Annotated in this window: 49 protein-coding genes and 1 riboswitch (1 of these 50 running past the window's edge); of the genes, 28 read left to right on the top strand and 21 right to left on the bottom strand. The window is 54.5% G+C overall.

Annotation, left to right across the window (positions count from 1 at the left end; genetic code table 11):
* Positions 1–1,525: the 3' end of a methionine synthase gene (metH, locus tag FE839_RS11155; protein ID WP_138360887.1), read on the top strand. Its footprint begins 2,159 nt before the window's first position; the window shows 1,525 of its 3,684 coding nt (coding positions 2,160–3,684); its start codon lies beyond the left edge, outside the window; its stop codon occupies positions 1,523–1,525.
* Between the two features lie 223 nt (positions 1,526–1,748).
* Positions 1,749–3,380, top strand: coding sequence for a Na/Pi cotransporter family protein (locus FE839_RS11150; protein ID WP_138360886.1), 1,632 nt, complete (start codon positions 1,749–1,751; stop codon positions 3,378–3,380).
* 119 nt (positions 3,381–3,499) lie between these two features.
* Here FE839_RS11150 and FE839_RS11145 read toward each other — a convergent pair whose 3' ends face one another.
* From FE839_RS11145 to FE839_RS11110, 8 genes are all read right to left on the bottom strand, one after another.
* Positions 3,500–4,309 (bottom strand): shikimate 5-dehydrogenase, encoded by an 810-nt coding sequence (locus tag FE839_RS11145; RefSeq protein WP_138360885.1) that lies wholly within the window; start codon positions 4,307–4,309, stop codon positions 3,500–3,502.
* Entirely contained in the window at positions 4,302–5,534 is a 1,233-nt protein-coding gene (gene sorE / locus FE839_RS11140; RefSeq protein WP_138360884.1) for an L-sorbose 1-phosphate reductase, read from the bottom strand. The genes FE839_RS11145 and sorE overlap by 8 nt, the downstream gene beginning before the upstream one ends.
* A 176-nt stretch (positions 5,535–5,710) precedes the next feature.
* Positions 5,711–6,535: a PTS system mannose/fructose/sorbose family transporter subunit IID gene (locus FE839_RS11135; RefSeq protein WP_138360883.1), complete on the bottom strand. Its 825-nt coding sequence runs from the start codon at positions 6,533–6,535 to the stop codon at positions 5,711–5,713.
* Positions 6,536–6,546: 11 nt separating this feature from the next.
* The gene (locus FE839_RS11130; RefSeq protein WP_138360882.1) at positions 6,547–7,344 is read right to left on the bottom strand and encodes a PTS mannose/fructose/sorbose transporter subunit IIC; all 798 of its coding nucleotides are present in this window, start codon (positions 7,342–7,344) and stop codon (positions 6,547–6,549) included.
* Positions 7,345–7,451: 107 nt separating this feature from the next.
* Complete coding sequence (locus tag FE839_RS11125) at positions 7,452–7,946, bottom strand: PTS sugar transporter subunit IIB (protein WP_138360881.1); 495 nt, start codon at positions 7,944–7,946, stop codon at positions 7,452–7,454.
* The gene (locus FE839_RS11120) at positions 7,946–8,353 is read right to left on the bottom strand and encodes a mannose/fructose/sorbose PTS transporter subunit IIA (protein WP_138360880.1); all 408 of its coding nucleotides are present in this window, start codon (positions 8,351–8,353) and stop codon (positions 7,946–7,948) included. The genes FE839_RS11125 and FE839_RS11120 overlap by 1 nt, the downstream gene beginning before the upstream one ends.
* A 9-nt stretch (positions 8,354–8,362) precedes the next feature.
* Positions 8,363–9,166: an SDR family oxidoreductase gene (locus FE839_RS11115; RefSeq protein ID WP_138360879.1), complete on the bottom strand. Its 804-nt coding sequence runs from the start codon at positions 9,164–9,166 to the stop codon at positions 8,363–8,365.
* Positions 9,167–9,237: 71 nt separating this feature from the next.
* Positions 9,238–10,191, bottom strand: coding sequence for a sugar-binding transcriptional regulator (locus FE839_RS11110; protein ID WP_138360878.1), 954 nt, complete (start codon positions 10,189–10,191; stop codon positions 9,238–9,240).
* Between the two features lie 467 nt (positions 10,192–10,658).
* Between FE839_RS11110 and rluF the strand changes: the two genes are divergently transcribed.
* A complete protein-coding gene (gene rluF, locus FE839_RS11105; protein ID WP_138360877.1) occupies positions 10,659–11,531 on the top strand; it encodes a 23S rRNA pseudouridine(2604) synthase RluF in 873 nt (290 codons plus the stop codon).
* Here rluF and FE839_RS11100 read toward each other — a convergent pair.
* The 3 genes from FE839_RS11100 to lysC all read right to left on the bottom strand — a co-directional run bounded on the left by FE839_RS11100 (position 11,528) and on the right by lysC (position 14,352).
* Entirely contained in the window at positions 11,528–11,800 is a 273-nt protein-coding gene (locus FE839_RS11100; RefSeq protein ID WP_138360876.1) for a YjbD family protein, read from the bottom strand. The two genes, rluF and FE839_RS11100, sit on opposite strands and share 4 nt — an antisense overlap.
* Positions 11,801–11,927: 127 nt before the next feature.
* Entirely contained in the window at positions 11,928–12,872 is a 945-nt protein-coding gene (panS, locus tag FE839_RS11095) for a ketopantoate/pantoate/pantothenate transporter PanS (RefSeq protein WP_138360875.1), read from the bottom strand.
* 130 nt (positions 12,873–13,002) lie between these two features.
* Positions 13,003–14,352, bottom strand: a complete 1,350-nt coding sequence (lysC, locus tag FE839_RS11090) for a lysine-sensitive aspartokinase 3 (protein WP_138360874.1) — start codon at positions 14,350–14,352, stop codon at positions 13,003–13,005.
* 178 nt (positions 14,353–14,530) lie between these two features.
* Positions 14,531–14,752, bottom strand: a riboswitch (Lysine riboswitch).
* Positions 14,753–15,091: 339 nt separating this feature from the next.
* Here lysC and pgi point away from each other — a divergent pair.
* The gene (gene pgi, locus FE839_RS11085; RefSeq protein ID WP_138360873.1) at positions 15,092–16,741 is read left to right on the top strand and encodes a glucose-6-phosphate isomerase; all 1,650 of its coding nucleotides are present in this window, start codon (positions 15,092–15,094) and stop codon (positions 16,739–16,741) included.
* A gap of 45 nt (positions 16,742–16,786) precedes the next feature.
* On the opposite strand, the gene FE839_RS11080 is transcribed toward pgi, so the two are convergent.
* Both FE839_RS11080 and FE839_RS11075 read right to left on the bottom strand, forming a co-directional pair.
* The gene (locus FE839_RS11080; protein ID WP_138360872.1) at positions 16,787–17,242 is read right to left on the bottom strand and encodes an acyltransferase; all 456 of its coding nucleotides are present in this window, start codon (positions 17,240–17,242) and stop codon (positions 16,787–16,789) included.
* An 8-nt stretch (positions 17,243–17,250) separates the two neighbouring features.
* Entirely contained in the window at positions 17,251–17,760 is a 510-nt protein-coding gene (locus FE839_RS11075) for a GNAT family N-acetyltransferase (RefSeq protein ID WP_138360871.1), read from the bottom strand.
* A 144-nt stretch (positions 17,761–17,904) separates the two neighbouring features.
* Here FE839_RS11075 and psiE point away from each other — a divergent pair, with 144 nt between their 5' ends.
* Entirely contained in the window at positions 17,905–18,315 is a 411-nt protein-coding gene (gene psiE, locus FE839_RS11070) for a phosphate-starvation-inducible protein PsiE (RefSeq protein ID WP_138360870.1), read from the top strand.
* A 316-nt stretch (positions 18,316–18,631) separates the two neighbouring features.
* Here psiE and malG read toward each other — a convergent pair whose 3' ends face one another.
* The 3 genes from malG to malE all read right to left on the bottom strand — a co-directional run bounded on the left by malG (position 18,632) and on the right by malE (position 22,660).
* On the bottom strand, positions 18,632–19,522 hold the full coding sequence (malG, locus tag FE839_RS11065) for a maltose ABC transporter permease MalG (protein WP_138360896.1): 891 nt from the start codon (positions 19,520–19,522) through the stop codon (positions 18,632–18,634).
* Positions 19,523–19,738: 216 nt separating this feature from the next.
* On the bottom strand, positions 19,739–21,283 hold the full coding sequence (gene malF / locus FE839_RS11060) for a maltose ABC transporter permease MalF (RefSeq protein WP_138360869.1): 1,545 nt from the start codon (positions 21,281–21,283) through the stop codon (positions 19,739–19,741).
* A 186-nt stretch (positions 21,284–21,469) separates the two neighbouring features.
* On the bottom strand, positions 21,470–22,660 hold the full coding sequence (gene malE, locus FE839_RS11055) for a maltose/maltodextrin ABC transporter substrate-binding protein MalE (protein WP_138360868.1): 1,191 nt from the start codon (positions 22,658–22,660) through the stop codon (positions 21,470–21,472).
* Between the two features lie 369 nt (positions 22,661–23,029).
* Here malE and malK point away from each other — a divergent pair, with 369 nt between their 5' ends.
* The 5 genes from malK to ubiA all read left to right on the top strand — a co-directional run bounded on the left by malK (position 23,030) and on the right by ubiA (position 28,134).
* Positions 23,030–24,139, top strand: coding sequence for a maltose/maltodextrin ABC transporter ATP-binding protein MalK (malK, locus tag FE839_RS11050; protein ID WP_138360867.1), 1,110 nt, complete (start codon positions 23,030–23,032; stop codon positions 24,137–24,139).
* 98 nt (positions 24,140–24,237) lie between these two features.
* Positions 24,238–25,527 carry a maltoporin gene (locus FE839_RS11045; RefSeq protein ID WP_138360866.1) on the top strand — a complete coding sequence of 430 codons (1,290 nt, stop codon included), beginning with the start codon at positions 24,238–24,240 and terminating at the stop codon, positions 25,525–25,527.
* A gap of 112 nt (positions 25,528–25,639) precedes the next feature.
* Positions 25,640–26,566: a maltose operon protein MalM gene (gene malM, locus FE839_RS11040; protein ID WP_138360865.1), complete on the top strand. Its 927-nt coding sequence runs from the start codon at positions 25,640–25,642 to the stop codon at positions 26,564–26,566.
* A 187-nt stretch (positions 26,567–26,753) separates the two neighbouring features.
* The gene (ubiC, locus tag FE839_RS11035) at positions 26,754–27,251 is read left to right on the top strand and encodes a chorismate lyase (RefSeq protein ID WP_138360864.1); all 498 of its coding nucleotides are present in this window, start codon (positions 26,754–26,756) and stop codon (positions 27,249–27,251) included.
* Positions 27,252–27,264: 13 nt separating this feature from the next.
* Positions 27,265–28,134: a 4-hydroxybenzoate octaprenyltransferase gene (gene ubiA / locus FE839_RS11030; protein ID WP_138360863.1), complete on the top strand. Its 870-nt coding sequence runs from the start codon at positions 27,265–27,267 to the stop codon at positions 28,132–28,134.
* A gap of 59 nt (positions 28,135–28,193) precedes the next feature.
* On the opposite strand, the gene plsB is transcribed toward ubiA, so the two are convergent.
* A complete protein-coding gene (gene plsB, locus FE839_RS11025; protein WP_138360862.1) occupies positions 28,194–30,617 on the bottom strand; it encodes a glycerol-3-phosphate 1-O-acyltransferase PlsB in 2,424 nt (807 codons plus the stop codon).
* Between the two features lie 129 nt (positions 30,618–30,746).
* On the opposite strand from plsB, the gene FE839_RS11020 reads away from it, so the two are divergent.
* From FE839_RS11020 to FE839_RS11005, 4 genes are all read left to right on the top strand, one after another.
* A complete protein-coding gene (locus tag FE839_RS11020) occupies positions 30,747–31,115 on the top strand; it encodes a diacylglycerol kinase (protein ID WP_138360861.1) in 369 nt (122 codons plus the stop codon).
* Positions 31,116–31,237: 122 nt separating this feature from the next.
* Positions 31,238–31,846: a transcriptional repressor LexA gene (gene lexA, locus FE839_RS11015; protein ID WP_138360860.1), complete on the top strand. Its 609-nt coding sequence runs from the start codon at positions 31,238–31,240 to the stop codon at positions 31,844–31,846.
* A 72-nt stretch (positions 31,847–31,918) separates the two neighbouring features.
* On the top strand, positions 31,919–33,235 hold the full coding sequence (dinF, locus tag FE839_RS11010; protein ID WP_138360859.1) for an MATE family efflux transporter DinF: 1,317 nt from the start codon (positions 31,919–31,921) through the stop codon (positions 33,233–33,235).
* A gap of 125 nt (positions 33,236–33,360) precedes the next feature.
* Entirely contained in the window at positions 33,361–33,570 is a 210-nt protein-coding gene (locus FE839_RS11005; RefSeq protein ID WP_138360895.1) for a CsbD family protein, read from the top strand.
* Positions 33,571–33,659: 89 nt separating this feature from the next.
* Here FE839_RS11005 and zur read toward each other — a convergent pair whose 3' ends face one another.
* Positions 33,660–34,175, bottom strand: coding sequence for a zinc uptake transcriptional repressor Zur (zur, locus tag FE839_RS11000; RefSeq protein WP_138360858.1), 516 nt, complete (start codon positions 34,173–34,175; stop codon positions 33,660–33,662).
* A 233-nt stretch (positions 34,176–34,408) separates the two neighbouring features.
* Between zur and FE839_RS10995 the strand changes: the two genes are divergently transcribed.
* The 3 genes from FE839_RS10995 (at position 34,409) to pspG (ending at position 36,383) form a co-directional block, all read left to right on the top strand.
* Positions 34,409–34,897, top strand: a complete 489-nt coding sequence (locus tag FE839_RS10995) for a cupin domain-containing protein (protein WP_138360857.1) — start codon at positions 34,409–34,411, stop codon at positions 34,895–34,897.
* A gap of 104 nt (positions 34,898–35,001) precedes the next feature.
* Positions 35,002–36,000, top strand: a complete 999-nt coding sequence (gene dusA, locus FE839_RS10990; protein WP_138360894.1) for a tRNA dihydrouridine(20/20a) synthase DusA — start codon at positions 35,002–35,004, stop codon at positions 35,998–36,000.
* A 140-nt stretch (positions 36,001–36,140) separates the two neighbouring features.
* Positions 36,141–36,383, top strand: coding sequence for an envelope stress response protein PspG (gene pspG / locus FE839_RS10985; RefSeq protein ID WP_138360893.1), 243 nt, complete (start codon positions 36,141–36,143; stop codon positions 36,381–36,383).
* 433 nt (positions 36,384–36,816) lie between these two features.
* Here pspG and FE839_RS10980 read toward each other — a convergent pair whose 3' ends face one another.
* Positions 36,817–37,800 (bottom strand): quinone oxidoreductase, encoded by a 984-nt coding sequence (locus FE839_RS10980; RefSeq protein WP_138360856.1) that lies wholly within the window; start codon positions 37,798–37,800, stop codon positions 36,817–36,819.
* Between the two features lie 65 nt (positions 37,801–37,865).
* Between FE839_RS10980 and dnaB the strand changes: the two genes are divergently transcribed.
* The 10 genes from dnaB (at position 37,866) to FE839_RS10930 (ending at position 52,844) form a co-directional block, all read left to right on the top strand.
* Positions 37,866–39,281: a replicative DNA helicase gene (dnaB, locus tag FE839_RS10975; RefSeq protein ID WP_138360855.1), complete on the top strand. Its 1,416-nt coding sequence runs from the start codon at positions 37,866–37,868 to the stop codon at positions 39,279–39,281.
* A gap of 151 nt (positions 39,282–39,432) precedes the next feature.
* Positions 39,433–40,512, top strand: coding sequence for an alanine racemase (gene alr / locus FE839_RS10970; RefSeq protein ID WP_138360854.1), 1,080 nt, complete (start codon positions 39,433–39,435; stop codon positions 40,510–40,512).
* Positions 40,513–40,799: 287 nt separating this feature from the next.
* Positions 40,800–41,993: an aromatic amino acid transaminase gene (tyrB, locus tag FE839_RS10965; protein ID WP_138360853.1), complete on the top strand. Its 1,194-nt coding sequence runs from the start codon at positions 40,800–40,802 to the stop codon at positions 41,991–41,993.
* Positions 41,994–42,259: 266 nt separating this feature from the next.
* Entirely contained in the window at positions 42,260–45,013 is a 2,754-nt protein-coding gene (locus FE839_RS10960; RefSeq protein WP_138360852.1) for a 2-oxoglutarate dehydrogenase E1 component, read from the top strand.
* Positions 45,014–45,016: 3 nt separating this feature from the next.
* Positions 45,017–46,174 carry a 2-oxoglutarate dehydrogenase complex dihydrolipoyllysine-residue succinyltransferase gene (odhB, locus tag FE839_RS10955; protein ID WP_138360851.1) on the top strand — a complete coding sequence of 386 codons (1,158 nt, stop codon included), beginning with the start codon at positions 45,017–45,019 and terminating at the stop codon, positions 46,172–46,174.
* An 11-nt stretch (positions 46,175–46,185) separates the two neighbouring features.
* Complete coding sequence (gene lpdA / locus FE839_RS10950) at positions 46,186–47,604, top strand: dihydrolipoyl dehydrogenase (RefSeq protein ID WP_138360850.1); 1,419 nt, start codon at positions 46,186–46,188, stop codon at positions 47,602–47,604.
* A gap of 14 nt (positions 47,605–47,618) precedes the next feature.
* Entirely contained in the window at positions 47,619–48,788 is a 1,170-nt protein-coding gene (sucC, locus tag FE839_RS10945) for an ADP-forming succinate--CoA ligase subunit beta (protein WP_138360849.1), read from the top strand.
* 10 nt (positions 48,789–48,798) lie between these two features.
* Complete coding sequence (gene sucD / locus FE839_RS10940) at positions 48,799–49,671, top strand: succinate--CoA ligase subunit alpha (protein ID WP_138360848.1); 873 nt, start codon at positions 48,799–48,801, stop codon at positions 49,669–49,671.
* A gap of 588 nt (positions 49,672–50,259) precedes the next feature.
* Positions 50,260–51,759, top strand: coding sequence for a DASS family sodium-coupled anion symporter (locus FE839_RS10935; protein WP_138360847.1), 1,500 nt, complete (start codon positions 50,260–50,262; stop codon positions 51,757–51,759).
* Between the two features lie 11 nt (positions 51,760–51,770).
* Positions 51,771–52,844, top strand: a complete 1,074-nt coding sequence (locus tag FE839_RS10930; protein ID WP_138360892.1) for an Ldh family oxidoreductase — start codon at positions 51,771–51,773, stop codon at positions 52,842–52,844.
* On the opposite strand, the gene FE839_RS10925 is transcribed toward FE839_RS10930, so the two are convergent.
* Both FE839_RS10925 and FE839_RS10920 read right to left on the bottom strand, forming a co-directional pair.
* Positions 52,833–54,191 carry a sigma-54-dependent transcriptional regulator gene (locus FE839_RS10925; RefSeq protein ID WP_374043486.1) on the bottom strand — a complete coding sequence of 453 codons (1,359 nt, stop codon included), beginning with the start codon at positions 54,189–54,191 and terminating at the stop codon, positions 52,833–52,835. The genes FE839_RS10930 and FE839_RS10925 overlap by 12 nt on opposite strands.
* Positions 54,178–56,007, bottom strand: a complete 1,830-nt coding sequence (locus FE839_RS10920; protein WP_138360846.1) for an ATP-binding protein — start codon at positions 56,005–56,007, stop codon at positions 54,178–54,180. The genes FE839_RS10925 and FE839_RS10920 overlap by 14 nt, the downstream gene beginning before the upstream one ends.
* 332 nt (positions 56,008–56,339) lie before the next feature.
* Here FE839_RS10920 and aphA point away from each other — a divergent pair, with 332 nt between their 5' ends.
* Positions 56,340–57,029 carry an acid phosphatase AphA gene (gene aphA, locus FE839_RS10915; protein WP_138360845.1) on the top strand — a complete coding sequence of 230 codons (690 nt, stop codon included), beginning with the start codon at positions 56,340–56,342 and terminating at the stop codon, positions 57,027–57,029.
* Positions 57,030–57,671 lie beyond the last annotated feature (642 nt).

Raw genomic sequence — 57,671 nt, 5'->3', positions numbered from 1 at the left:
ATCGGCCCGCGTCATGAAGCAGGCGGTGGCGTATCTGGAACCGTTTATTGAAGCCAGCAAAGAGCAGGGCTCCAGCAACGGTAAAATGGTTATCGCCACCGTGAAGGGCGACGTGCATGACATTGGCAAAAACATTGTTGGCGTCGTTTTACAGTGCAACAACTATGAAATCATCGATCTTGGCGTGATGGTGCCGGCAGAAAAAATCCTCAAAACTGCGAAAGAAGTGAATGCGGATTTGATAGGCCTTTCCGGCCTGATTACTCCGTCGCTGGATGAAATGGTCAATGTGGCGAAAGAGATGGAGCGGCAGGGTTTCACCATCCCGCTGCTGATCGGCGGCGCGACCACCTCGAAAGCGCACACGGCGGTGAAGATCGAGCAGAACTACAGCGGCCCGACGGTCTATGTCCAGAACGCCTCGCGCACCGTTGGAGTAGTGGCGGCTCTGCTCTCCGATACCCAGCGCGATGAGTTTGTCGCCCGTACCCGTAAAGAGTACGAAACGGTGCGCATCCAGCATGGGCGTAAAAAGCCACGCACGCCGCCGGTGACGCTGGCCGCCGCGCGCGAAAACGATCTGGCTTTTGACTGGCAAAGCTACACGCCGCCGGTTGCTCATCGTCTGGGCGTGCAGGAGGTTGAAGCCAGTATCGAAACGCTGCGCAACTACATCGACTGGACGCCATTCTTTATGACCTGGTCGCTGGCGGGCAAATATCCGCGCATTCTCGAAGACGAAGTGGTGGGCGAAGAGGCGAAACGCCTGTTTAAAGACGCCAACGACATGCTGGATAAGCTGAGCGCGGAGAAGACGCTCAACCCGCGCGGCGTGGTGGGTCTGTTCCCGGCAAACCGCGTTGGCGATGATATCGAAATTTATCGCGATGAGACGCGTACCCATGTGCTGGCGGTCAGCCATCATCTGCGTCAGCAAACGGAGAAGGTGGGGTTCGCCAACTATTGCCTGTCTGACTTTGTTGCGCCGAAACAGAGCGGCAAAGAGGATTACATTGGCGCCTTCGCCGTCACGGGCGGTCTGGAAGAGGATGCGCTGGCAGAGGCATTCGAGGCGCAGCATGATGATTACAACAAGATTATGGTCAAAGCGATTGCTGACCGTCTGGCGGAAGCCTTTGCGGAATACCTGCATGAGCGGGTGCGTAAAGTCTACTGGGGCTATGCAGCGAATGAGAACCTCAGCAACGAGGAGCTGATTCGCGAAAACTATCAGGGGATTCGTCCGGCACCGGGCTATCCGGCCTGCCCGGAGCACACTGAGAAGGGCACCATCTGGCAACTGTTGGAGGTGGAAAAACACACCGGCATGACGCTGACCGAATCCTACGCCATGTGGCCGGGCGCGTCGGTCTCCGGCTGGTATTTCAGCCATCCGGACAGCAAGTATTTCGCGGTAGCGCAAATTCAGCGCGATCAGGTGGAGGATTATGCGCAGCGTAAAGGGATGACGGTCGCGGAGGTGGAACGCTGGTTGGCTGCCAACCTGGGCTATGATGCTGACTAATTCATAAAACTGTCATTTTTTCTTACAACAAACAGGGCGCTCATCGGGCGCCCTGTCTCTTTATTGTGCCGGAACCCTTATACTGAAGGTTCATGGGGCTGCTTGCCGGATGTGACGTAAACGCCTTATCCGGCCGACAAATATCTCCGTAGGTCGGATAAGCGCAGCGCCATCCGGCAAAAAAGGCTGAACATCATAATAATGATAAGGAGTACCTGATTCTGTGCTAACTCTGCTACACCTGCTGTCTGCTGTTGCTCTTCTGGTATGGGGTACCCACATTGTGCGTACCGGCGTGATGCGTGTTTACGGTGCTCGTCTGCGAAGCGTGCTGAGCAGTAGCGTGGAGAAAAAGCCGCTCGCCTTCTGCGCGGGGATTGGCGTTACCGCGCTGGTCCAGAGCAGCAATGCCACCACCATGCTGGTTACTTCTTTTGTCTCCCAGGATCTGGTGGCGCTGGCCCCGGCGCTGGTGATGGTGCTGGGGGCGGATGTCGGCACCGCACTGATGGCGAGGGTGCTGACCTTCGACCTGTCATGGCTTTCGCCGCTGCTGATTTTTATCGGCGTGATTTTCTTTCTTGGGCGTAAGCAGACGCGTGCGGGCCAGCTTGGACGCGTGGGGATTGGCCTTGGGCTGATACTTCTGGCGCTGGAACTGATCGTCCAGGCGGTGCATCCCATCACTCAGGCCAGCGGCGTACAGGTTATTTTCGCTTCACTGACCGGCGATATTTTATTGGATGCGCTGATCGGCGCGGTGTTTGCGATCATCAGTTATTCAAGCCTGGCGGCGGTGTTGCTGACCGCAACCTTAACCGCAACCGGCGTGATTTCATTTCCGGTCGCGCTGTGCCTGGTGATTGGCGCGAACCTCGGCTCCGGGCTGCTGGCGATGCTTAACAATAGCGGCGCTAATGCCGCGGCGCGGCGCGTCGCGCTGGGTAGCCTGCTGTTTAAGGTGGTGGGTAGCCTGATTATTCTGCCATTTGTCCATGTGCTGGCGGCGGTCATGCAGAAACTGCCCCTGGCGGAATCTGAACTGGTCATCTACTTCCATGTTTTTTACAACCTGATTCGTTGTCTTGCCATGGTGCCGTTCGTCGGGCCGATGGCGCGATTCTGTAAGCGTTTAATTCGCGACGAGCCGGAGCTGGATGCTCGTCTGAAGCCGAAGCACCTTGACACCTCGGCACTCGATACCCCTGCGCTGGCGCTGGCTAATGCCGCCCGCGAAACGCTGCGTATTGGCGATGCCATGGAGCAGATGCTGGCCGGTTTGCACAAGGTGATGCACGGTGAGCCGCGCGAGGAGAAGGCGCTGCGGCGAATGGCGGACGATATCAACGTACTGTATACCGCCATTAAGCTCTATCTGGCGAGGATGCCGAAAGAGGAACTGGCGGATGAAGAATCCCGCCGTTGGGCGGAGATTATCGAAATGGCGCTTAATCTTGAGCAGGCGTCGGATATCGTTGAAAGAATGGCCAGTGAAATCGCCGACAAATCTCTGGCGGCGCGTCGGGCGTTCTCTATGGAGGGGTTAAAAGAGCTGGATGCGCTCTACGACCAACTGCTCAGCAACCTGCAACTGGCGATGTCGGTATTTTTCTCCGGCGATGTGCCCAGCGCCCGCCGTCTGCGCCGCAGCAAGCACCGTTTTCGCATTATGAACCGTCGTTACTCTCATGCCCACGTTGACCGCCTGCACCAGCAAAACGTGCAGAGTATTGAAACCAGCACGCTGCATCTGGCGTTGCTGGGAGATATGAAGCGTCTGAATTCGCTGTTCTGTTCGGTGGCCTATAGCGTGATGGAACAACCGGATGAAGATGATGAGCGGGATGAGTATTAGGCTGTGCTCCGCACCAGGTCGTGACACAGCCAGGGGTGATAGCCTGAACCGGGAGGAGGAGGTGCCGCTGCCGGGAAAAATCCCCGGGCGATGGCTGGCGCCTTACCCGGGGGTTATGCTTACGCTCTGGCAAATGCGGCCGCTTCAGCGACCAGCGCATCATCCGGGCGCACGCCGGTGTAGAGTACGAACTGCTCCACCGCCTGCAGGGCAATCACTTCCGCGCCGCTGATAACCTGCTTATCCAGCTGCTGCGCCAGTTTGATCAGCGGCGTTTCCGGCGGCAGAGCGACCACGTCAAATACCACGCTGGCCTGTTCCACCATCGTCTGGCTGAAAGCCAGCGTTTCGCTTTCCGCACTGCCCGCCATGCCGAGCGGGGTGACGTTGACCAGAATATCCACCGCATTTCCTTCCGGCTGCGGCTGCCACTGGAAGCCGTACTGGTTCGCCAGCGTCAGGCCATTATCGCGGTTGCGGGCAGCGATAATGACGTCGCGGAAACCGGCATCGCGAAAGGCGGCGATCACCGCTTTGCCCATCCCGCCGCTGCCCTGGATCATCACTTTCGCGGAGGAATCGAGCTGGTTGCTGTCAATCAGGCTTTTCACTGCGATGTAGTCGGTATTCAGCCCGGTCAACCTGCCGTCGTCATTAACGATGGTGTTGACCGAGTCAATCACTTTTGCCGAAGGATCGATAGCGTCGAGAAACGGCATGCAGCTCTCTTTAAACGGCATTGATACCGCGCAGCCGCGAATACCTAACGCGCGCACGCCTTTTACCGCCGCTTCAATATCCTTTGTTGTAAACGCCTTATAGATGTAGTTCAGTCCCAGCTTCTCATATAAATAGTTATGAAAGCGGGTGCCGAAGTTGCCGGGACGACCGGCCAGGGACATGCACAGTAGCGTATCGCGATTAATCATGGGTAATATCCTCTGTATGGGCCAGAAGATACTCTTCCGCCTCTTTTGACCAGATACCGTGATGGCGTTCCATTATCGCCGCCAGTTCCGGGTCGGTAATTTCCCCTAGCGGTGTTAACGGTATGTTTTTCCCGGTATACACTAATTTTTTACCGCCGCCAACCTTCGGTAAATCCAGCGTCGTCTCGCCCGCCGCGTTCAGCCCCAAAATATGGGTCACCACTTTCGCGGTCTGAACTTTTTTCGCCTGCATTAATTCTACGGCGGCGCGCATGTCGTCGGTATTGCCGCCGGAGGTACCCACATAGTGAGTGAAGGCGTAATGTACATCGTAAAAATTGATCGATGCGCTGAACTGTTTATCCTGCGGACCGGCAAAGAAGTTCAGACAGCCGTCCGCGGCCAGCAGCGATGAAGCCATAGTGATCAGCTGTTCGTTAGGGACGAAGACGAAAATATCATCAAATCCGTGGCCGCCGCTGAGCGCCATCAGCGTTTCGCGGCTGGCGTCATTGCCATCAAGATAGTGAATCAGCGTTTGCGGTTCGGATGGATAGTGCCGACGCGCATAGCTCAGTTTCGGCTTATTGGTATCGGTGACCACCAGCAGCGCCGGGTTGACAGGGCCATGCAGGGCGTAATCGATAGCCAACAGTCCCATCGGGCCGGTGCCGCCAAGGATCAGCGTGCGCCCTCGCGGACGAATCCCCATTACGTGGTTATAGCTGCCTTCCTGCAGATGATAGTTGGCGTTGAAGGCACCGATCACGCAGGAGAGGGGCTCTACCAGCGATCCTTCAAACCAGGTATCGCCTTCCCAGCAGAGCAGACAATCCTGTTCCATGACCTCATTGGGGATCACCACGTGAGTCGCTTCCCCGCCGATCCAGGGGAAGGAATAGCCGGGGCAGTCCGGACGATCCGGCAGTTGCAGGTTGGCCTGAATCACATAGCGCTGACCGGTATGAAACTTGTGCTGCCACTTTTTGCCCACGGCGATAATTTCACCGCAGAATTCATGGCCGATAATGATCGGGTTGGTCGCCACATCGTCCGGTACTTTTTTATGCGTCTCGCCCTGATTAGCCTCTTTCCAGGATGAAAGGCACAGACTGTCGGTGACCACGCGGGCCAGAATTTCATCATCCTGCATCGCCGGGAGTTCGAAGGTTTCCAGGCGCAGATCGCGTTTGCCGTAAAGACGCAGGGCCGTTGTTGTTTGCATGTTTTCCACCTCATCCCCTTCATCTTTCGAACGACAGCGATGCTGGCTTCCTTCACGCCGCCCGGTCACGCAGTGAATCTACGCTCCGGGGAGAGGTCCAGTCGCCGCCTTTACGTACGCCGAAATTTTCTGGGGTTACTTGTTGAAATAGCCCCGGCATCGCCGGGGAGGAATAATCAGGACAGGAAGCCCAGCGCGTTACCGACAATCCCTAAACCGAACAGGGCGAAAATCAGCCATACGGGATTCACTTTTTTATTGAGCAGGCGCACCATCATCAGCGTCAGCCCGAGGGCCAGCAGACCAGGACAGAGTTGATCAAGGATGTTCTGCACGGTCATGGTGACAGTGGAACCGTCGGCGCCAGGCGTCTGCGAGATCACCAACGGCACGTTGATGGTGGTCCATTTGGTCACCAGCACGCCCATCACAAACAGGCCGAGAATGGACGCGCCTTCGGTAAGTTTTTGTAGCAGGTTGCCGCCCATATCGCTGACGATGCTGACTCCCTTACGAAAGCCCAACTGTAGCCCGTACCATTTCATGGCCAGACGTACGGCATTAAAAAGAAAGAAGAACAGCAGGGGGCCAACAATATTGCCAGAGAGCGCCAGCGATGCGCCGAGTGCGGCGGTAATCGGCCGCAATGTGCCCCATACCAGCGGATCGCCAACGCCTGCCAGCGGCCCCATCAGACCAACTTTGATGCCGTTGATTGCACCATCGTCAATGGCGGCGCCGTTAGCTCGCGCTTCCTCCATCGCCGCCGTCACGCCAATCACCGGGCCGCAGACCGCCGGGGTGGTGTTAAAGAACACCAGATGGCGTTTTAGCGCAGCGACCTGATCCGCTTTCAGCGGATAGAGGCGCTTAATAGCCGGGATCATGTCGTAGCAAAAGCCAAGACCGTGAATACGTTCAAAGTTGAATGACGCCTGCTGCAGATTGGAGCGCAGAAACATGCTCACCAGGTCGCCTTGGGTAATTCTTTTCTGTTCCATGTCGGGCTCCATCAGTCGTCAAGCTGGTCAAGGGCGGTGGACGTGGTGGCTGCGGCCTGCGGTTCAGATTTGCGCCACTGCGGATTCAGTTGGATATAAATCAGCGCCATGATCACCCCCACTCCGCCGAAGGCCAGCAGGCTGAAGTCGAGATAACCGCCAGCGAGGAAGCCGAGGAAGAAGAAGGGCATCAGATACTTCACGCCCATCATGCGCAGTACCATCGCGTAGCCGACCACCACGATAAAACCGCCGGCGATTTGCAGACCGCGGGTGACGAATTCCGGGATAGCGTTGAGCATATTGCTGACCATATCGGCGCTGACGAACAGGGACACCACCAGCGCAGGGATAGCAACGCGCAGCGCCTGGACGCCCAGCGCCGAGATGTGCAGCAGATCGATTGTCCCAAAGCGTGCCTCTTCCGCCGCTTTATCCGCCGCGTGCTGGAATACCACGGTAATAGTGCGGGCAAACACGGTAAGCACCTGGCCCGCGGCGGCGACCGGCAGGGCGATGGCTATTCCGGTGGCGATGCTTTGATGGCCGACAATCACCAGGATTGCCGAGATAATGCTGGCCAGCGCCGAGTCCGGAGACTGCGCCGCGCCGACGTTCATCCAGCCCAGCGCGATCAGCTCCAGAGTGCCGCCGAGCATAATGCCGGTTTTTAAATCACCGAGAATCAAACCAACCACGGTACAGGCGATGAGTGGGCGATGTGTCTGAAATTCATCCAGCACGCTGCCCATTCCGGCAATACAGGAAAAAATAAATATGGCTATTATTTGTAGGGTACTCATTTCCATAATTTGTTACCTCAAGGGTATAAGATTCCCTGCCTGTTACGGCATTGACACGATGTCCTTCAGGCTGCCTCCGGAATGACTGTGTGTAATAAATACAGGCGTTTTATTTATTCTGCGAATGACTGCTCTTTAATTTTTTCCATAATATTAATGGATGGGTCAGATGCGACGACGCGTAAATCCAATTTTACGCCAAGACTATCCAGTTCGCGGAAAGCGAAAATATCGTTGTTATCTAAAGATACGGCTTTAGTTAATTGTTTCTTACCCGGTCGCCAGGCCATGCCGCCAATATTTAATGTGGCAATTTTTACTCCGTGTTTCACCATCGCTAAAGCATCTTGTGGATTGGTAAATAAGTAAAAAACAGTTTCATCTTTATATTGAGGGTTATGGTATACCGCCACCGTCTTTTCAATATTGACCACATTAACCTTCATACCCGGAGGCGCGGCCTGGCGGAGTAACGTGCGGCGAACGTCATCGTTATAAACATCATCATTGCAGATAATAATCCGCTGTGCATTGGCTACTTTTGACCATACGGTAGTAACCTGACCATGAATTAAACGGTCATCAATACGCGCAAGCGTAATGTTCATCAAAAATCCTCCTCAATAGTTTCCGGCTGTCGCCAGGTGACGCAGCACTGGCTGGCGATGGTCTCCAGGTGTTGGCATAGTTCATCCGCATACAACGTTTGCTGGTTATCCACCAGCTCCAGAGCCAGCGGTAACGACAGGCCGCTGATTACCCGTAGCTGTGGATTGCTCATCGCCAGCCCGGCGGCGGCATTCCACGGGCTGCCGCACTGTAAATCGACGGCGATAAGCCACTCTTCATTGTTGTGTGCGCTTACTAACTTTTCGAGCTTACAGGCGATATCACCCGCGTTTTCTCCGGGGACAAAATTGACGGCGCTGACGTTGACATCGCCGTAGACCATGCGTACTGAATCGAGCATGGCGCTGGCCAGTTGGCCGTGGGCGCAGAAGATAACGTTAACCATTTTTCCCCCTTAGCCGCGCGTTTTGCCGCCAGCGATGTTAGTGGTTACTCCGGTGATATAGCTGGCGCGCTCTGAGAGTAAATAGCAAACAAAATCAGCGACTTCAGAAAGATGACCAGCGCGGCCAATCGGAATCGCGTTTCGGGTATAGCCGTCCCGCAGTTGCTCAACGGTGATGTTGCGGGTCCAGGCCAGCGCCTCTTCATACTCCGGCGTACGCAGCCCGGTTTTTTCCAGAATCCCCGGCGCAACGCCGACCACGCGGATACCGTGTTTGCCCAGCTCTTTCGACCAGGAGCGGGTAAAGCTATTCAGCGCTGCTTTGGTTGCCGCATAGCAGCTCTGGCCTTCAGACCCTTCCAGTCCGCTTTCAGAAGAGACGTTAACAATCACCCCGTCGCGTTGTTTGACCATCTGGCGAGCCACCGCCTGGGAGAGTAAAAAAACGCCTTTCTGGTTGATATTGACCATTTTTTCAAAAGCGGCTTCATTTAATTCATAGCGACCGGCTGGAGATTTTTCATCGACTAATAAACGTGGAAAGTTCACCCCGGCGTTATTAACCAGACCATCAATACGACCAACTCGTTGAATAATACTTGTGACGGTTTTATTAACCTCACTGGCGCGGGAAATATCCGTTGGCCAGAAAGTATAACGTTCGCTATTGTGATGTTTATCACCGCCATGAATATCTATCATTTGCACGTTAGCACCCTGGGCTAATAACTCATCGACGATGGCCAAACCAATTCCTGAGGCGCCGCCGGTAACAATAATCACTTTACATCCTAAATTTAACCACGTTTCCATTATCGACTCCTGTTTTCTTCAGATAAAGGGATCCCCCGCAGGCGTACTGCGTGAAATGATATTGTTGATCTTTAGTTCAGTAACGACTCTGCGGTTTCTTTATTCGTCACCAGACAGTTAATATAACTGCCGTTTAATGCACCAAGAATACCAGAGTATTTTTCTTCGCCCATCGCGATACCCACGGAATAGCGAGCATTTTTCAGTTTCGCCATCTCAATAGCGATCGTTTTCTCGCTCATGGCGGTTTCTACCGTCGCACCATCAATATTGTAGAAACGTGAACAGATATCGCCAGCAACGCGACGGGCATTGAGGTCGTCGCTCTCTTCGCTGCCATAAAATGCGTGCCAGTTAGCGCCATCGCGAATCTCCGGAGAGCCAATGCCCACCAGCGCGACGTCCAGATTTTCCCAGTAAGCGGCGATGGTTTTAAAGTGATGAGACTGCATAATCCCGTTACGAATTAATGTGTTATCCAGAAGCGCCGGAAAATCGGCGAGATGCGATTCGGCTTTCAGCTTCGCTGCTGCGCTGTAGGTCAGCGTATTAACGTGGTAGCGGCTCTCCAGTTTGCCGGATGGGCCACCGATAATCGGCACGCAGATAACCTGGCGGGAGTGGCTGGCCTGTGGCAAATTTTCCACCAATGCCCGCACCGCGCGCCCCCAGGAGAAACCGACGATATCACCCGGCTCCAGCAATCTGTCAACCAGCTGTGCGCCGTGTTGGCCGATAACGTTGAGCTGATCCTCTTCCTGAAGAGAATCACAGGCCGCCACAACGGCCTCTTTGAGACCAAATTTTTGTTTTAGCTGCTGCTCAAGCCACAGGTTTTCGTTGTAGTCATAGTTGATGGCGATGGTGACGATGCCCTGCTCGCGGCCACGCTTCAGCAGGCGGCTGATGGTGGTGCGATAGATCCCCAGCTCGCGGGCGATCTGCGCCTGGGTCATATCCTGCTCATAATAGAGTTGGGCGATTTTCACAATCAGGCGGATATCGTCGCTATTTTCTATCGTCATCTTTCGACTCCTGCACATTTGTGCAAATCACATATTTTCTGCTCTGATCTGATATAACCCGATCAAGAGCGGACTTTAAAGCAATTTTCATCTATTTCATGCTGATATGCTGACGGTTTCTGTTGCACATTTGTATTCTGGCGAGGTGGTTTATGGCACTTTTGTGCTGATGACGCTAACGGCCTGATTCTCCTTTATTTCACTGGGTAAAGTTGCCTCCGGTTTAATGGCACACTTTTGTGTTGAAAGGCGTGATAGATCACATTTAGCGTGAAGCGGCGAGAACGCGATTATTTTTTATTGTCCGCAAGGTAGGATATATTTCGCGTTTTAAACATAAACGCATTCAAGTTTTATCAGGGCGGCATGCGCGTAAATTCCTGGAGGTATAGATTTCTATGCCTCCGGGATGAGTGAACGTAGCCAACACAGAGACAACTTGAAGGATAATCTGTTTCAGGAGAGTTATGCTGCCCGATCCATCAACCCGACTTAACAAATACATCAGTGAAAGCGGAATCTGCTCGCGCCGCGAAGCGGACCGCTTTATCGAACAAGGTAACGTTTTTATCAATGGCAAGCGCGCCACTATTGGCGATCAGGTTAAGCCGGGCGATGTGGTTAAGGTCAATGGCCGATTGATTGAGCCGCGTGAAGCGGACGATTTAGTACTGATTGCGCTGAATAAACCCGTCGGTATTGTCAGCACCACCGAAGATGGCGAACGCGACAACATCGTTGATTTCGTTAATCACAGCAAACGCGTTTTTCCGATCGGTCGTCTGGATAAAGATTCCCAGGGGCTGATCTTTCTGACCAACCATGGCGATCTGGTTAACAAGATCCTGCGTGCCGGCAACGATCACGAAAAAGAGTATCTGGTGACCGTGGATAAGCCGGTAACCGATGAATTTGTGCGGAGTATGGGGGCGGGTGTGCCGATCCTCGGAACGGTGACCAAAAAGTGCAAAGTCAAAAAAGAAGCGCCGTTCGTGTTTCGCATTACGCTGGTGCAGGGGCTAAACCGCCAGATCCGCCGGATGTGCGAACACTTTGGCTATGAAGTGACGAAGCTTGAACGTACGCGGATTATGAACGTTAGCCTGACCGGCATCCCTTTGGGCGAATGGCGCGATTTGACCGATGATGAGCTGGTTGATCTGTTTAAGCTGATTGAGAATTCATCATCGGAAGCGAAACCGAAGGCAAAAGCCAGGCCGAAAGCGACCGGTATTAAACGCCCGGTGGTGACGCTCGAAAAAACCAACGGGAAACCCGCTCGCCCGGCAACGAATGGCAAGCGCTTTACCGCGCCGGGGCGTAAAAAGAAAGGGCGTTAACGCCTGCCGCGCGTTGATGTATTTGCCGACCAGGAAAACGACGCTTCAGTATCCGGTTTATAAGCCTGCTTTTTCTTTAGCTGGCGGGCCTTTTTGGCTTCGGCTTCGCGTAGCGCCATCAGTTTATCGATGTACTCTTTTTTCACGCTGTTGGTTTCCGCATTGGTCAGCGGACGCCCATGAGCGATGCGCGCGCGGTCGAGCAACGTTTTCAGTTCGCGCTGCTCGCGCTCGGTCATCTCTTTTTGGGTGATGCGGGGGAGTGCCATAATGGTGCCCTCAGGTAGCTGATGGCTTCAGTGTACGGTAAAGAGGCAGACGTCTCACTGTAAATCGTCGTGCGTCGAGGAAAATTCCGGCGGCGCTGCGCCGCCGGGGGTTGTCGATTCTCTACCGTTATTCGCGTTCTTGTGCCCTGTTGCGCGCTTTATCAGAAATCGGTTTCCCTGACCAGTAACCGGCCAGCAACGACCCGGAAAGGTTGTGCCAGACAGAGAACAGCGCGCCTGGTAGTGCTGCCAGCGGGCCAAAGTAGATTTTCCCCAGCGCGGCGGCAAGCCCGGAATTCTGCATCCCAACCTCAATCGCCAGCGTGCGGCAGGTGGATTCGTCAAAGCCAAACAGACGCTCGCCCCAGTAGCCGCCGAGCAGGCCAATGGTGTTGTGCAGGATCACCGCGATAATCACCACCAGGCCGACGGAGGCGATATGCGAAGCGGAACCCGCCACCACGGCGCAGATAATCGCCAGAATACAAACCATTGAAAACGCCGGGAGGAATGGTTCCACCGCCCTCACCACTTTTGGCAGTAGGTGATGCACCACCAGCCCCAGCGCAATCGGGATCACCACGATTTGCAGAATACTGAGCAGCATCCCCATCACATCCACCTGAATATGCGCATCCACGTACAGACGCGTCAGCAGCGGCGTCGCCACCACGCCGACCAGCGTGGAGACCGATGAGATAGTCACCGAGAGCGCGACATCGCCTTTAGCCAGAAAGATCATGACGTTGGATGCCGTACCGCTGGCGACGCTACCGACCAGCACCATCCCGGCAGAAAGCTCCGGCGGCATCTGAAAAATCAGCGCCAGCAGCCAGGCGGCAAATGGCATCACCAGATAGTGCAAAAAAATACCCGCCGCGACCGGCGCGGGACGGGAGAGAACGCGTTTAAAGTCATCCACTTTCAGGTGCACGCCCATGCCGAACATAATCAGCATCAGCAGCGTGGGAACCCACGGACCAACGGGAGTGAAAGTGGCGGGTGTGTAATACGCGATAACGGAGAGCAGTAGCGCCCATAATGGGAACAACCGCGTAAGCGTGGCGAGCATAGTGTTTTCCTTGCGATTGACTTGCCATACTCAGGAAAACCCAAGTGATGGTGAGTCCGTTGTGTTGATCTTGTTATAAATAGGCCGGGTCACGCCCGGCCAGAGGTATTGTTTATCGTGAGAAGGGAGATTATTCAAATAAATTATGGTGAAGTTTTTGCACCACTTTCTCGGCATCCGCCCCCGGCACCAGGAAGCACAGGTTATGGCTGGAGGCGCCGTAGCAAATCATACGAATGTTGAACGGCTCCAGCACAGAGAAGACCTCTTTACCAACGCCGCAGGCTTTTGACAGTTCGTTACCAATCAAGGCAATCAGCGCCAGGTCCTGCTCGACCTCTACGCGGCACAGGGACGACAGTTCGGTCAACAGCGCCTGGGTCAGCAGCGTATCGCCAACCGAGGTTGAGCCGGTGGTATCCAGGGTTAGCGCCACGCTGACTTCTGAGGTGGTGATCAGATCCACGGAGATATTATGCCGCGCCAGAATACTGAAGACTTCGGCGAGAAATCCGCGTGAGTGCAACATATTCAGGCTGTGCAGCGTCAGTAGCGTCTGTCTGCGACGTAGCGCCAGAGCGCGGAATAGCGGAGGGTGTTCGGTGGTTTTGCACACCAGCGTGCCGCCGGCCTCAGGCGCTTTGCTGGAACCGACAAATACCGGAATATCGCTGCGCACGGCGGGAAGCAGGGTCGCCGGATGCAGCACTTTCGCGCCGAAGGTCGCCATTTCCGCCGCTTCTTCAAAGGCGATAACGTCAATGCGCTTGGCTGCCGGAGCGACGCGCGGATCGGTGGTGTAGATGCCCGGAACATCGGTCCAGATATCAACGCGGGTCGCCTTTAACGCTTCGCCCAGCAGAGCGGCGGTATAGTCGCTGCCGCCACGGCCCAGGGTGGTGGTACGGCCTTTGGCTTCGCTGCCGATAAAGCCCTGGGTGATCACCAGTCCTTCCGCAAGACGCGGAGCCAGCAGTTGCTGAGTTAATTCAGCAAGCGCGGCGATATCCGGTTCCGCACGACCAAAGCGATCGTTGGTGCGCATTATTTTACGCACGTCGAACCACTGGGCGGCGATACCGCGCTCACGCAGGATTTCGACAAACAGCAACGTGGACATCAATTCACCGTGGCTGACCAGTTCATCCGTCAGCGCGGTCGAACTGGCCAACGATGCGGCTTCCGCCAGCGCGGTGATATTTTCCAGCAGGCGCTCAATTTCCTCGCGAATTACGTTCGGATAGCGCAGGCGTTCCAGAATATTGAACTGGATCTGGCGTATGGCATCGAGCTTTTCGAAGCGTTCGGTCGGCTCCAGCCCTTCCGCCAGCGCGACCAGAAGGTTGGTCACGCCCGCAGAGGCGGAAAGCACCACCACGCGGGTACTGGCATCGAGCAGCGCGACCTCTATGCTGCGGTTCATGGCATCGAAATCGGCAACGCTGGTGCCGCCGAATTTGGCTACAACTAAATCTGTCATAACAACCTCGTGTCAGGGGCCTGACTTATTAAAACGCTTCCTGACAATTCATACTGATGGGGCAGGAGGCCGCCGGATTGCAAAAAATGTCTTAATAAGTCAGGCCAAATTATTCAGCCATGGCACAAGGGAAGAGCGAAAAACAGGGTGGGCGCAGAGCGATAAACAAACTACGATGTCACCCAGAAGTGCTCCACCTTGTAGACTCGCATCGCTGATGCGGCGAGTATGAAACGCCCGACTGCGAACGTTTCTGGTGACAACCCAGGGGATTCAGCCCCTGCGGCCGGTGATGGGCGTAACCAGACGCTTTTCACCTCGGCGTTGCTCCCCCTCACGTATTTTCTCCGGACTGGTTCCTCCAATACGGTTACCTGGGCAACGCACCTCTTCTGGCAATTACCGACGTCTTTCACTTTGCCTGGGGTCATCCCCCCTGCAATACTCTTTCGCTGTAGCGTGAAATTCGCGATCGATACATACCGACGTCTTGTCGGTACTGCCGTTATATAAAGGCTTCAGACGAAGTATGTCAATGTCAGGGTTATGCGGATTTTTCATGCTCAAGTTACTGACAGAAAAAAGCCTTATGATGGCTATATTGGCAGAGACATTTTGCGCCAAATAGCCTCTGTTCCTGACGCGTATCATAGGCATAACACAAAAATCATCACAATTTTTCGCCACCGGCGCTACAATCGACCGCAGTCACAATTCTCAAATCAGAAGAGTATTGCTAATGAAAAACATCAACCCAACGCAGACTTCTGCCTGGCAGGCATTACAGAAACATTTTGATGAAATGAAAGACGTTACTATCAGCGATCTTTTCGCCAAAGATAGCGACCGTTTCTCTAAATTCTCTGCGACCTTCGACGATCTGATGCTGGTGGATTTCTCTAAAAACCGCATCACCGAAGAGACGCTGGCAAAATTGCAGGATCTGGCGAAAGAGACCTTCCTGGCCGACGCCATTAAATCAATGTTCTCTGGCGAGAAGATTAACCGCACAGAGGACCGCGCGGTGCTGCACGTTGCGCTGCGTAACCGTAGCAATACGCCGATTCTGGTTGATGGCAAAGATGTGATGCCGGAAGTGAACGCGGTGCTTGAGAAAATGAAAACCTTCTCAGAGGCCATTATCTCCGGCAGCTGGAAAGGCTATACCGGCAAAGCCATTACCGATGTGGTGAACATCGGTATCGGCGGATCTGACCTTGGTCCGTTTATGGTGACCGAAGCGTTGCGTCCGTACAAAAACCACCTCAACATGCACTTTGTCTCTAACGTCGATGGTACCCATATCGCCGAAGTGCTGAAGAAAGTGGACCCGGCAACCACGCTATTCCTGGTGGCTTCCAAAACCTTTACCACGCAGGAAACCATGACCAACGCCCACAGCGCGCGCGACTGGTTCCTGGCGACCGCGGGTGATGAGAAACACGTGGCGAAACACTTCGCTGCGCTTTCCACCAACGGTAAAGCGGTTGGCGAGTTCGGTATTGATACCGCCAATATGTTTGAGTTCTGGGACTGGGTCGGCGGTCGCTACTCTCTGTGGTCGGCGATTGGTCTGTCTATCATCCTGTCTGTCGGCTTTGACAACTTCGTTGAACTGCTTTCCGGCGCGCATGCGATGGACAAACATTTCTCCACCACCCCGTCTGAGAAAAACCTGCCGGTGCTGCTGGCGCTGATTGGTATCTGGTACAACAATTTCTTCGGTGCCGAAACCGAAGCGATTCTGCCGTACGATCAGTATATGCACCGTTTCGCCGCCTACTTCCAGCAGGGCAATATGGAATCCAACGGCAAGTATGTTGACCGTAACGGCAATGCCGTGGATTACCAGACGGGCCCAATCATCTGGGGCGAGCCGGGCACCAACGGTCAGCACGCGTTCTACCAGTTGATCCATCAGGGGACCAAAATGGTGCCGTGCGATTTTATCGCCCCGGCGATGACCCACAACCCGCTGTCTGACCACCATCAGAAACTGCTGTCTAACTTCTTTGCGCAGACCGAAGCGCTGGCGTTCGGTAAATCCCGTGAAGTGGTTGAGCAGGAATATCGCGATCAGGGGAAAGATCCGGCGACGCTGGAGCACGTGGTGCCGTTCAAAGTGTTTGAAGGCAACCGCCCGACCAACTCCATCCTGCTGCGTGAAATCACGCCGTTCAGCCTGGGGGCGCTGATTGCGCTGTATGAGCACAAGATCTTCACCCAGGGTGTGATTATGAACATCTTCACTTTTGACCAGTGGGGCGTTGAGCTGGGTAAACAGCTGGCTAACCGCATTCTGCCGGAGCTGAAAGATGGCAGCGAAGTGAGCAGCCACGACAGCTCGACCAATGGCCTGATTAATCGCTACAAATCCTGGCGCGTATAATCAGACGGATGCCTGAATGCCGGCCCATGTGGCCGGCATTTTTGTTTAGAGTCGTCGCAACAGTTTCGCCGGGTTTCCTGCCCACACGCCTTTCTCGGTAATTGACCGGGTAACCACGCTGCCCGCGCCTATCACTACGCCATCGCAAATGCTGATCGCCAGAATGGTCGCGCCGCTGCCGATCGACACATCGTTGCCAAGGACAATTCTTCCCCAGCTTTCGCGGTCGGCATTCGGTTTGCCATCGCGGAACATATCGTTGGCGAACATCACTCCGTGACCGATAAAGCAGCGTTCGCCTATGGTGACATACTCGCAAATAAAAGTATGGGACTGAATTTTGCTGTCTCTGCCAATATGGGTATGGCCCTGAATTTCAACGAAGGGGCCAACAAAAACATTATCGCCGAGCGTGCAGTCGTAGAGGTTAGCGGGTTGGTAAATCACCACATTCTCTCCGCTGGTGACGTTGCGAATAGCGGTTTCACGAAAGGTATGCATGTTGCCTCTCAGAGTGGTTTGGCCAGAATATGTAGCGTGCTGTGTTGGGTAGCGGAATGAAAAACGGTGTCTTTGATGTGCCGCATTCCCTGACGTTCATAAAAACGTCGGGCACCGGGATTTGCCGCGAGCACCTCCAGCCATAGCCAGCTTTCGCCGGCCTCTTTTGCTTGTTTTTCGATGGCGCTAAAAAACTGCTCGCCATAGCGTAGCCCCGTCGCGCCAGGCATCAGGTAGAGCTTATGCAGCAGCGTGCCGGATGGACCCCCTGGGTTAATATCCTGGCGGCAGGTATATTTAGCGAAGCCGATGGGCTGCTCTGCCTGCGCAATCAACCAGCGGGACTTCTTATCGGAGAGGCTGCGCGCCAGCGAGGCGACGGAATACTCCTGCTCCAGGAAAAGCGCCAGTTCGTCGGCGTTATGCCAAAGGTGAGCGAAGTGGTGGCGGTAGCTGGCGTTGCCCATTTGATTGAGCAGGGCTGCGTCTTTTGGTCGCGCAGTGCGAATTTTCAGCATGATTATTTCCTTTTTAACCCGCAAACCTGACGAACGATTGTTACATTTACGCCAACGGTGGCAAAAATCTAACGAATAATGTCGATCTTGATCACATTTTTACGTTATACAGGTTACATGGAATCATGATGATGAGGTGTGTATATGGCGCCGGTTTATCGTCCGTTGGTCAATTTTATCGCCACGGCAATGCAAACGATTTTGAATCTTGGCCTGGTATGTCTCGGGATCATTCTGATCGTTTTCCTGGGCAAAGAGACGCTGCATCTGGCGCACGTATTGTTCACCCCCGATCCGGTCAGTAAGTACAAGCTGGTGGAAGGGCTGGTGGTCTATTTTCTCTATTTCGAGTTTATTGCGCTGATTGTGAAGTATTTCGAATCGGGGTTTCACTTCCCGCTACGCTATTTCGTCTATATCGGGATCACCGCTATCGTGAGGCTGATTATTATCGATCATGAGTCGCCGATGGCGGTGCTGATTTACTCCGCGGCGATCCTGATTCTGGTGATTACGCTCTGGCTGTGTAACTCCAACCGTCTGAAACGCGAGTAAAAAAAAGCGGCCACAAGGGCCGCTGACCAACAGTCACAAATATCATTTATGTCGGGTCCAGTTGAGGGTCGCAGTGGCATTTGCCTTACTTTTTCAGATGAGGGCGGTGGCTGCCGTACCCGGTTGGGGGCGCGTACGGCGACTGAACCACCGACCCTCTTCTGAAATTTGGGGCGGTATACTCGTCATACTTCAGGTTGTTGATGCATTGACCGCTCCCGTTTGCCCCGGTCACATAGCGCTCTATGCTCCGGGGATAAGCGGGGGGTATCGCCTTCCCGCAACCTGAATTATTTAGAGTATCTAACAATAAAACTTAACCTTTCACTCCGCCTGCCGTCAGACCGTTAACTAACCAGCGCTGGGCCAGCAGGAACACCACGGTAATCGGGATGGCGGAGAGTACCGCGGCGGCGGCGAAGTCGCCCCACAGATAGTTTTGCGGGTTGAGATACTGCTGCATGCCGACGGCCAGGGTGTAGCTGTTCACATCGCGTAGCAGTAGCGAGGCGACCGGCACTTCAGTAATCGCGGCGATGAACGACAGAATAAACACCACCGCCAGAATCGGCACCGACAGCGGGAGCAGCACCAGGCGGAACGCCTGCCACGGGGTGGCGCCATCCAGCGCCGCCGCTTCTTCCAGAGAGCCATCGATGGTTTCGAAGTAACCTTTAATCGTCCAGACGTGCAGCGCAATACCGCCCATATAGGCGAAGATTACGCCGCCGTGGGTATTCAGACCGACGAACGGAATATACTGGCCGAGACGGTCAAACAGGGCATACAGCGCGACCAGCGACAGAACCGCCGGGAACATCTGGAAAATCAGCATCCCTTTCAGCAACGTGGCTTTACCCGGAAAGCGCATGCGGGCAAAAGCGTATGCGCAGGTGGTAGAGAGCGCGACGATGCCAATGGCGGTAATACCGGCCACCTTGATGGAGTTCCACAGCCACAGCAGGACCGGGAAGGGGGGCGGCGTAACCCGGCCATCAGCATGTTCAACGCTAAAACCTAACGCCAGCCGCCAGTGCTCCCAGGAGATACGTTCCGGGATCAGGCTACCGGTGGCGAAGTTACCTTCGCGCAGAGAGATAGTGATAACCATCAGCAGCGGGAACATAATCGCCGCGATAAAAATCAGTAGCAGGAGATGCGTGATGAACAGGCGCAGCTTCTGAGATTTGGGTTGAACCATAGCCATAATATTTTTACTCCCCTTGATACCGCTCCAGGTTATTTTGCTTGCCATTTTGAACTCAGGCAGTGCTCAGGCAAAAGTCACCGCGTTTTGAACGTCCTTCAGGACGACCCGAAGGGTGAGCGTAGCGAATAATCCTCACGTACTACCTGTACGCGCCGGTTCTTCCACGCTGGCCGAGCTCTGGCTGGCCGCGCCAATGACGCCTGGTTATTCCAGTTAATCAAACTTCATACGTGTGGCTTTCAGGTTAACAATCGCCAGCGCGCCCACCAGCAGGAAGATCAGCGTGGCGATAGCCGCAGCCAGGCCGAAATCCTGACCGCCGCCGCCTTCAAAGGCGATACGGTAGGTGTAGCTCACCAGCAGGTCGGTATAGCCCGCAGGCGTGGTCGTGCCGAGGCGATCCGGTCCGCCGTTGGTTAACAGTTGAATCAGCACGAAGTTGTTAAAGTTGAAGGCGAAGCTGGCGATCATCAGCGGCGTTAGCGGTTTAATCAGCAGCGGGAACGTGATCTTAAAGAAATTCTGCAACGGGGTTGCGCCGTCCATTGCCGAGGCTTCATATAAGTCGTCAGGAATCGCTTTCAGCAGGCCCATGCACAGGATCATCATGTATGGATAGCCCAGCCAGGTATTGACGATGATGATCATGGCGCGCGCGGTGGTCGGGTCGCTAAACCAGGCCGGCTTGATGCCGAACAACGCGCTGAGCATCATGTTGATCTCACCGAAGCTCTGGTTGAATAACCCTTTGAAAATCAGAATCGAGATAAATGACGGTACGGCGTAAGGCAGAATCAGCAGGACGCGATAAATCGCTTTGCCTTTTAAGGCTTCCCACTGGACGAGGCAGGCGAGCACCATGCCTACCGCCACGGTCAGGATAACGGTCAGGAGGGAGAAGACCACTGTCCAGACGAAAATGGCGAAGAAGGGTTTCTGGATACCTTCATCCTGGAACACGCGGGTGAAGTTGTCCCAGCCAATGGCGACGGTATAGCCAGGACTCAGCTTCTCACTCCCCCAGCTACCGTCGGCGTTAATCGCCTGGTAGAAACCGATTCCGGCGTTAGGGCGATATTTCACGCCATTCTGGTTATTCGTCAGCGTACCGTCCCCGGAGAGCGTATACAGCGGCTGCGTGCCGGAGAACTGACGCAGGGAGCTCATAATGACTTTGCTTGCGTCCGGCAGTACGGCGGTCAGTTGGTTCAGGGCGATACGGTTTTGCGTAATGATGCGCAGGTTAGCGCGTTCGCCTTCTGGCAAGGTATCGGCTTCTTTAAGGGCAAGCTTCTGCTCGCCACCGAATTTAAAGACGTCGGAAAGATAATGTTTACCGCTTTCGCTATCGGTCAGCGCCAGCTTCCACTCCTCTCCCGCCGGGTAAAGCGCGAAGTTGTAGGTTTTACCCGCCTGGAAGGTGCGATCCATCAGTACCTGCTGCGCGCGTTCGAAGGTCAACTGGTTGGTGCTGCTGTAGTTGGTGAAGGCGATGGCGATGGTGCAGACCAACGGGAACAGAACGAACAGCCCCATCCCGGCGAGACCCGGATAAACGTAGCGCCAGGCATAGGTCTTGCGGTTTGAAAAAATGTACAGGCCAACCGAGCTTAAAATCAGCGTCATGATGGCAAACAGGTACTCCCCCTGGGCATACATCAAAACAACAAGGTAACCTATCAACAGGCCAAGCAAACCAATCACAGACCATGTCAACTGCGGGCTTTGCCACCAGTGTTTCTTTTTTACGACATCCATGGGGATCTTCCTCTTTACACTTTTTCTTTCGTGCTACCTCTTTGTTGGCTGCGAATGCGCACCCCAGTCACATACTTATGTAAGCTCCTGGGGATTTGCATCCTTGCCGCCTCGATGTAGCGCGAATGATTTCGTGTAACAACGTATTCAATAAACCTTATTTCTTAAGAAATAAGAGAAACTGTATTACTTGGTGATACGAGCTTGTGCATCTTTCAGCGCGGCGTCGACGGTCTGACGACCGCTGGCGGCGTTGATCACTGCGGTACGAACGGCATACCAGAACGCGGACATCTGTGGGATGTTCGGCATGATTTCGCCTTTCTGGGCGTTCGCCATGGTGGCGGCGATACGCGGATCTTTTTCCAGTTTCTCCTGGAAAGATTTCAGAGCGACGGCGCCCAGCGGTTTATCCTTGTTCACTGCGTCCAGGCCCTGGTCGGTCAGCAGGTAGTTTTCGAGGAACTCTTTCGCCAGTTCTTTGTTCGGGCTGGCGGCGTTAATACCGGCGCTCAGTACGCCAACGAACGGTTTGGACGGCTTGCCTTTGAATGTCGGCAGCAGCGTCACGCCGTAATTGATTTTGCTCTTGTCGATGTTTGACCACGCCCACGGACCGTTGATGGTCATCGCGGTTTCGCCTTTATTGAATGCCGCTTCCGCGATGGAATAATCGGTGTCGGCGTTCATGTGTTTGTTTTTGATCAGGTCGACCAGGAAGGTCAGGCCCGCTTTCGCGCCAGCGCTGTCCACGCCAACGTCCTTCACGTCATATTTGCCGTTTTCAAATTTGAATGCGTAGCCGCCGTCGGCAGCAATCAGCGGCCAGGTGAAGTACGGTTCCTGCAGGTTGAACATCAGCGCGCTCTTACCTTTCGCCTTCAACGTTTTATCCAGCGCTGGAATTTCTTCCCAGGTTTTCGGCGGATTCGGCACCAGATCTTTGTTATAAATCAGCGACAGCGCTTCTACGGCGACCGGATACGCGATCAGTTTGCCGTTATAGCGAACCGCATCCCAGGTGAACGGATAGAGTTTGTCCTGGAAGGCTTTATCCGGGGTGATTTCCGCCAGCAGTCCGGACTGCGCATAGCCGCCGAAACGGTCGTGGGCCCAGAAGATGATGTCCGGACCGTCGCCAGTCGCGGCAACCTGCGGGAATTTCTCTTCCAGCTTGTCCGGATGTTCTACGGAAACGTGAATACCGGTATCTTTTTCAAACTTTTTACCCACTTCAGCGAGGCCGTTGTAGCCTTTGTCGCCGTTAATCCAGATAACCAGCTTACCTTCTTCAATTTTTGCGAGGGCAGAGGCGGAAAACATCATCGTGGTCAATGCAGACAGCGCGAGGATGCGAGCGCCAGTTTTGATTTTCATATACCCGTCCTATTTGGTGATGTGCTCGTGGATACACTTAAGTGGCTTGACGATAATGAGTGTCCTTTTTTAACAACCTCTTTCCATCCTCCCCATCTCTACGCCCCTTCCTTCGTTTATGTGATCTCCATTACAGAAATGCCATTTATGCGCTCTGGAGCACATAAAAATGCTGCTCATTTTGTCGTCCATATCACGAAATGAACCGCATCCCGTTCTCCCAACCAGCGAGATGGCATCTCTCATCCTCCCGCCTCCTCCCCCATAAAAAAGCCGGGGGTGGAGGATTTGCCGGATTCACGAATGCCGCATAGTCAGCCCATCTTGAATGTGTCGTTAAGTGACAGGTTGTAACGAAGGGAGAAGGGCATGGCGAGCGTACAACTGCGGAATGTAACGAAAGCCTGGGGCGAGGTGGTGGTCTCGAAAGACATTAACCTTGAGATCCAGGATGGGGAATTCGTCGTGTTTGTTGGCCCATCGGGCTGCGGTAAATCCACTCTGCTGCGTATGATTGCCGGGCTGGAAACGGTGACCAGCGGCGATCTGCTGATTGGCGATACCCGCATGAATGATGTCCCGCCCGCCGAACGTGGTATCGGGATGGTGTTCCAGTCCTATGCGCTTTATCCCCACCTTTCCGTCGCGGAAAACATGTCTTTTGGCCTGAAGCTGGCCGGCGCGAAAAAAGAACTTATTAACCAACGTGTTACTCAGGTGGCGGAAGTCCTGCAACTGGCCCATCTGCTGGATCGCAAACCGAAAGCCCTTTCCGGCGGTCAGCGGCAGCGTGTGGCGATTGGTCGTACCCTGGTTGCCGAACCACGGGTTTTCCTGCTGGATGAACCGCTTTCTAACCTCGATGCCGCGCTGCGCGTGCAGATGCGTATTGAGATTTCCCGGCTGCATAAGCGCCTCGGGCGCACGATGATTTACGTCACCCACGACCAGGTCGAAGCGATGACCCTTGCCGACAAGATTGTGGTACTGGATGCCGGTCGCGTCGCGCAGGTCGGCAAGCCTCTTGAACTCTATCACTATCCGGCGGATCGCTTTGTCGCCGGTTTTATTGGCTCGCCAAAGATGAACTTTCTGCCGGTTAAAGTCACCGCCACCGCCATTGAGCAGGTGCAGGTGGAACTGCCTAACCGTCAGCAAATCTGGTTGCCGGTGGACGGCGCCCGCGTTCAGGTCGGCGCCAATATGTCCTTAGGTATTCGCCCGGAACATCTGCTGCCCTGCGATATCGCCGATGTCACCCTCGAAGGCGAGGTTCAGGTGGTCGAGCAGCTTGGTCACGAAACGCAAATTCATATCCAGATCCCATCCATCCGTCAAAACCTGGTGTACCGCCAGAACGACGTGGTGCTGGTAGAAGAGGGAGCCACATTCGCCATCGGTTTGCCGCCTGAGCGTTGCCATTTATTCCGTGAGGATGGCACCGCCTGTCGTCGGTTGCATAAAGAGCCGGGCGTGTAGGGCTTCTAATTAAAAAAAACGTGCACCCTGGCGCGCCGCTAAACCGGCGCAACAACAGGTGAAGCGTTCAAAGAAAAGCAATGATCTCAGGAGATAGAATGATGATGACTCTGCGCAAACTTCCACTGGCGGTCGCCGTTGCGGCAGGCGTTATGTCCGCCCAGGCGTTGGCCGTTGATTTCCACGGCTATGCGCGTTCCGGTATCGGCTGGACCGGCAGCGGCGGTTCACAGCAATGTTTCAAAGCCACGGGCGCTCAAAGTAAATACCGTCTCGGTAATGAATGTGAAACCTATGCTGAGCTGAAGCTGGGCCAGGAATTATGGAAAGAGGGTGACAAGAGTTTTTATTTCGATACTAACGTCGCTTATTCCGTAGACCAACAGGATGACTGGGAAAGCACCTCTCCGGCGTTCCGTGAAGCCAATATCCAGGGTAAAAACCTGATTGACTGGTTACCCGGTTCAACCCTGTGGGCCGGTAAGCGCTTCTACCAGCGGCATGACGTTCATATGATCGACTTCTACTACTGGGATATCTCTGGCCCGGGTGCCGGTCTGGAAAACGTCGACCTTGGCTTCGGTAAACTCTCTCTGGCGGCCACGCGTAACTCAGAAAGCGGCGGTTCGTATACTTTCTCCAGCGATGACACTAAGAAATACGCATCTAAAACCGCGAACGATGTTTTCGACGTGCGACTGGCAGGTCTGGAAACTAACCCGGGTGGTGTTCTGGAATTAGGTGTCGACTACGGACGCGCCAACCCACAGGACAACTATCGCCTCGCCGATGGCGCGTCGAAAGATGGCTGGATGTTCACCGGTGAACATACGCAGTCTCTCTGGGGCGGCTTTAACAAGTTTGTGGTTCAGTATGCTACCGACGCGATGACCTCCTCGGGTAACGGCCACTCTCAGGGCACCAGTATTGATAACGATGGCAGCATGATCCGCGTTCTGGATCACGGTGCGATGGACTTCAATGACGACTGGGGCCTGATGTACGTTGCGATGTATCAGGACGTCGATCTGGACAGTAAAAATGGTTCGACCTGGTACACTGCGGGTATTCGTCCAATGTATAAATGGACGCCGATTATGAGCACCCAGCTGGAAATCGGTTACGACAACGTGAAATCCCAGCGAACCGGCGAACGCAACAACCAGTACAAAATTACCCTCGCTCAGCAATGGCAGGCAGGTAGCAGCGTTTGGTCCCGCCCGGCGATCCGTATTTTCGCCACCTATGCCAAATGGGATGAAAACTGGGGTAACAGCACAACCACAGGTCTGCAAACGAAAGATAGCAGCGGTAATGGTCTCCTGACCGACAGCCGTGGTAGCGATAGCGAAGTAACCTTCGGCGCGCAGATGGAAGTCTGGTGGTAATACCGTCGTAATCACGTAGTGACACGGAGGGGCTTACACCCCTCCTGATTATTCAGGATTAGCGCGCTATTGCCTGGCTACCGCTGATCCGATGCTATCCGAGGTGAAAACAATGAAAATGAAGAAAACGCTCGTCGCCCTGTGTTTATCCGCAGGAATGTTGGCCTGCGTGCCGGGGATGAGCCTTGCCGATGTCAACGTTGTCCCGCAAAACATCAGCGCCGCCCCGGCCATTCCCGGAACGGCTCTGCAGAAACTGGTCTGGACGCCAGTCGATCAATCTAAAACGCAATCCGTCGATTTGCTTACGGCAGGGCAACGGCTGGATGTCGCCGGTATCTCCGGCCCGGTTGCGGCCTGGAGCGTGCCGGCGAATATTGGCGAACTGACCCTGACGCTCAGTAGCGAAGTGAATAAGCAAAAACAGATTTTTGCGCCGAACGTGTTGATTTTAGATCAGAATATGACCCCGTCTGCGTTTTTCCCCAGCAGCTATTTTACCTATCAGCAGCCCGGCGTCATGGCAGCGGATCGGCTTGAGGGTGTGATGCGCCTGACGCCAGCATTGGGGCAGCAGAAGCTCTATGTGCTGGTCTTTACGACGGAAAAAGATTTGCAACAAACGACCACCCTGCTGGATCCGGCGAAAGCCTATGCCAAAGGCGCGGGCAATGCCATCCCGGATATTCCAGACCCGGTTGCGCGACACACCACCGAGGGTGTACTGAAGCTGAAAGTGAAAACCAGTAGCGGCTCCAGCGTGCTGGTCGGCCCGCTGTTTGGCTCTTCCGGACCTGGCCCTGTCACCGTAGGTAATACGGCGGCGCCAGCCTATAGCGCACCCGCCCCGGCTTCCGTTCCGGCAGCGAAAAGCGAACCGATGCTCGATGATACTGAAACCTATTTCAACAACGGCATTAAACAGGCGGTCGCGAAAGGTGATATCGATAAGGCCCTGAAATTGATGAACGAAGCTGAACGTCTCGGTTCGAAATCTGCTCGTTCCACCTTTATCAGCAGTGTAAAAGGCAAGGGGTGACCGTCTCCCCACAATGCTGATGTTTAGGCTCAGCCTTTCGGTGCGTCCATTGGGGCGCACTTTTTTTATCGCGCGGCGGCGTCTGTTGCATGGCTGTTGCGTGGATGATCGGATATTGACGTTTGCCCGCCCTCAGTGTCTCATTCTGCGATACAATACTGTCATGTTATGTACCGGAGATTCAGGCATGCCACATCCTGCGCTTACGCAACTGCGTGCGCTGCGTTATTTTGCCACGATGCCCTCGTTGGATTCGCCTCTGCGCGACTGGTTATTGCTGGAAGACTCAATGACCAAACGCTTTGAGCAACAGGGGAAAAAAGTCAGCGTAATGATGGTTAACGAAGGTTATGTTGGCCGCGAAGCGCTGGCGGATGAAGCCTCTTTGTTGCCGGATGAACCGCGCTACTGGCTGCGGGAAATTATACTTTGCGCCAATGATACGCCCTGGCTGGCGGGCCGCACTCTCGTCCCTGAGTCGACGCTCAGCGGCCCCGAAATGGCGCTACAACAGTTGGGGCAAACGCCGCTGGGCCGTTATCTGTTTACGTCATCTACGCTAACCCGCGATTTTATTGAAATTGGTCGCCATGCTGGTCTTTGGGGGCGGCGTTCCCGTCTGCGGCTGAGCGGCAAACCGCTGTTGTTAACGGAACTGTTTTTGCCTGCATCACCGTTGTATTAAGAGGAAAAATAAAATGGAGTGGAGTCTGACGCAGAATAAGCTGTTGGCGTTTCACCGCTTGATGCGTACTGACAAACCGATCGGCGCGCTGCTGTTGCTGTGGCCGACGCTGTGGGCGCTATGGGTCGCGACGCCGGGAATGCCGCCGCTGTGGATCCTCGTGGTTTTTGTTGCGGGTGTCTGGCTGATGCGCGCCGCAGGTTGCGTGGTAAATGATTATGCCGACCGCAAGTTTGACGGCCACGTCAAGCGCACCGCTCACCGTCCGCTGCCGAGCGGGGATGTCACCGAGAAAGAGGCGCGTACGCTATTTATCGCGCTGGTGCTGGTCTCGTTTCTGCTGGTGCTGACCCTCAACACCATGACTATCCTGCTGTCGATTGCGGCGCTGGCATTAGCCTGGGTCTATCCGTTTATGAAACGCTACACTCATCTGCCGCAGGTGGTGCTGGGCGCGGCGTTCGGCTGGTCGATTCCGATGGCATTCTCGGCGGTAACGGAATCGCTACCGCTGAGCTGCTGGCTGCTGTTTCTCGCCAATATTCTGTGGGCGGTGGCCTACGACACCCAGTATGCGATGGTCGATCGCGACGACGACGTAAAAATCGGTATTAAATCGACGGCGATTCTGTTCGGCGATAGCGATCGTTTAATTATTGGTATGTTACAGGTGGCGGTACTGGCGCTGATGGCGACGGTTGGCTGGCTGAACGGGTTGGGCTGGGAATATTACTGGTCGTTGTTTATCGCCGCGGCGCTGTTTGTCTGGCAGCAGAAGCTGATTTTCAGGCGCGAACGCGATGACTGTTTTAAAGCGTTTTTAAATAACAACTACGTTGGGATGGTGCTGTTTCTTGGCCTGGTGATGGGATATATGCGCTAGATTCGACGCTCTACCCGGCTTGCTGGCATCGTGCGCAAGCCGGGCGCTTTCTTCACGCGTTACGCTTCATCCTGGGTAACGCTTTCAATCGTTAAACGCACATCGGACGTAACCAGCGCAGCCAGCATACGGTAGATCTTCAGCGTCTCTTCCGGTTCCGCATCCCCGGTATCGCTGATATAGCCTTCGTCGCGCAGGGTCAGCACCAGCGTGCTAAATACCGCCTTATCGAAGAACTCCGGCGCATTGATGCCGTGCAGTACCGACAGACGTTGCGCGACGGTACGGCTCTCTTTCTCCAGCGAACTGCGGTTGATTGCCGGGTTGGCGCTCAGCAGCCAGAAGGTAATCGCGTAGCGCTGTAGCGTTTCGCGCGCGCCTGCGGCCAGCAGTTGTAGCGCGCGAGCATGAGAAGGGTTCACGCTTACATCATCGCCATTCACGACGATCAGGCTCTGACGCTGCATTTCGGCAATCAGCGCATCGACAACGCCCGCCAGCTCGGCTATCTCCCAGCGCAGGAACAGCTCGGCCTTGAGGAACGGATAGAACATCTCGACGTGGCGCAATATTTCTGCGCGGGTAATATGACGATGCTGGGTGACGATGGCGGCTAACAGCGACGGCATAACCAGCATATGGGCGATATTGTTACGATAGTAGGTCATCAGTACCGCCTGCTCGCGCGGCAAAATGATGATATCGCCAATGGTGTCTTTCTCGACTTCAAACTTGTTCATTTGCAGCGCGTGGTCGATAAGAGCGCTGGCCGAGACCGCAGGCGTGGTCGCATCCGTTGAATAGGGCACATTGCGCAGCAGGGCAAGATAGCACTCCAGCTGTTCGGTTAGCTGCTTGCGGGTCAGGGAACGCTGACGCGACGCGAGCAGCGCGGTGCAGCACAGGTTCATGGCGTTTGCCGCACCGGCATTGTTAATCCGCACCATCAGATCCGAAGCGATGTTATTCACCGTCGGTGTGAGCCACGATGGACGAACGGCTTCGATAGGATCGATAGACTCGCGCCATTCAGGTACATGCTGGTTCAGGTAGCTCATCAGCGGCAGCGGCTCGCCGAAGTTCACGTAACCCTGACCGAGATTACGCAGTTTGCTTAATCCGCGTAGCATCTGCGGCAGGTTTTCTTTCTCTTTCGTCGCGCCGCGCAGCTCTTTGGCGTAGGTCCCGACCTCCATCACATGCTCGTAGCCGATATAAATCGGCACCAGCGTGATAGGACGATTACCGCCACGCAGCATCGCCTGGATGGTCATCGACAGGGTGCCGGTTTTCGGATCCAGCAGACGACCGGTACGCGAACGACCGCCCTCCACGAAATATTCCACGGAATAGCCGCGGCTGAACAGCTCGCCCAGGTATTCGCGAAAGACGGTGGAGTAGAGCTTATTGCCCTTAAAGGTACGGCGAATAAAGAACGCGCCCAGGCGGCGGAAAATCGGGCCCGCAGGCCAGAAGTTCAGGTTGATGCCGGCGGCGATATGCGGCGGCACCAGCCCCTGGTGATACAGCACGTAGGAGAGCAGCAGATAGTCCATGTGGCTGCGGTGGCAGGGCACATAGACAATTTCATGCCCGTCGTGCGCCAGCTGACGAACGCGCTCGGCGTTATGGACGTTAATCCCTTGATAGAGACGGTTCCAGGTAAAGCCCAGAATACGGTCGGTCAGACGGATCATCTCGTAGGAGAAGTTGGCGGCAATCTCTTCCATCAGCGCGATGGCGTTTTGCTGCGCTTTTTCATGGGAGATTTTCTTGCTGCGTGCTTCATCTTCCACCGCGCGGGCAATGGCTTTTGACGCCAGCAGTTTATTGAACAGATCCTGACGGGCTGGCAGACGCGGCCCGACGGCTGCCAGACGCTGGCGGGCAAAGTGCATGCGCGCCACGCGGGCCAGTTTCTGAGCGATAATTTTGTCGGTGCCGTGCTCGTCCGCCATCTTACGTAGAGAGACCGAAGGCGAGAAACGCACAAAGCTGTCGCGTCCCAGCCAGGAGACGGCAAAGAATTTCTGCACGCCGTTGAGCATACGTAAAGGCGGGTTTTCTTCTCCCTTTTCGCGCCCCGGAGCACGACCGAACATCACTGAAACTGGCACCATCTGTACATCCAGATCGGGATGATTACGGTGCAGGTCCAGATAGTCATGGAACAGCTTGATGGACTCTTCCTTTGGCGTGTAATAGGTAAATACGCGCGGGCCGCCGTGGATAAATACATAGCGCGGAAGCAGAGAGCCATCGATTTCCAGCGGCTCCAGAGGATCGGGTAACTCATGTGCCAGACACTGAGCGCGTAGCGTCAGCAGGTCCGCCTTCGAATTGTAAGGCAGGACGTACATAATAGGGCGCGAGGTATCCAGGCCTAATTCCTCGGCAGGTTGCGCCGGAATAGACTTGCTTTTTACCAGCACCCTTAATGGTAAATTCAGTAATTTATAGTAAATTCGTTGCCAGCCAGACATAGACGATATGAAGCCCCTGGTTAATCATGCAAATGCGCGGCAAGAATAACAGAAAGTGCGCAAAATTTCCGGTGTAACGCGGCAAACGCGTACACTCATTGGCGTTATTTACATTAAAAGGTTCGTTTGATGGCCAATAATACCACCGGGTTAACCCGAATTATTAAAGCCGCAGGGTATTCCTGTAAAGGATTTCGCGCGGCGTGGATCAACGAGGCCGCATTTCGTCAGGAAGGTATCGCGGCCATTATTGCCGTGGCAATAGCCTGCTGGCTGGACGTCGATGCCGTCACCCGGGTTCTGCTGATTGGTTCGGTTCTGCTCGTGATGATAGTTGAAATTATCAATAGCGCCATTGAAGCCGTCGTCGACCGTATTGGTCCTGAGCGTCACGTCCTTTCGGGACGGGCGAAAGATCTGGGGTCCGCGGCGGTTCTGCTGGCGATTATTATCGCGCTGATGACCTGGGGAATGCTGTTGTGGGCGAACTATCGCTGACTCTTGCCGTATCGGTTCGCAAAATGGAAAGAAACTGCTGATTTTTGTGTGAAATATGGTTCCAAAATCACCGTTAGCTGTATATACTCACAGCATAACTGTATATACACCCAGGGGGCGGAATGAAAGCGTTAACGACCAGGCAGCAGGAGGTGTTTGATCTCATTCGGGATCATATCAGCCAGACGGGCATGCCGCCGACGCGTGCGGAGATTGCTCAGCGCTTGGGGTTTCGTTCCCCAAACGCGGCGGAAGAACACCTGAAGGCGCTGGCGCGTAAAGGCGCAATCGAGATCGTTTCTGGCGCTTCTCGCGGTATTCGCTTGCTGACGGAGGAAGAGAGCGGTCTGCCGCTAATTGGCCGCGTTGCCGCAGGTGAACCGCTGCTGGCGCAGCAGCATATTGAAGGCCACTATCAGGTGGATCCATCCATGTTTAAGCCGAGCGCCGATTTTCTGCTGCGCGTCAGCGGTATGTCAATGAAAGACATCGGGATTCTGGATGGCGATCTGCTGGCGGTGCATAAAACGCAGGATGTGCGCAACGGTCAGGTGGTTGTGGCGCGCATTGACGAAGAAGTCACCGTGAAGCGGCTGAAAAAGCAGGGCAACGTCGTTGAGCTGCTGCCTGAAAATAGCGAATTTTCCCCGATCGTGGTCGATCTGCGCGAACAAAGTTTTACCATTGAAGGCCTGGCTGTCGGCGTTATCCGCAACGGCAACTGGCAATAACCTCGCCATTCCGCAGCATTATCCGCTGATGCATGATGCTGCGTCGTTTACTTCCATTCAGGCTCCTCTTCCATGCTTTTTAACTCTGCTGACAGAGCCCTGTGGCGCTTAGCGTTACCGATGATCTTCTCCAATATCACCGTTCCGCTGTTGGGACTGGTGGATACCGCCGTTATTGGTCACCTCGACAGCCCAGTTTATCTGGCAGGCGTGGCGGTTGGCGCAACGGCCACCAGCTTCCTTTTTATGCTGCTTCTGTTTCTGCGCATGAGCACTACCGGACTGACGGCGCAGGCATTTGGCGCAAACGATTCGCAGCGGCTGGCGCGCGCGCTGGTGCAGCCGATTGTTCTGGCGCTGGCCGCCGGGGTAGCGATCGTCCTCTTCAGGGGGCCGTTAATCAATCTGGCGCTACATATTGTCGGCGGCAGTGAATCTGTGCTCGTACAGGCCCGGCACTTTCTTGAGATTCGTTGGCTAAGCGCGCCCGCCTCGCTGGCGAATCTGGTCCTGCTGGGCTGGCTGCTTGGTGTGCAGTATGCCCGGGCGCCGGTGATCCTGCTGGTGGTCGGCAATGTTCTTAACATTGCGCTCGATTTATGGTTGGTGATCGGCCTGCATATGAATGTTCAGGGAGCGGCGCTGGCGACGGTCACGGCAGAATACGCCACCTTCTTTATTGGACTGTTAATGGTGAGACGCGTGCTGGCGCTGCGTGGCGTTCCCCTGTCGATGTTGAAAAACGCCTGGCGTGGCGACATACGCCGTTTGCTGGCGTTAAATCGCGACATCATGCTGCGTTCGCTGCTGCTACAGCTTTGCTTCGGGGCGGTGACAGTATTCGGGGCCCGTCTCGGCGCCGATGTGGTGGCGGTCAATGCGGTACTGATGACTATGCTGACCTTTACCGCCTACGCACTGGATGGTTTCGCCTATGCCGTTGAAGCCCATTCCGGGCAGGCCTACGGCGCGCGCGATGACGGTCAACTGCTTGTCGTCTGGCGTGCGGCCTGTCGCCAGTCAGGGATGGTGGCGCTGGCGTTTACGCTGATTTACAGCCTTGCCGGTGAGCAGATCATCAGCGTGTTGACGTCTCTGCCTTCATTGCAGCAACTGGCCGACCGCTATCTCATCTGGCAGACGATACTGCCGGTGATTGGTGTCTGGTGCTATTTGCTGGACGGTATGTTTATCGGCGCGACGCGCGGGGCGGAGATGCGTAATAGTATGGTTGTGGCGGCGGCGGGATTTGCCCTGACGCTGTTAACGCTACCGGTTCTCGGGAATCACGGTTTGTGGCTGGCGCTGACGGTTTTTCTTGCCCTGCGCGGGGCGTCGCTGGCGCTCATCTGGCGGCGACACTGGCGGTATGGAACCTGGTTTTCGTAGCGGGTTTTATTTGTCTGCTGGTTAAAGATTCTGAATAATAAATTCTACTCAGAATACTCATCTATAGTTAAGTCATGCCCGGCCCATAATGGGCTGTTCATTCACCGAACGATGAGGATTGCATGATGAATAAAGACGAAATCGGCGGTAACTGGAAACAGTTGAAAGGTAAAGCAAAAGAACAATGGGGCAAACTGACCGACGACGATATGACCGTCATCGAGGGTAAACGTGACCAGCTTGTCGGTAAGATTCAGGAACGTTATGGCTACGCCAAAGACCAGGCCGAGAAAGAGGTCACGGAGTGGGAAACCCGTAACGATTATCGCTGGTAGCGAAAGCGTCGTGTTTTAACCCACTGTTAGTGCCTGCCTTGACGGTATCCGGAGGTACCGTTAGCCTTGATTCCCGCTGCGGCTCCCCCTCAGCGGGCTTTCTTTTTAATCTGTATGGTGTGATCGTGATGGCAGTGCCCCGGCGTGCTGCAGGCTTCGACTTCAACGCAGGCTGCACACAGGCCGTGAGCTTCAATCACATTGTGGCGCAGAGCGAAGCCCATCTTCGCCGCCAGGGAATGCATAATATCTTCTACACCTTCCGCACACTCTTCTTTGACGCCACCGCAGCGGTCGCAGATAAACATCGCTGAGCTGTGGGTTGGCTGATCGAAAAGGTGACACAGCACATAGCTGTTGGTGGATTCCACCTTGTGCACGAGTCCCTGCTCCAGCAAAAACTCCAGCGCCCGGTATACCGTTGGCGGTTTGGCCTGCGGTTCTGTTTCCCGGAGCAGATCGAGCAGATCGTAGGCGCTGATAGCCCCTTGCTGCAGGCTCATCAAACGCAACACTTCAAGGCGCTGAGGGGTCAGGCGTACGCCACGTTGTGCACAGAGCTTTTCAGCATGCGCTAACATTTGTTGCGAAGTAGTCTTATCCATGGCGTCCTCTGGTCGCGTGAATGTGAAACTGTTACTTTATCACGTTCCAGATAAAACACCGAGTCCCTGGGACTTATACCGGTCACACTTCACGTTGCCTGTGCTCGCCGGAGGCGCCTTTCTGGCGGGACAAATTTGTTTCTGACGAATTTGTCGCTCACTTTCCGCTGTCTGCAACGCGAATTATTTAGGGTTATGCTATATCCGATGCATCTCATTTTCGGGAGAAAACGATGAAACGACCTGATTGCATTCGACACTGGCGTGAACTGGAGGGGGCGGATGATTCCACCTATCCCGATAGCACAGAGCTGTTCTCCATCGGTGCGCCGCTGGCGCGCGGCCTGCGGTTGAATCGTCTGGGGATCCATCACGAACGTCTTCCGCCCGGGCGTCGTACCTCCTATCCGCACGCGGAAAGCGACGAAGAAGAGTTTATCTATGTGCTGGAGGGGTATCCGGACGTGTGGATTAACGGCTATCTCTGGAAGCTGGAGCCCGGTGATAGCGTCGGCTTTCCTGCCGGAACCGGCGTTTGCCACACCTTCCTCAATAATACCGACCACGAAGTTCGCCTGTTAGTCGTCGGCGAGGCGAACAACAAATTCAACCGTATCTACTATCCGCTTAATCCCGGCTATGCCGCTACCCGTCAGGATCGTTGGGTTGATCATCCGCCGCAGTTTTTCGGCCCGCACGACGGCAAGCCGCGGAGAAAGTAACGTTTGTTGTCCGATAGAAAAAGCCCGCGCCGGGGCGATGCGCCAGTGATGTATCTTTGTGCTATAGTAGCGCCCCTTTTTACCCGGATGCTTATTTATTCGCCATGATGTCAGAATCAACGCCAACTGCTTTTGCCGCCCACCGTTTTTCCATCGCGCCGATGCTCGACTGGACAGACAGACACTGCCGCTATTTTCTGCGCCAGCTCTCGCGCCATACGCTGCTGTACACTGAAATGGTGACCACTGGCGCGATTATTCACGGTAAAGGCGACTACCTGGCCTATAGCGAAGAAGAGCATCCGGTCGCTCTGCAACTGGGTGGCAGCGATCCGGCGGCGCTGGCGCACTGCGCAAAGCTGGCGCAGGCGCGCGGCTATGATGAAATAAACCTCAACGTTGGTTGCCCGTCCGATCGCGTGCAAAACGGCATGTTCGGCGCTTGCCTGATGGGCAATGCCCAACGGGTTGCCGACTGCATTAAAGCGATGCGCGACGTGGTGTCGATTCCGGTAACGGTAAAGACCCGCATCGGTATTGATGACCAGGACAGTTACGAATTTCTGTGTGATTTTATCGAAACGGTTTCCGGGAAAGGCGAGTGTGAGATGTTTATCATCCACGCGCGTAAGGCGTGGTTATCCGGCCTGAGCCCGAAGGAGAATCGTGAGATCCCGCCGCTGGATTATCCGCGCGTCTACCAGCTTAAACGCGATTTCCCGCATCTGACGATGGCGATTAATGGCGGCATTAAGTCGCTGGCGGAGGCGAAACGGCATCTGGAGCATATGGATGGGGTGATGGTGGGCCGCGAGGCTTATCAGAATCCGGGCATTCTGGCCTCGGTCGACCGGGAAATTTTCGCCGTGGACGGTATAGATGCCGATCCGGTTGCCGTGGTCCGCGCGATGTATCCCTATATTGAACGTGAACTCAGCAACGGAACATATCTGGGACACGTGACGCGCCACATGCTGGGACTGTTTCAGGGGATTCCGGGCGCGCGCCAGTGGCGCCGCCATCTGAGCGAGAATGCGCATAAAGCCGGTGCGGATATCAATGTGCTGGAGCAGGCGCTGCGATGGGTTGCCGACAAGGGTTAATTTTTCACTAAAACCTGGTCAAATTCACCACTTTACGTATAAGTGATGTGATAAATTTTGTTTATATTCAATAAGTTATATTTGGCATGGTTCTTGTAATACCCAGGAAGTGATAGAAAAATTTCTTTGGGGAGAAGATGATGCTGGAACTCTTATTTGTGATTGGCTTTTTTGTCATGCTGTTGGTCACCGGCGTGTCATTATTGGGTATTATCGCCGCCATCGTGGTGGCGACAGCGGTGATGTTTGTCGGCGGACTCTTTGCTTTAATGATTAAATTACTGCCGTGGCTGCTGTTGGTCGTTGTCGTGGTGTGGGCGATCCGGGCGATAAAATCGCCGACTGAGAGTCGTTATCGGAGTAATAACCGCTGGCATTACTAAGGTATTGAGCGCTATGTCACAACCTGAAGATTTTTGCCTAAAACAGCGTAGGCTTTGCTAATTAAATCTGCCACTATTAACAAGTTAATGAATTCATCGAGCTGTACCCTACATACAGCCGAAACAAAAAAAGTAAGGGCTTCCCGTGTGGAAGCCCTAAACTTTTGAGGCTGATGACAAACCGATATTAGATATGTCTCGTATTTCCGCCAGGTGGCGTCTGGCACCTGATTAGACCTATAAATCATTTAATATTAATATGTTATGAATTTCCTGCAAGCCTGCGTAAGCGAAGCGCCGCCGGGAAATTTCAGAAAAACGCGCTTTGTCAGCACGCTGAACCTTTTCTGCTTATTCCGGCATACGACAGGCTACAGGGGCGCTGGCTGTGGTTGCCCGGCTTTTATCCATCACTCCAGGCAACACATCCGAACTACGGCAACAACAAACTTGAACCCTGCGTCGCCCGGCTTTCCAGTACCTCATGCGCGCGTCTGGCCTCGGTTAAGGCATATTTCTGATTCTCTGCGACATCCACTTTTATCACGCCGCTGGCGATCAGCGAGAATAGCTCGTTGCTGGCTTCCGTCAGCTCTTCGCGCGTGGTGATATAGCCTTGCAGCGAAGGGCGGGTGACATACAGCGAACCTTTCTGGTTGAGGATGCCAAGATTGACGCCGGTTACCGGGCCTGATGAGTTGCCGAAGCTGACCATCAGCCCCCGCCGCTGCAGGCAGTCAAGGGAGGACTCCCAGGTATCTTTGCCCACGGAATCATAGACCACATGGACTTTCTTGCCGTCGGTGATCTCCTTCAGACGTTCGACGATGTTCTCTTCGCGGTAGTTAATGATTTGCCAGGCCCCGGCCTGTCTGGCGCGTTCAGCCTTTTGCGCGCTGCCGACGGTGCCGATCAGTTTAGCTCCCAGCGCTTTTGCCCACTGGCAGGCAATCAATCCCACGCCGCCAGCCGCCGCGTGAAACAGGAACGCTTCGCCTGCTTTGATTTCATAGGTTTTACGCAGCAGATACCAGACCGTCAGGCCTTTCAGAAATGAGGCTGCCGCCTGCTCGAAAGTGATCGCCTTGGGTAAAATGGCGACTTTATCGGCGGCGACGTTATGCACGGAACTATAGGCGCCCAGAGCCGATTGGGCGTAAACCACCCGATCGCCGACCTTGATATGGGTTACGCCGCTGCCGACCTGGCTGACCACGCCAGCGGCTTCGGTACCCAGGCCGCTCGGTAATGAGGGCGGCGGATAGAGGCCGCTACGGATGTAGGTATCAATGTAGTTGATGCCTATAGCTTTATTTTCTACCTGAACGTCGTATTCTGCGGGAGGCTGCGGCGTGAACTCCACCGTTTGCAGAACGTCAGGCCCTCCGTGCTTGTGAAATTCAATACGTGTTGCCATGCTCCCTCCATTAAATAATGTGGTAATCTTTCGAACCATTCACTATCTCGGTAACTCCATTCACTATGGCAGGAAATAAACCCTTCAACAAATCACAGACTGAACCCAGAGAGCGCGATTATCAACTCGACGGGTTAAAAGTCCCGCCGCACTCGATTGAAGCGGAACAGTCGGTGTTGGGCGGTTTAATGCTGGATAACGAACGCTGGGATGATGTTGCCGAACGCGTCGTTTCAGACGATTTTTATACTCGTCCGCACCGCCATATTTTTACCGAAATGGCGCGTCTGCAGGAGTCGGGGAGTCCGATTGACCTGATTACGCTCGCGGAATCGCTGGAGCGTCAGGGGCAACTGGATAGCGTCGGCGGATTCGCCTATCTGGCGGAATTATCGAAAAATACGCCAAGTGCGGCGAATATTAGCGCCTATGCCGATATCGTGCGGGAACGTGCGGTTGTGCGTGAAATGATCTCGGTGGCTAACGAAATCGCCGAAGCCGGTTTCGATCCGCAGGGCCGCACCAGCGAAGATCTGCTGGACCTGGCCGAATCGCGAGTTTTCAAAATCGCCGAAAGCCGCGCCAATAAAGATGAAGGCCCGAAGAATATCGCTGACGTGCTGGATGCCACCGTGGCGCGCATCGAACAGTTATTCCAGCAACCTCACGACGGCGTCACCGGCGTGAATACCGGTTATGACGACCTCAACAAAAAGACCGCCGGTCTTCAGCCGTCGGATCTGATTATTGTCGCCGCGCGTCCGTCGATGGGTAAAACGACATTTGCGATGAACCTCGTTGAAAATGCGGCGATGTTGCAGGATAAACCGGTATTAATCTTTAGCCTTGAGATGCCCTCGGAACAGATTATGATGCGTTCTCTGGCTTCCCTGTCTCGCGTTGACCAGACCCGCATTCGTACCGGTCAACTGGATGATGAAGACTGGGCGCGCATTTCCGGCACCATGGGGATTTTGCTGGAAAAGCGTAATATCTATATTGATGACTCCTCCGGCCTGACGCCAACGGAAGTACGCTCCCGCGCGCGGCGTATCGCGCGTGAGCACGGCGGGATTGGCCTTATCATGATCGACTACCTGCAACTGATGCGCGTGCCGTCGCTCTCCGATAACCGTACCCTGGAAATCGCGGAAATATCGCGTTCCTTGAAGGCGCTGGCGAAAGAGCTGCAGGTGCCGGTGGTGGCGTTGTCGCAGCTTAACCGCTCCCTGGAACAGCGAGCGGACAAACGCCCGGTGAACTCCGACCTGCGTGAATCCGGCTCCATCGAGCAGGATGCCGACTTAATCATGTTTATCTATCGTGACGAGGTGTATCACGAGAACAGCGATTTAAAAGGCATCGCTGAAATTATTATTGGTAAACAGCGTAACGGCCCCATCGGGACGGTGCGCCTGACGTTTAACGGTCAGTGGTCGCGCTTTGATAATTATGCTGGGCCACAATACGACGACGAATAAATAATTTGGCTATTTTATTTGCGATTTTGGGATTGGGCAGTGCTCGCCATCCTCACGTACTTCAGTACGCTCCGGTGGCTGCGCGCTGGCCGCACCCAAACTCGCTGCATCAATAACGCCAAATTTGAGATAAATAATTCAAGGAATTTAAATGCAAGCGGCAACTGTAGTGATTAACCGCCGCGCTCTGCGACACAACCTGCAACGTTTACGCGAACTGGCGCCTGCCAGCAAACTGGTTGCGGTGGTGAAAGCGAACGCCTACGGACACGGTCTTCTTGAGACCGCGCGAACGCTCCCTGACGCCGATGCTTTTGGCGTCGCTCGCCTCGAAGAAGCGCTGAGTCTGCGCGCTGGCGGTATCGTCCAGCCGATTCTGCTGCTGGAAGGCTTCTTCAATGCCGCTGACCTGGCGGTGATTTCCGCCCAGCGTCTGCACACGGCGGTACACAGCCCGGAACAGCTGGCGGCGCTGGAAGAGGCTGATTTACCGGAGCCGGTAACCGTATGGATGAAGCTGGATACGGGCATGCATCGTCTTGGCGTGCTGCCGGAGCAGGCCGAAGAATTTTATCAGCGCCTGAGCCAGTGTAAAAACGTCCGCCAGCCGGTAAATGTCGTCAGCCACTTCGCCCGTGCTGATGAGCCTGAGAGCGGGGTTACGGAACGTCAGCTGGATATCTTTACTTCCTTTACGGAAGAAAAACCGGGGCTGCGCTCTATTGCTGCCTCCGGCGGGATTTTGCTGTGGCCGCAGTCGCATTTCGACTGGGTGCGCCCGGGGATTATTCTTTACGGCGTATCGCCGCTGGATAACCGCTCCACTGGCGCGGATTTTGGCTGCCAGCCGGTGATGACTCTGGCCTCCAGCCTGATTGCGGTTCGCGAACATAAAGCCGGCGAACCGGTTGGCTACGGCGGGACCTGGGTTAGCGAGCGCGATACGCGTTTAGGCGTGGTGGCGATGGGCTACGGCGATGGTTACCCGCGCGCCGCGCCGTCCGGAACGCCGGTGCGGGTTAATGGTCGCGAGGTGCCGATTGTCGGGCGCGTGGCGATGGATATGATTTGCGTCGATCTTGGGCCCGAAGCGCAGGATAAATCTGGCGATCCGGTGGTGTTCTGGGGAGATGGTCTGCCCGTGGAGCGTATTGCCGAAATTACAAAAGTAAGTGCTTACGAACTTATTACGCGCCTGACTTCAAGAGTGTTGATGAAGTATGTGGATTAACCGGCGTTCAGCTGGCTGCGACACCTCCTGATGCATTTATACCCAGAATAATTCGAGTCGCAAGGCGGGGCGAATGACTGGCTGCGCATACTGAACTTGAAGTGCGGCGGGGGCATCAGGCTTTGTCCCCGCCGGGGAGGAGCAACACTCCAGATTATCCGCTGCACCGGCCAGCGTGACGCCACATCCGCTCTGTTTTGTTGAATCCGCTAACATCCTCTCGATCTTCTTTCACATCCAGTTTATTGTGTTATGACTAGCCTCATGTAAATCCGGAGAAACATCTCGTGTTTCAAAAAGTTGACGCCTATGCCGGCGATCCCATTCTCTCCCTGATGGAGCGTTTCAAAGAAGATCCGCGCAGCGACAAAGTAAACCTTAGCATTGGCCTCTTTTACAACGAAGACGGCATTGTTCCTCAACTTCAGTCGGTTGCCGCAGCGGAAGCGCGCCTGAATGCCCAGCCCCACGGCGCTTCGCTCTATTTGCCGATGGAAGGGCTGAACACCTACCGTCAGGCGATCGCGCCGCTGCTGTTTGGCGTCGATCATCCGGTACTGGCGCAAAATCGCGTCGCATCGATTCAAACTCTGGGCGGTTCCGGCGCGCTGAAAGTGGGGGCTGATTTCCTGAAGCATTATTTCCCGGCGTCGCGGGTATGGGTTAGCGATCCGACATGGGAAAACCACATTGCTATATTTGAAGGGGCTGGATTCGAAGTAAGGACTTACCCCTGGTTTGATGATGAAACCAATGGCGTGCGTTTCGAAGCCTTGCTGGAAAAACTCAATACGTTGCCGGAGGGCGACATCGTGCTGTTGCATCCGTGCTGCCACAACCCGACCGGAGCCGATCTCAGCAACGCGCAATGGGATGACGTGGTTGAGGTATTACAAACGCGTAATCTGATCCCCTTCCTCGATATCGCCTATCAGGGATTCGGTGGCGGAATGGACGACGATGCCTATGCCATTCGCGCCATTGCCCACGCCGGCATGCCAATGCTGGTCAGTAATTCCTTCTCAAAAATTTTCTCCTTGTACGGGGAGCGGGTTGGCGGGTTGTCGGTGGTGTGTGAAGATGCGGAAACCGCGAGCCGCGTGCTGGGACAACTGAAAGCGACCGTGCGTCGTAACTACTCCAGCCCGCCGAATTTTGGCGCGCAGGTGGTTGCGGCGGTATTGAACGACAGCGCGCTGAAAGCCCGCTGGCTGGCGGAAGTTGAAGGGATGCGTACCCGCATTTTGACCATGCGTCAGGCGCTGGTTAACGTGCTTAAAGAGGCGGTGCCGGGCGGCGATTTTGAGTACCTGCTTAAGCAGCGCGGGATGTTTAGCTATACCGGTTTTAGCGAGGCCCAGGTTGACCGTCTGCGCGATGAATTCGGCGTCTACCTGATTGCCAGCGGTCGCATGTGCGTGGCGGGGCTGAACTCACGTAATGTGCAGCGCGTGGCGCAGGCTTTTGCTGCGGTGATGTAAGTCACGCCTTCAAGGCCTGGCGTCAGCGCCAGGCTGGTAACCAACCCACTCTGAATATTTTGCCAGCATTTCTGACTGGCTTGATGTCATCACCTCTGTTAATCCGAACGGCTGTGCCTGATGCCGGACATCTTCTTATTACCTGTTCCTGTTTCCGCCCAGATTTACGCATCGAATTATTGATAACCATTTGAATATAAAGATTTATCCTTGTTGGTATGGATGCTGCATTACTCCGGCAGGTTATTAACCACAAGGAGAATCATATGGAAAACACGACCTCGCCCGGTGCGCTGCTCAGCGGCGAGAATGCGGCCTGGCTTGAAGAGTATTACCAGACCTGGCTGCACTCCCCCGAGCAGATCCCGGAAGACTGGCGGCGTTTTTTTCTTTCTCAGGAACAGGATCCCGGCGTTGAACCGTCAACGGTAGCGACCTCAGGCACGACCTTAAAAAAACAGGCTGCCGTGACGCAGTTGATTTACGCCTGGCGAAATCTCGGACACCTGCGCGCGAAACTGGATCCGCTCGCGCAATCGGCGGTTGCGGAAGTGCCGCAGCTGACGTTGGCATTTTGGGGATTGAGCGAAGAGGATCTGACCCAGGAGTTCAGCGTCACCTTCGGCGAACATACAACGCTGATGCCGCTTAAACAGCTGCTTACGATGCTGGAGCAGAGCTGGGCGGGAAGCCTGGGGTATGAGCTGGCCCATCTGGATAACCGTGAGGAAGTGGCCTGGCTACTGGCGCGAATTGAACGCAACGCTCCGCAGCCAGATGCGCAGACCTGTATGGCGCGTTTTGAAAAGCTGGTGGCGGCGGAGACGCTGGAGCGTTACCTGCATACGCGCTATGTCGGGCAGAAGCGCTTTTCTCTGGAGGGAGGAGAGAGCGCGATCCCCGCGCTGCATACGTTGGCGCAGCGCCTGCGTGAACAGGGCGTGGAAGAGTTAGTGATCGGCATGGCGCACCGTGGGCGGCTGAATGTGCTGGTCAATCTGTTGAATAAAGATCCGGCCCGGTTGTTTGCCGAATTTGAAGGGAAACTGCCTGTTGGCCACGGTTCCGGCGACGTGAAATATCATATGGGTTACTCCAGCAATCTGGAGACACCGGCTGGGTCGCTACATGTGGCGCTGGCCTATAACCCGTCGCATCTGGAGATTGTCAATCCGGTCGTACAGGGACAGGTGCGCGCGCGGCAGAACCGGCGTGGCGAAAAGGGACGGGAGCGGGTCGCTGGCGTGCTAATCCACGGCGATTCAGCGCTGGGCGGCCTCGGGGTCAACCAGACAACGCTTAATCTGTCGCAAACGGAGGGGTATGGTACCGGGGGCACGATTCATCTTGTTATTAATAACCAGATTGGCTTCACCACCTCCCGACAGCAGGATATGCGTTCATCGCGTTACTGTACCGATATCGCCAAAATGGTTGCGGCGCCGGTGATCCACATCAACGGCGACGATGTGGACGCGGTATGTCAGGCGATAGCGCTGGCCTGCGACTGGCGCAATACTTTCCACCGCGACATCATGGTCGATCTGGTTTGTTTTCGTAAGCACGGTCATAACGAAAGCGATGAACCGCGCCTGACCCAGCCGCAGATGTATCAGGCTGTTGATGCTCATCCCGGTACGCGTACCCGCTATGGTGAAGTGCTGATGCGTCGCGGCGTTTTGACGGCGGAGCAACAGGAGCAATTGATTGGCCGTTACCGAGACTGGCTGGATGCCTGCCATGAGCGTGAGCCGCTTCCCGTACCGTGTGCAAAACACGCATTCAGCGCCAACTGGGAGGGGTTATCCAACCCACAGTGGAGCGCGCCGGTTTCCACCGCGCTGCCTCGTGAGACGCTGACCGGCTACGGCGAGATCATTGCCACGCTGCCGGAAGATATCGTCGCGCATCCTACTATCAAGCGGCAGTTGGCTTTGCGCAAGAAGATGGCGGCAGGCGCGCAACCCGTCGATTGGGGGATGGCGGAAATGTTGGCCTATGCCTCGTTGGTCGATTACGGATATGGCGTGCGCCTGTCCGGAGAAGATTCTGGCAGGGGAACATTCAGCCACCGCCATGCCGTCATTCATCATCAGACGCAGCCGATTTGCTACTCACCTTTGCAACATATCCGCGCGGGACAAGCGCCTTTCGAGGTATTTGATTCGGTTCTGAACGAAGAGGCGTTGCTGGCCTGGGAGTACGGTTATTCCACCTCCGCGCCGCAGCAACTGGTGATCTGGGAGGCGCAGTTTGGTGATTTCGCCAACGGTGCGCAGGTGGCGATCGACCAGTTTATCTCGTCCGGTGAAACCAAATGGGACCGCTATAGCGGGCTAACGATCCTCCTGCCGCACGGTTACGACGGTCAGGGCCCGGAACACTCTTCCGCTCGTCCTGAGCGCTGGCTGCAACTGTGTGCTGAAAACAATATGCAGGTGGTGATGCCCAGCGAGTCGGCGCAGATGTTCCATCTGCTGCGTGGACAGATGTTGCGACCGATGCGTAAGCCGCTGGTCATCTTTATGAGTAAACGTTTACTTCGTCTTAAGGGCGCGATGAGCGAGCTTTCACAACTGAGCGAAGGCGCTTTCCGGCCGGTGATTAACGATCCGCTGGCGCAGGATCCGGCGAAGGTTAAGTGCGTCATTTTGTGTAGCGGCCAGGTGTATTACGACGCGCTGGACGCGAGGAAGCAGCGTGGCCTTGATGACAGCGTGGCGATCGTATGTGTTGAACAGCTTTATCCGTTCCCGGCGGATGAACTGAACGCTTTGCTGGCGGTATGGCGGCATTGCCCAAATTGGGTCTGGCTCCAGGAGGAACCGGAGAATCAGGGCGCGTGGCGGCAGATTTGCCAGCAACTGGCCGCACTGGCGCTTGATAACCCCGCCTGGCGCTATGTCGGGCGACCTGCCGCCGCCGCACCGGCGACGGGTTACGGGCGAGTGCATAAACAACAAATTGACGACTTTCTGACGGATGCGTTCGCAGATATCCCGTTATCACAAGGAAAATAAACAATGATGGAAATTACAGTCCCTCAGCTTCCCGAGTCCGTGGCGGAAGGTACCTTGACGACCTGGTGCAAGAAGGAAGGCGATTGGGTGAAACGTGATGAGGTTGTGGCGGAGCTGGAAACCGATAAGGTGATCCTCGAAATTCCCGCACCGCAGGATGGCATCCTGACGCATATTCTGGTTGACGAAGGCTGTACGGTGACCTCGACTCAACTGCTGGCCCATCTGGAGCCGCAGGCTGCCGCCGTTGTGGAAGCCGCTTCCGCGCCAGTCGAAGCGGCAGTGATGCCGTCGGCGAGGCTGGAAGCGCAACGTAGCGAGGTGGCGCTCGCCGATGTGTCGGGAAGCGGCCGTCAGGGGCGGATCCTGAAAGAAGATGTGTTGCGATTTGTTCCCGCTTCAGCGCCGGAGCCCGTCCGGACGCCAGAAACCGTGCGTCCGGCCCCTGCACTATCTGGCTCCAGGGAAGAGCGTCGCGAGCCGATGTCGCGCCTGCGTACACGCATTGCCGAACGTCTGCTGGCATCGCAGCGGGATAACGCGATTCTCACCACCTTCAATGAAGTGAATATGCAGCAGGTCATGGATCTGCGCGCTCGCTGGAAGGATCGCTTTGCGGAAAAACACGGCGTGAAGCTCGGTTTTATGTCGTTCTTTGTTAAGGCGGTGACGCGCGCGCTGGAACGCTTCCCAATCGTCAATGCCAGCGTTGATGGTCACGATATTATCTGGCGCGATTATTGCGATATTGGCATTGCGGTGAGCAGTAATCGCGGGTTGGTGGTGCCGGTACTCCGCAACGCGCAAAATCTCTCTTTGGCCGATATTGAACGGCAAATCGCAGAATATGCCACTCAGGCCCGCGCCGGGAAGCTGCCGCTTGAGGCGCTTCAGGGCGGTACTTTCTCGATCACCAACGGCGGTACGTTCGGTTCGATGATGTCAACGCCAATTATCAATCCACCGCAATCAGCCATTCTCGGTATGCACGCCATTACGCCACGCCCGGTGGCGGAGAACGGCCAGGTGGTGGTTCGCCCGATGATGTATCTTGCGCTGAGCTATGACCATCGCATTATCGATGGCCAGGAGGCAGTGCAGACGCTGGTGACGATCCGCGAGCTGCTGGAAGCGCCGGAACAACTGCTGCTTGATCTGTAAGGAGAGCGTTGATGAATACGATTTTTGACGTAGCGGTGATGGGGGGCGGTCCCGGAGGCTATGTGGCGGCCTTGCGGGCGGCGCAACGCGGGCTGTCGGTGATTTGTATCGATGATGGCGTTAACGAGCAGGGCGAACCCTCACCGGGCGGCACCTGCCTGAACGTTGGCTGTATACCGTCGAAGTCGCTGCTGCAATCATCCGAACTGTATGCACAGATTCAGCATGAAGCGAGCGTCCATGGGGTTAAGGTCGAGAGCGTCGCCTTTGATGTCGCCGCCATGATCCGACGTAAGGACGCCATCGTACATCGCCTGACTCAGGGGATTCGCCTGCTGTTTGATAAAAACAAAGTCACCTATCTTTCCGGGCTGGCGACGCTGTGCGGGCAACAAGACGGTCTGTGGCAATTGGCGGTCAATGAGCAACGGATTGGCGCCCGGAATGTGGTGATCGCCACCGGCTCGCAGCCACGGCAACTGCCTGGCGCCATCGTGGACAATGTGCAGATTCTTGATAACCGCGGCGCCCTGGCGTTAGGCGAATGCCCGGCACGTCTGGGAGTGATTGGCGCCGGGGTGATAGGTCTGGAACTGGGGTCTGTCTGGAACCGGTTGGGCGCGCAGGTCACGTTGTGGGAAATGGCGGAAACCTTCCTGCCCGCGCTGGAGCCGCGACTGGCTGGCGAGGTCCGTAAAGCGATGACCGCCAGCGGCATGGAGATGCAGTTCGGTGTGGCGATTGACGCTGTTGAACCACAGGAGAATGCGGTCGTCATTCGCTGGCGGCAGGGCGATGAGGTACAGGAAACCCGCGTCGACAAGCTGATTGTCGCGATTGGCCGGGAGCCGCGCTTGTCCGGCGTCGATCTGACCGCGTTGGGTCTGACGTCTGATGGCCGGGGAGGCATTGAGGTGGATGCGCTATGCCGGACGGGTCAGACCGGCCTGTGGGCAATCGGCGATGTGGTACGCGGGCCAATGCTGGCGCACAAAGCGATGGCGGAAGGGGTGGTTGTCGCCGATCAGATTGCAGGGTTACCGGTGGAGCCCGTTAATTTCGCGCTGATCCCGTCCGTTATCTATACCCAGCCGGAAGTGGCGTGGATTGGCAACAGCGAAACCGCGCTTAAAGCAACGGGGATTCCCTTTACAAAAGGCCATTCGCTGTTTGTCGGCAACGGACGGGCGCTGGCCCTGGGGCAGGAGGGGGGCCGCTGCGTATTGTATGCGGATAAGCACACCGATCGCCTGCTGGGCGGGGCAATCGTCGGTCCACAGTCCTCTGAATTAATTAATGAAATTGCGTTAGCGATGGCGTTCAGCGCGGCGGGTGAGGATATTGCCTGCGCGGTACATGCCCATCCGACGCTCAGTGAAGTGATACACGAAGCCGCGATGGCGCTGAATAAACAGGCGCTGCATGGATAACGTTGAGGGACATTATGAATTTACATGAGTATCAGGCCAAATCCTTACTGGCCGGCATGGGAATGCCGTGCCCGCAAGAAGTGGCAATCCACGATAAAGCGCAATTGCCGGAGGCGTGGCGGGAGATTGCCAGCGAAAGCAAAGGTGCGGTACTGAAGGCGCAGGTCCATGCGGGAGGCCGCGGCAAAGCAGGTGGTGTGAAGGCGTTGACGCAGTACGCACAGGCGGAAACGTTTGTTGAGCAGATGCTGGGATCGCAACTGGTGACTTACCAGACCGGACCGGAAGGCCAGTATGTGAGTCATATCCTCGTGTGCGAGAACATCTATCCGGTACGCCAGGAATTGTACTTCGGCATGGTGATTGATCGGGAAAGCCAGCGCGTGACGTTTATCGTCAGCCCGGAAGGCGGCGTGGAGATTGAGAAAGTCGCCCACGAGACGCCGGAGAAGATAGGTAAAGTGAGTGTCGATCCGCTCACCGGTGTTCAGCCCTGCCATATCCGTGAGCTGTTTGCGGTGCTGCAGCTCGATCATGCCCTCTTCCCGGCTTTCAGTAGTCTGGTGAATCAGGCATGGAGAGCCTTTAACGAACTGGATTTCTCGTTGCTGGAGATCAACCCGCTGGTTTTGCGCGAAAGCGGCGATTTTATGTGCGCCGACGCTAAAGTGACTCTGGATGACAACGCGCTGTATCGTCACCCGGAATTACAAGCGCTGCGCGATGAAACTCAGGAGGATGAGCGGGAAAACCAGGCGGCCAGACTCGATCTTAACTATGTCTCGCTGGATGGCGATATTGGTTGCATGGTCAATGGCGCGGGCCTGGCGATGGCGACGATGGATATTATCAAACTCTACGGTGCGCAACCCGCTAACTTTCTCGACGTTGGCGGCGGCGCGACCCAGGCGCGCGTGAGCGAGGCCTTCCGCCTGATTGTCTCCGACAACAAAGTACGGGCGATTTTGATCAATATTTTCGGCGGGATTGTCCGCTGCGACATGATCGCTCGCGCCATCATATGTGCGCTGCAGGAAGAAGAGATCGCGCTGCCGGTGGTGGTGCGCTTGTCAGGTAACCGTGCGGCTGAAGGACAGCGTCTGCTGAGCGAGAGCGGCCTGGCGGTGGAAGCTGTTGATTCTCTGGATGATGCCGCGAAGCGCATTATCGCATTGCTAAATTAAGGAGGTTAGCGTGAGCGTTTTGATAGATAAGCACACCAGGGTTCTGGTCCAGGGGATCACCGGTAAAAATGGCTCGTTTCATACCGAGCAGGCGATCGCCTATGGTACGCAAATCGTCGGCGGCGTGACGCCGGGTAAAGGCGGGCAGCAGCATCTGGGGTGCCCGGTGTTTAATTCCATGAAGGAGGCGATGCGCCAGACAGACGCAGATGCCAGCGTGATTTATGTTCCCGCTCCGTTTGTCCTTGACTCTGTCGTGGAAGCCGTTGAGGCTGGCGTGAAGCTGATTGTGGTGATCACCGAAGGTGTGCCGACGTTAGATATGGTTAAAGTGCGCCGCCTGCTGGATTGCCATCCCGAGGTCCGGTTAATTGGGCCTAACTGCCCCGGTATTATTACCCCGGAAGCCTGTAAGATTGGCATTATGCCGGGCGATATTCATCGTGCGGGGCGCATCGGCATTATTTCCCGTTCCGGGACGTTGACCTATGAAGCCGTCGCGCAGACCACCGCGTTGGGGCTGGGACAATCGACCTGTATTGGTATCGGCGGCGATCCGGTACCAGGGACGAATTTTATTGACGCATTACGTTTATTTGCCGACGATCCGCAAACGGATGCGGTCATTATGATCGGGGAAATAGGCGGCAATGCCGAAGAACGTGCCGCAGAATTTATTCGTTACGAAATGAATAAACCCGTTATTGGTTATATTGCTGGCGTGACTGCGCCGAAAGGAAAACGTATGGGGCATGCCGGGGCGATTATTTCCGGGAGCAGCGGCAGCGCGGAAGATAAATTCCGTGCCTTCGATAAGGCAGGAATGACGTGGACGCGAAACCCGGCAAAAATTGGCGAGACGCTGTGGAACGCGATTAAGTAATCAATATTAAGGGGAGCGATGGCTCCCCTTAGAGCCTATCCCATTAGGGCTATTTTGCTTGTCATTTTGAACCTGGGCAGTGCTCAGAATCCTCACGTACTACGTGTACGCTCCGGTTCTTCCGCGCTGGCCGTGTTTAAACTGTCTGCGCCAATAACGCCTGGTGGGATAGGCTCTTAATCGTGTTGATGAAAAGTAGAGCGTATTTTCCCCGAACGTTATTAGCCAAAATTTATCTGGCGTAACGATTATTCCTGACCATGTTATCCTGCCTTTACCGTCTCTGACCGCCTGTCCTCGATGCATATCTGTTTTTTCACTAAAATCACCTGCAAAGATATTTCCGCTGGTAAATGAAAATGCATAACATTTTCAATGTGTTGTGCAGCGAGTTAATATTAAACCAATGACGCTTTAGCAGGTGTGCGGTTTTATATTCACTTTTTTACCACTGTGCGGTAAACCGCGCATTATCGAAGGCCAGTTTTTAAATAAATCAATAAACAACAACGAGTTATATTTTAAAGATAGTTGGCATAGCAACTGCAATACCGGAGCAGGTCTTTTATCCTTCACAGTGAGGTGAATATGTCTTCAGTCTCTAATGACGCTCCGCACAAGCGTCAAATTATTCCTAACCCCGGTTTATGGTTGGCTATTATTGCCGGTCTGATTATTACTTTTTTGCCATTGGGTGATGCATTACCGGTCGCCGGTCAACATATGATCGCCATTCTGGTCTTTGCGATTATCGTGTGGATCAGCGAAGCGATGGATTATACGGCAAGCGCGATCGTTATTTCCGCGCTGATTATTTTTATGGTGGGATTTGCGCCGGATATTCATCATCCGGAAAATATGTTAGGCACCTCGAAAGCGCTTAAACTGGCGCTATCCGGTTTTTCTAATTCCGCTCTGGCGCTGGTTGCCGCGGCAATGTTTATCGCCGCGGCGATGACCATCACTGGACTGGATAAACGAATTGCGCTGTTTACGATGTCGAAAATTGGCGCCAGCAGCCGCAGCATTATTATTGGCGCAATTGCCGTCACCATCGTGCTGAGCCTTGTGGTGCCGAGTGCCACCGCGCGTACCGCCTGCGTGGTGCCGATCATGATGGGGGTTATCGCAGCGTTTAAGGTTGATAAACAATCCCGCCTCGCGGCCTCAATGATGATTGTGATTGCACAGGCGACCAGCATCTGGAATATCGGCATCCAGACCTCCGCCGCGCAAAACCTCCTCGCTATCGGTTTTATCAATAAAACCTTCGGTGCGGATAATACGATTAGCTGGCTTAACTGGCTGCTGGCTGGCGCGCCCTGGAGCCTGATGATGTCGGTGATCCTCTATTTCCTCGCCCGGAAATTGTTGCCGCCGGAAACGGAAAGTGTTGAAGGGGGCAGTGAAGCCATTAAAAAGGCGCTGGCGGAGCTGGGACAAACAACGGGCAAAGAAAAACGCCTGATCGCGATTTCTCTGCTGTTGCTGGTGTTCTGGGCAACGGGCGGAAAACTGCACAGCATCGATACCACCTCGGTGACGTTGGCCGGGCTTGCTGTGATGTTGCTCCCTGGCATCGGCGTGATGAAGTGGAAAGAGGTTGAGAAGCGGGTACAGTGGGGAACTTTGCTGATGTTTGGTATTGGTATCAGCCTGGGCTCAACTCTGCTTGATACCCAGGCTGCTTCCTGGATGGCCAACTATGTGGTGCAGGGCTTTGGTCTTGACGCGCTACCGCCGCTGGCAATCTTTGCTATTCTCGCCGCCTTCCTGATTTTGATCCATCTCGGATTCGCCAGCGCCACGGCACTGACCGCCGCGCTACTGCCGATTTTGATTAGTCTGCTCAGTAGCCTGCCGCCTGAGCTGGGCGTAAATCCTATCGGAATGACCATCATGTTGGCTTTTAGTATGAGTTTCGGCTTCATCCTGCCAATTAACGCGCCGCAAAATATGGTGTGTCTGGGAACGGATACATTCACACCGCGCCAGTTTACCCGCGTGGGGATTTGGCTCACCGTAATTGGCTACCTATTGCTGCTGCTGTTTGCCTCCACCTGGTGGAAGCTATTGGGCCTGATGTGAGGAAGCATATGATGTCATTACAAATCGCAATAGAGAAGGTGCGCTGGTTAGTCGCCGGTCTTCTGGAGTTAAATGGTTGTGATGCCGATATCGCCCAGGATGTGGCTGAACATATGATTGAGGCTGAGCGTTATGGTTTTACCAGCCACGGCGTCACGTTACTGCCGAAGTATCTTGATAACATCGCCAGAGGCGATGTGACCGTTAACGCCCGACCGAAATGTACGGCGAATGAAGGTAACTTGCTGCGTTTCGATGGCTGCAATGGTTTCGGACAATATGCCGGGAAGATTGCGTTAACGGCGGCGATAGAGCGGGCGCGGCAGCAGGGATTTTGTCTGCTTACCTTGTGCCATGCACACCATCTGGGACGTCTCGGACACTACGGACAGATGGCGGCGGATAAGGGGCTGGCTATGCTGGCGATGAGCAACGTGACCGGTCGACCCGCGCTCGTCGCCCCCTGGGGAGGGGCCGAAGCGCGTATGACCACGAATCCGTTCTGTTTTGCCTGGCCGTTTAAAGATGGACGTCCGGCAATTCTGGTGGATTTCGCCACCAGTAGCATGGCGTTAAATAAAGCGCGCGTCTTGTCAGCGCAGGGCAAGACGGTCAAATCGGGACAACTGATTGACGCACAAGGCCATCCCAGTCTTGATCCTGGTGTACTGTTTACGTCGCCCGCGGGGGCGCTGCTGCCGTTTGGCGAACATAAAGGTTTCGGCCTGGCGCTGGCGATCGAGATGATGGCGGGGATCCTCTCCGGCGGCGAGACAATCGCTGAAGATCACCGTCCGGATGGATCGGCGCATAACCATCTGTTTGCTCTGCTGATCGATCCGGATAAATTCTCGGTTCTGGCGGACGAGAAAGGGCAGTTCTTTGCCGATTATCTGCTGGCGACGCGTCCGCAGCCGGATGGAAAAGGCGTAATCTATCCCGGAATGCCGGAAGCGGCCATCCGGGAACGTAATGACAAAACCGTTCCCATTCCGGCGACATTCTGGTCCTGGGTGGTGGAACATTATGCTGAAAAAGGGATCGATCTTCATTTACACGCTCAGCCTGCCGCGCTAGCTGGTTGATTCCGTAAAGCGGAAGACTTGTGGGTGAATATGGTGCTTATTCAGTTTGTCGTATAACGTCTTGCGCGGCAGTTGTAATAGCCGCGCAGTTAAACTGACCTGCCCCCCTGTTTGCCGCAGCATATCTTCAATCAGCTTTTTCTCGAATGCGTCGATACAGGCGGTCAGACCGCGCTCTTCCTGCTGTGTCATAGGCACGGTCTGATGTTGGGCCAGCAGCCCCAGAACAAAGCGCTCGGCGGTGTGTTTCAGCTCCCGCACGTTGCCGGACCAGCTCTGTGATTGCAGCCAGGCGAGCAACATGGGAGAGATATCCGGCAGGGGACGGTTATATTTTTGCGCCGCCTGGCTGGCAAACCAGTAAAAAAGCTCGGGAATATCTTCCCGCCGCTGCCGCAGCGGGGGGATGTTCAGGCTGACGACGTTCAGGCGGTAATAGAGATCTGAACGAAAATGATTTTCTTCACTCCGGCGCAGCAGATCTTCTTTGGTCGCCGCAATAACACGGCAGTTCACCGGGATTAACTGATTGGCTCCCAGACGCTCAATAGTACGCTCTTGTAATACGCGCAGCAGTTTGGCCTGCATGCCCAGCGGCATCCCTTCTATTTCATCGAGGAACAATGTGCCGCCGCTGGCGTGTTCTATTTTTCCGATGCGTTTTTTGACTGCTCCGGTAAATGCGCCGGCTTCATGACCGAAAATTTCGCTTTCGAACAGGGTTTCCGGCAGCCCGGCGCAGTTCAGTGCGACGAAGGGGCCGCCGCTGCGTGTGCTCCAGTGGTGAAGCATACGCGCGACAACCTCTTTACCACTGCCGGTTTCGCCGTAAATCAGCACGTCCACGTCGGTGTCGGCCACGTTCATTATCGTCTTGCGCAGTTGCTGCATTGCCGCGCTGCGGCCAATCAATAGCGGACCTCTTTCTTGCTGTAACTGCGCGAGAAGCTGATGATTGTCTACCACCAGACGGCGTTTTTCCGCGGCTCTGGCGATAATATCGAGTAATTTCTCACTGCTGCACGGCTTTTCAATAAAGTCCCACGCGCCGTTGCGCATGGCCTCCACGGCCATCTCGACATCACCATGTCCGGTAATTAAGATAACCGGAATTTCGGCATCTATTTCAATAACATGTTGAAGTAAATCCAGACCGGATAAGCCGGGGAGCCGCACGTCGGTCAGGACGATGATATTTGTTCGGCGGCGGATTTCCGCCAGGCTTTGTTCGGCATTTGAAAAGGAAATAACGTGATAGCCTGATAACATTAGCGTTTGTTCACAGGCAAAACGAACATCGTCACTGTCTTCAATATAAATAATGGACACATCATTATTTATTTTCATTGTCGCTTCCTCGCCATTCTGGCCATGAGAGCGTAATAATCGCGCCGCCTTCCGGGTGATTATCGGCTCGAATTATTCCATTAGAATTCCTGATAATTTCGCTGACGATCGCCAGACCTAACCCAATACCTCTGCGTTTGGTGGTGAAAAAAGGTTCGAATACGCGATCGATCGCCTGGGAAGAGAAACCCGGACCGGTGTCTTTTAACGTGACGATGACCCGGTGTTCCAGACAATATATCGCGATATCCAGGCGTTTATTCTGCTGCTGCTCCATTGCATCAAGGGCGTTAGAAATCAGATTGCTGAATATTTGCTCTAACCCCAATTCATCGCAGCCGACGAAAAGCGGTATTGAAGGCGCTTTGATACGCCGCTCGACATGATTTTTTTCCATACTGTGATTCAGCAGAGCGACGGCGCTGTACATCACTTTGATGACATCGGCGGATCCCTTCGGTACCCGGTGACGAGAGGCGAACGTTTTCAATTCCGACATCAGTTGCGTCATGCGTTCGATGACGGAAATGGTGTATTTAAGGTTTTGATCAACCTGCGAATACATCCCTTTAGCCAGCATTATACGCGCATTGTCAGTCAGCGAATGGATGGCTGCCAGCGGTTGATTTTGCTCATGAGCGATTTCGGTAGCCATTTGCCCCAACGCTGCCAGTTTACTGGATTCCGCCAGTTTGCTACGGGTGAGTTGCAGCACCTGCTCAGCCTGATTGCGTTCTTTCATTTCCCGAATCAGTTTTTGGTTAATTGATTCCAGTTCCTGAGTTCGTTCCTTAACCTGCTTTTCCAGTATTTCATTTGCCTGTGCGAGCAACTGTTGGTTTTTCAGACGCATCCGCCAGTATTTAATAAATATCAGCACCAGCAGGTATGTGGCGATGGTGATCGCCAGAGTCACGCCAAACGTCCAGTAGGCATTTTCTAACGGCACGATGATCATCATATTCCAGTTAAATTCCGGGATAGCGATCTGTTGAGTGTAAAATACCGGGAAAATGCATGATTGATGCGCCTCATTTTTTAAAAAAACAAAGCCCCCTAATGTAAAGCAGGGGTAGTAATCTGCGGGCGCCAGATTGTTGATGCTGTACTGACGGGTAGATTGTAGTTTTTTCATAATATTTATCGGTAGCGGCTGCAAAGATTTCAGTCGCCAGTGTGGCTGTGAGCTGAGAAATATAATACTGTGCTCATCGGTTACGATAATATTTTCTGGCCCCTCTGACCAGATATTCTCAATTTCATTAAGGCTAATTTTAACGACAATGACGCCAATAATTTCGCCATTTTGTTTGATGCTGGTGGAGAGAAAGAAACCAGGCCTGTTGGTCGTATTGCCGATGCCGTAAAATTTCCCGTTTAGCCCGGCCATCGCCTGTTTATAGTAGGGGCGATAGCTGTAATTATGACCGACATAGCTGCCTGCTTCCTGCCAGTTGCTGGACGCGATGGCTTTACCCTGAGCGTCCAGGATAAAAATAGCGGCGGTTTTCAAATGACGGTTAAGGTATTCAATTTTTTTATTTAACGAGTTTTTTTGTATATCGTTACTGTCTGCTATTGATTGTATTATGTCTTTATCAATAGATAACATATAAGGCAGGATATAATATTGTTCGATAGTGGAGTTTAGTGTTGATTTATACATTTCAAGGCGCATTCTGTCCGTGCCTGATAATGTGATAAATCTTTCGTGCAGGAATAGTGTGGAAATAGCCAATAATACCAAAAATAAAATAACGCTGGCCGTTCGGTATGGCCATTTGCTGTCGGTGTTATTTGTATATGATATTATCATTTGACATCCATGCGACTATGTAAAAATTTAGTATATTATCATCGTCTGGATCGCGAGAAGGAGAACGATACAATACTGTGAATAAGGATACAGAATGATGACCGGGGTGTGTGGTTTATCACACAAGATAATTAGTTCAAGAAATATTACAAAATGTAAACATGCGCGCTGAGAAGATTAATAATCCAGTTATAACAATGTGATCATGATTGTTTCCTCTGATAGTTTTGCAAAAGATGTTTATGCGGCACGACGCACGGTGTATGGTGCATAATGCGTTTAATCTGTTGCGCTATTAGCGATAATAATTAACTGATGATTTAAGGATAAATATGCGTAAGATCACCCTTGCCTTTGGCGCCGTCTGCTTACTGTTTACGCTAAATAGCGCCGTTGTTGCTCGTGCCTCCACACCGCAACCGCTGTGGGTGGGCACAAATATGGCGAAACTCGCCGAACAGGCGCCCATCCACTGGGTCTCCGTCGCCCAGATCGAGAATAGCCTGTTGGGGCGCCAGCCGATGGCCGTCGGCTTTGATATTGACGATACCGTCCTGTTTTCCAGCCCGGGCTTCTGGCGCGGGCAAAACACCTTTTCTCCTGGCAGCGATGATTACCTGAAAAACCCGGAATTCTGGGAAAAAATGAATAACGGCTGGGATGAATTCAGTATGCCGAAAGAGGTGGCCCGGCAGTTGATCGCCATGCATGTCAAACGTGGCGACAGCATCTATTTTGTCACCGGCCGCACGCAGACCAAAACAGAAACGGTGTCAAAAACGTTACAGAATGATTTCCACATCCCGGCGGCGAATATGAACCCGGTTATTTTTGCCGGTGATAAACCGGGTCAGAATACCAAAACGCAGTGGTTGCAGGAGAAAAGAATTAAAGTTTTCTATGGTGATTCAGATAACGATATTTCTGCTGCCCGGGAGGTAGGGGCGCGCGGGATCCGTATTATGCGCGCCTCAAACTCTTCTTATAAGCCTCTGCCAATGGCGGGCTCTCAGGGAGAATAGGTGATCGTGAATTCAGAATATTAAGCGGTCGTCATGCATTGCTAAAACGGCAGTCACTACGCTGTAATGCTTGTCAGTTAAGGGCTGTCAGTTGCGTTTATGGCTGGCTGAGCGGTTCCGTTAATCGGTGGTTCTGGCGAGCATGACGCATTTTTCGTTTTCACCCATTCAGATTCCGTGGTCTGTTCCGTTCACGATAAATACGCGGATATTCGTTATATCCACAGCGTGTGAACGGGCAGGGGGACGTTTCGCCCGTCCCCCTGCACCCCCGGCATTGCGCTGAAAACCTGCCGCTGCGCGGTCCGCTCCACTCCGGCTTCATCTGGCGGACCGGGCGGGACTCGACGCTACTCGTCCCATCCCTGGGACTCGCCCTTCCAGGGCCAGCGCAAGCGCTGTTCAAAATTGCTCCCGGCAATTTTGTCCCTGTCTCGACCCGCCCTCTGGCCGCCGTCCTGGCGGCCAGTCCTGGATGCGCGCCTGCGTTCTCGCCAGGTTTCCTTGATGCGCCCAACCCCCATGCGGTGAGTCCGTTATTCGTCAGTGGCTTTTCAGAGGCTGAAAATCATAAAAAAGTTATATCCTTTATATTTCATTCAGCCCGTATCAGCTCAGTTAGTGAATCAACCGAATCAGATT

Origin of the sequence: Klebsiella indica (genome assembly GCF_005860775.1) — a bacterium.
Taxonomy (GTDB): Bacteria; Pseudomonadota; Gammaproteobacteria; order Enterobacterales; family Enterobacteriaceae; genus Klebsiella; species Klebsiella indica.
Note: the sequence above shows the minus strand (reverse complement) of the source record. Positions and strands in the feature narration are given on the sequence as shown.

Excerpts from the sequence above, each read along its gene's own strand:
- FE839_RS11125 (WP_138360881.1), bottom strand. The coding sequence starts at position 7,946 with ATGAACATTACGCTTGCGCGTATTGATGACCGTTTAATTCATGGTCAG.
- alr (WP_138360854.1), top strand. The coding sequence starts at position 39,433 with ATGCAAGCGGCAACTGTAGTGATTAACCGCCGCGCTCTGCGACACAAC.
- FE839_RS11020 (WP_138360861.1), top strand. The coding sequence starts at position 30,747 with ATGGCCAATAATACCACCGGGTTAACCCGAATTATTAAAGCCGCAGGG.
- sucC (WP_138360849.1), top strand. The coding sequence starts at position 47,619 with ATGAATTTACATGAGTATCAGGCCAAATCCTTACTGGCCGGCATGGGA.
- FE839_RS11005 (WP_138360895.1), top strand. The coding sequence starts at position 33,361 with ATGAATAAAGACGAAATCGGCGGTAACTGGAAACAGTTGAAAGGTAAA.
- dnaB (WP_138360855.1), top strand. The coding sequence starts at position 37,866 with ATGGCAGGAAATAAACCCTTCAACAAATCACAGACTGAACCCAGAGAG.
- plsB (WP_138360862.1), bottom strand. The coding sequence starts at position 30,617 with ATGTCTGGCTGGCAACGAATTTACTATAAATTACTGAATTTACCATTA.
- FE839_RS10960 (WP_138360852.1), top strand. The coding sequence starts at position 42,260 with ATGGAAAACACGACCTCGCCCGGTGCGCTGCTCAGCGGCGAGAATGCG.
- malG (WP_138360896.1), bottom strand. The coding sequence starts at position 19,522 with ATGGCTATGGTTCAACCCAAATCTCAGAAGCTGCGCCTGTTCATCACG.
- lpdA (WP_138360850.1), top strand. The coding sequence starts at position 46,186 with ATGAATACGATTTTTGACGTAGCGGTGATGGGGGGCGGTCCCGGAGGC.
- FE839_RS10935 (WP_138360847.1), top strand. The coding sequence starts at position 50,260 with ATGTCTTCAGTCTCTAATGACGCTCCGCACAAGCGTCAAATTATTCCT.
- FE839_RS10980 (WP_138360856.1), bottom strand. The coding sequence starts at position 37,800 with ATGGCAACACGTATTGAATTTCACAAGCACGGAGGGCCTGACGTTCTG.
- ubiC (WP_138360864.1), top strand. The coding sequence starts at position 26,754 with ATGCCACATCCTGCGCTTACGCAACTGCGTGCGCTGCGTTATTTTGCC.
- FE839_RS11100 (WP_138360876.1), bottom strand. The coding sequence starts at position 11,800 with ATGGCACTCCCCCGCATCACCCAAAAAGAGATGACCGAGCGCGAGCAG.
- rluF (WP_138360877.1), top strand. The coding sequence starts at position 10,659 with ATGCTGCCCGATCCATCAACCCGACTTAACAAATACATCAGTGAAAGC.
- dusA (WP_138360894.1), top strand. The coding sequence starts at position 35,002 with ATGATGTCAGAATCAACGCCAACTGCTTTTGCCGCCCACCGTTTTTCC.
- panS (WP_138360875.1), bottom strand. The coding sequence starts at position 12,872 with ATGCTCGCCACGCTTACGCGGTTGTTCCCATTATGGGCGCTACTGCTC.
- malK (WP_138360867.1), top strand. The coding sequence starts at position 23,030 with ATGGCGAGCGTACAACTGCGGAATGTAACGAAAGCCTGGGGCGAGGTG.
- FE839_RS11135 (WP_138360883.1), bottom strand. The coding sequence starts at position 6,535 with ATGGAACAGAAAAGAATTACCCAAGGCGACCTGGTGAGCATGTTTCTG.
- pgi (WP_138360873.1), top strand. The coding sequence starts at position 15,092 with ATGAAAAACATCAACCCAACGCAGACTTCTGCCTGGCAGGCATTACAG.
- FE839_RS11045 (WP_138360866.1), top strand. The coding sequence starts at position 24,238 with ATGATGATGACTCTGCGCAAACTTCCACTGGCGGTCGCCGTTGCGGCA.
- dinF (WP_138360859.1), top strand. The coding sequence starts at position 31,919 with ATGCTTTTTAACTCTGCTGACAGAGCCCTGTGGCGCTTAGCGTTACCG.
- FE839_RS11120 (WP_138360880.1), bottom strand. The coding sequence starts at position 8,353 with ATGGTTAACGTTATCTTCTGCGCCCACGGCCAACTGGCCAGCGCCATG.
- pspG (WP_138360893.1), top strand. The coding sequence starts at position 36,141 with ATGCTGGAACTCTTATTTGTGATTGGCTTTTTTGTCATGCTGTTGGTC.
- sorE (WP_138360884.1), bottom strand. The coding sequence starts at position 5,534 with ATGCAAACAACAACGGCCCTGCGTCTTTACGGCAAACGCGATCTGCGC.
- malM (WP_138360865.1), top strand. The coding sequence starts at position 25,640 with ATGAAAATGAAGAAAACGCTCGTCGCCCTGTGTTTATCCGCAGGAATG.
- FE839_RS11110 (WP_138360878.1), bottom strand. The coding sequence starts at position 10,191 with ATGACGATAGAAAATAGCGACGATATCCGCCTGATTGTGAAAATCGCC.
- lysC (WP_138360874.1), bottom strand. The coding sequence starts at position 14,352 with ATGACAGATTTAGTTGTAGCCAAATTCGGCGGCACCAGCGTTGCCGAT.
- FE839_RS11115 (WP_138360879.1), bottom strand. The coding sequence starts at position 9,166 with ATGGAAACGTGGTTAAATTTAGGATGTAAAGTGATTATTGTTACCGGC.
- FE839_RS10920 (WP_138360846.1), bottom strand. The coding sequence starts at position 56,007 with ATGATAATATCATATACAAATAACACCGACAGCAAATGGCCATACCGA.
- FE839_RS11075 (WP_138360871.1), bottom strand. The coding sequence starts at position 17,760 with ATGCTGAAAATTCGCACTGCGCGACCAAAAGACGCAGCCCTGCTCAAT.
- zur (WP_138360858.1), bottom strand. The coding sequence starts at position 34,175 with ATGGATAAGACTACTTCGCAACAAATGTTAGCGCATGCTGAAAAGCTC.
- aphA (WP_138360845.1), top strand. The coding sequence starts at position 56,340 with ATGCGTAAGATCACCCTTGCCTTTGGCGCCGTCTGCTTACTGTTTACG.
- FE839_RS10995 (WP_138360857.1), top strand. The coding sequence starts at position 34,409 with ATGAAACGACCTGATTGCATTCGACACTGGCGTGAACTGGAGGGGGCG.
- FE839_RS10930 (WP_138360892.1), top strand. The coding sequence starts at position 51,771 with ATGTCATTACAAATCGCAATAGAGAAGGTGCGCTGGTTAGTCGCCGGT.
- psiE (WP_138360870.1), top strand. The coding sequence starts at position 17,905 with ATGGCGCCGGTTTATCGTCCGTTGGTCAATTTTATCGCCACGGCAATG.
- ubiA (WP_138360863.1), top strand. The coding sequence starts at position 27,265 with ATGGAGTGGAGTCTGACGCAGAATAAGCTGTTGGCGTTTCACCGCTTG.
- FE839_RS11145 (WP_138360885.1), bottom strand. The coding sequence starts at position 4,309 with ATGATTAATCGCGATACGCTACTGTGCATGTCCCTGGCCGGTCGTCCC.
- malF (WP_138360869.1), bottom strand. The coding sequence starts at position 21,283 with ATGGATGTCGTAAAAAAGAAACACTGGTGGCAAAGCCCGCAGTTGACA.
- malE (WP_138360868.1), bottom strand. The coding sequence starts at position 22,660 with ATGAAAATCAAAACTGGCGCTCGCATCCTCGCGCTGTCTGCATTGACC.
- odhB (WP_138360851.1), top strand. The coding sequence starts at position 45,017 with ATGATGGAAATTACAGTCCCTCAGCTTCCCGAGTCCGTGGCGGAAGGT.
- FE839_RS11130 (WP_138360882.1), bottom strand. The coding sequence starts at position 7,344 with ATGGAAATGAGTACCCTACAAATAATAGCCATATTTATTTTTTCCTGT.
- FE839_RS11080 (WP_138360872.1), bottom strand. The coding sequence starts at position 17,242 with ATGCATACCTTTCGTGAAACCGCTATTCGCAACGTCACCAGCGGAGAG.
- FE839_RS10925 (WP_374043486.1), bottom strand. The coding sequence starts at position 54,191 with ATGAAAATAAATAATGATGTGTCCATTATTTATATTGAAGACAGTGAC.
- lexA (WP_138360860.1), top strand. The coding sequence starts at position 31,238 with ATGAAAGCGTTAACGACCAGGCAGCAGGAGGTGTTTGATCTCATTCGG.